This is a genomic window from Gilvibacter sp., from assembly GCF_013214815.1.
In the GTDB taxonomy this organism is placed as follows: Bacteria; Bacteroidota; Bacteroidia; order Flavobacteriales; family Flavobacteriaceae; genus Gilvibacter.
In genome coordinates, this window is the sequence record NZ_JABSPU010000003.1 from 1 (window position 1) to 57,671 (window position 57,671).

The following is a 57,671-nucleotide window of genomic DNA, read 5'->3' on the forward strand; positions in this document are numbered from 1 at the left end:
GGCGATCCAACCCTCACGGTAACCTATCACGAGACGGAAGCCAACGCAGAGAGCGGACTATTGCCATTGACAAGTCCGAACAACAACATTGTATTTGGAACACAAACCATCTATGCGCGAGTAGAAACGCCTCTAGTAGAGGACTGTTTTGTAGTCGTAGAACTCCAACTCATCGTATTAGACACGCCTCAGATTGTTGATCCAGAACCACTTTTAGCCTGTGACGACAATGACGACGGCATTGTGGTATTTGATTTGACGGTGAAAGATCCGGAGATTTTGGATGGCTTGGATCCTGCGGATTACACGGTAGAGTATTATGAGGATGCGGCCTTCACTTCACTGATCGCTCCGGCTACGGCCTATACGAACTTGACCAACCCACAGACGGTCTTTGTTTTGGTGACGGATAACACCAATATGTGCAGCTCTACCACCACTTTAGAGCTGATAGTAAACTTCCCACCGCGGGTATTCCCACCGACTCCTTTGGAGCTGTGTGATGTGAACAATCCGGGCGACGAGGTTGAGGAGTTTGATTTGGAGCTGGCCACGGCAGAGATCACGGGAGGAGACACTTCTTTGATTGTGACCTACCACGAGACTGCTGCTGATGCCGATGCGGGAGACAACCCACTGACGAGTCCCTACACCAACACGAGCAACCCACAGACGATCTTTGTACGGGTAGAAGACCCGGACACGGGCTGTTTTGTAAGTGATGTGGTGACCTTAGACTTACGAGTAAACCCACAACCGAGTCCCACACCAGATCCCACACCGATTGAGATCTGTGATGCGGACAACGACGGTTTTGTAGACAGTTTTATACTGACCGATAGAGACATTGAGATCATCAACGGGGAGCCTGATGTTGTGGTGAGCTACCACGAGACCTTGGCAGATGCCGAGGCCGATCTGTTCCCACTAGTATCCCCTTATGCGAACATTGTGGCCTACAGCCAGATTGTCTACGCCAGAGTAGAGAACACCCTAACGGGCTGCTTTGCCATTGTAGAGTTGGAGCTTATCGTACTGAACTCTCCAGAGCTTCCCTTAGAGATTGAAGACTTTGTGATCTGTGACGATGACGACGACGGCATCGCAGTGTTTGATCTAACGACGAAGGATCCAGAGATCTACGGCACACAGGACCCAGCGACGCTGGATCTGAGCTACCACTTGAGCGAGGCAGACGCCTTGGCAGGAGTGATGCCTATAGTAACGCCAACGGCCTTTGTGAACACGACCAACCCACAGACGATCTGGGTACGCCTGTTTGATCCACTAACGGGCTGCGCGAGTGTGGGCAGCTTTGAGCTGATTGTAAGTTTACCACCAGTGATTGCCGCACCGGGCGATCTGGATGCCTTGGAGCGTTGTGATGACGAGACAGCAGATGGTTTTGCAAGCTTTGATCTGACTCAGGCAGAGGACGACATTACCCTAGGAGCGCCAGGCTTATTGGTACAGTACTATACCACAGAGACAGACGCACAAAACGATACGGATGCGATAGACCCAGCGACGGACTACACCAACACGGTGAACCCACAGACGATCTGGGTACGAGTGACGGACGGCGACACGGGCTGTGTGTCGTTTACGACCTTAACGATAAGAGTATTGCCTAACCCATCTCCGAACACGAACCCCGATCCGATCGAGGTGTGTGACGAAGTTACGGTAGGTGATGGGATAGAGGTGATTGATCTGACCCAAAGAGAGGCAGAGATCATCGGCGGAGAACCCGGAGTATCGGCCAGTTATTATGAGACTGAGGCTGATGCACAGACGGGCGACCCACTACTGGCCATCCCAGACCCAACGGCCTACAGCAATACCGAGACGCCACAGATCATCTGGGTACGCATTACCAACGACACCACAGGCTGCTTCACATTAGTAGAGCTACCGATCATTGTCCACCCACTACCAGAGACGCCAGAGGTGAGTGATTACATCATCTGTGAGCTGGCTACCGATGGAGTGGCGACCTTTGATCTGAACACCAAGATCCCAGAGATCTTAGGCGGACAAGATCCAACGGACCTAGTGATCACCTTCCACGAGGTGGAGGCCGACGCTGATGCGGGCATCAATGCGATTGCCACACCCGAGGCCTTTGTGAATGTGAGTAACCCACAGACGATCTATGTACGCATTACCAATACGGTGACGGGCTGTTACTCGGCCACGCAGAGTTTTAACATCGAGGTTAGAGAAGGCGCCACGGCCACCGCACCAGCAGCGGTGTACCGCATTTGTGATAATATAGGCGATGGCACGGACGGTATTGGGGAGTTCACCCTCTCTACACAAGATGCAGAGATACTAAACGGACAGGATCCGGTGATCTATGTAGTGAGCTACCACGAAAACGAGGTGGATGCCACCACGGGAGACAACGCACTACCGGACAGCTATATCAATACGAGCAACCCACAAGTGATCTGGGCACGGGTGACCAATACGGACACGGACTGCTTTGCTATCACTACGGTGACCTTGGAGGTATCACCACTGCCGGTGATCACCTTGGAGGACAGCTACAGACTGTGTGTGGATGAGTTTGGTAATCCGATCCAGAACGAATCGGGTGAGTCTTCACCACCGGTGATCAACACGGGTCTAAGTGATCTGGACTACACTTTTGAGTGGTTCTTAAACGGCAATCCATTGCCAGAGACCACGGCGAGCATCGTAGCCAGAGCGGGCGGCACCTATACGGTGATCGCTACGGAGACCACCAGCGGACTGGGCTGTAGTGCGGAGGCCTCGACCACGGTGACGGTATCTTCACCACCGACGAGCTTCAGTGCCGAGGTGATCAGCAACGCCTTTGCAGAGGATCATCAGATCCAGGCGGAGGCCACAGGGTTGGGAGTATACTTCTTCCAATTGGATGACGGACCGCTTCAGGAGAGTGGACTGTTCACCAATGTGACTCCGGGAGATCACATTGTGACCATCGTGGATCAGAACGGCTGTGGAAGCGTGAGTATACCGGTAGGAGTGATTGACTATCCGCTGTTCTTCACGCCGAACCAAGACGGCTTCCACGACACTTGGAACATCATAGGAATCGCCAGTAACCCTACGGCAAAAATTTATATATTTGACAGATTTGGAAAGTTACTCAAGCAGCTGAGTCCACTAGGTCCAGGATGGGACGGAACCTACAACGGCAACCCAATGCCGTCAAGTGATTACTGGTTCCAAGTGATCTATGACGAAGACGAAATTGAAAAAGAATTTAGAGGACACTTTACCTTAAAAAGATAATTGCATGAACTTGAAGAAATTATCCCCGATTATTGCCCTACTTGTATGCGGTATAATGAATGCACAGGAGGGAATACCTGTGTACTCGGATTACCTTTCAGATAATCTATATCTACTCCATCCATCTATGGCTGGGGCTGCAAACAGTAACCAGATCAGGCTATCGGCTAGACAGCAATGGTTTGATCAAAATGATGCGCCGAACTTACAAACTTTGGCCTTTAATGCTAGACTTGGGGATCAGTCGGGAATTGGAGCAATCTTATTCAATGACCAAAACGGTTTCCACTCACAGACTGGAGGATACCTGACTTATGCGCACCACATAATGTTTTCAAGATCTCCTGTAGATCTTAATCAATTATCATTTGGTTTGAGTGCTGGTTTGGTACAATCTTCCTTGGATGAGACCAATTTTGACTTGAATGACTTTGACCCGGTAATTGCTGGGATTATTCAAAGTACGTCTTACTTTAACGTAGACGTTGGAGCGTCTTATAACTTCTTGGATTTTTCTGCACACTTTACGGTAAAGAACCTGATATTCAGAAATAGAGGTTTGTTCTCCGAAGAGTTTGAATCAGCAAATCAAAGACGTTACTTGCTTTCTGCTGCATACACCTTTTCAACGCGTTACAGCGGATGGACCTTTGAGCCGTCCACTTTGTTTCAACTTACGGAGCGTACCGGAGAGAAGTTCATTGACTTAAACTTCAAAGCCTACAAGGAACTTGACTTTGGTACTGTTTGGGGTGCCTTGTCTTACCGCAGAAGTTTTGACGGAGCGGAGTTCTTAGATGGAGTGAATATTGGTGATCAGAAGTTGCAGTTGGTTACTCCTATTGTTGGGGTGAACTACGGGCAGTGGATGTTCGCTTACACCTACTCTTACCAAATTGGAACGGTCCGATTCGATACCGGTGGATTCCACCAGATCACCTTAGGTTTTGACTTTGGAAAACGCAGAGAGGAATACGATTGTAATTGTCCTGCGATTAACTAATAAAGAAGCCCCGATGATTCGGGGCTTTTTCTTTTTCTAGCTTGTTGTAACTAGCGTTCCCAAGTGTAATTTTTCTTTTCTGCCTGCTTTTTAATGGCTTCCAGCATAGCGTTACCTAGGCCGTTAGTGCCTTCTTCTTTTTGCTTCTCTGCAATGAATAAGCGGCGTTTTTCATTGAGCTTTTGAATCTCCTTTTGAATCTCAGCTCTGACCGCTGCCTGCTCAGCAACATAAGCTTTAATCTCTTCTGGAGTTTTTCCTTTCAGCTCTTCAGGGAGGTATTCTTCCTCTAATTCTTCCAATTCGAAATCCTCATCAGCTTCAATGGCATCAACAAGATCCCAAGAAGTATTCTTATACATTCCACTTCCCTTACTTACTGTTCTGCTCACTGCATTAGCTTTTCCGTAAGATTCTGCATTGCTGTCTTGAACGGCTTGTTGTTCAGCCTTAGCATATCCAATGGCGCCATAACGCACATAGGTATTGTTGAGTTTAAGATTCAGTTGTAAGATCACATCGTCATAAGGCGATGCAATATGCACGGTACGCTGATTGTGGTCAATGGCCATATAATCTCCGTAAGTCAAATCCGCTCCATCCTTCCACTTCGTGTGAACTCCTTGATTGAAGTCTCCGCAGAAAATAGTATTAACGACCACTCCTTTTTCCTTAGCGTCTTGAGCGGCGTCAACATAGTTTACAGTTCCTTGAGTAAAGGGTTCGTTTCCGGCAATGAATACCATTTTAAGATCGTCTCCATCTTTACCCCAATTCAATTGGTTTAAGGAGGTCTGAACCACTTGTCCGCAGTACTCACTACCTCCATTAGTACTTAAAGAAAAAAGCTCTTTAGATACTTCATCCAAGTCATTGGTAAAGTTGAGCACCTGTCTGATATGTCCTTCCTGACTCGGCAACCCATCATTGCCATATTCATAAAGAGCAATTTGCAAGTTGGGTTGTACTGATTTACAACGCGCATAAGAAAGTTCATTTACGATCTCCCAAAGTTGAGCCTTGGCCTGATCAATAAGACCGTCCATGGAATTACTGGTGTCTAATAAAAGGGCTACTTTAATAAAGTGCTTATTGGGATTGTTGGTTGTAGGTGCATTGGTAGCGATGGTCAGATCCTTCTCATTATCGCTTACTTCACCTTTGCAAGAGGGCAGTAATGTCATGCCCAGAATACAGCTTGCTATCAAAATTCGTTTCATGTCGATATTTTTTATTTTACTGAGGTAAAACTAGCGGGACAGGTCTGAAAGAAAAAGTCAGAATGAGGCAACGATGCTAGTCGTTTAGGGAACTTCACTCTGGTTTTAGGCAAGTGGTCAATTTTGGCCCAATATTAGCATTTATGGTCACTGAGCGGTTTTCTTTACTGCTTAAAAAAGCCTAAGTTTACATCACTATGCAAGCTCGATACACATATCTATTGCTTATACTACTTCTGTTTGGATTCGTTCCGATGAGCCTAGCTCAGGTCGATGCCAATAGTGATGGTCGAACGCGCCTGCAACCTCGTGAGAGTTTTACGCTTAAAGGGAGCATTTTTGACGATGAGCTTTTGGAACCGATCAGTAATGCCAACATCGAAATATCAGGGGGCGCTTACACTACAACAGATGCCGCAGGAGACTTTAGTATTCGCGCGCGCATTGGGGATCAACTCATCGTGACCAGTGATGCTTTTGAGACGGTTTATTATGAAATTCAGGACGATCAATCGGTTCGGATTTTGGTCAAAAAAGCACCAGGCACAGAAAATGATGAACTAAGTCAGAAGAAGTTATCTTCTAGAAAGCAGCAGTACACCAATGTGTTTCCTAAGTATATTGATTCTGCCAAGAGTTATCTAAAGCAGGATGCGAAAAAGAGTATTGAGTATGTGACACAAGCTTTGGAATCTACTCGCGATCAGCGCCCAACTCCGGCACAAAATGGAATTGCCTTTGAGACCTTGGGGGACATCAACGACTATTGGTTGCAACACGATCTGGCGGTGGAGAACTACAAAAGCAGTCTGCGCAGTCTTCCTAAAACAGAAGTAGAAATAAAGCTGGCGCGCACCTATCGCAACAACAAGAATCATCAAGAGAGCCTACAGGCCTATCAGCAGCTCTTGGAAAAGGATCTGACCAACTATCAAACTGTAGAGGTCTATGAAGGGCTGGGCGATACCTATATCGCCATTGGAGACTTAGAAAATGCAGTAGACAATTACCAACGCGGTCTTCAAGTAGCCAAAGATCATTTGATCACTCCAAAGATTACCAATCTTAATTCAAAAATTGGAGAGGCATACGCCGCAGCGGGTTCGCCAGCAATTGCCAATGATTATTTTGAAAGCTCTTTGGAATTAGCGGCAGATGAAAGCGAGGTTCGCTCCGTAAAAGAGCAAACTAAGGTGGCCGACTTTTACAATGCCAACCGTGACTTTGACAAAGAGATCAAGCTGCGTACGGAGACGCTCAATATGTTGGACTCTATTGACCTTTCTACCATTACGGCAGCGGATGATGTGGTAGAAGACTTGACTCCACAACGTCAGAATTACAAAATTGCCAACGCTTTAGTCGCTCAAGACAATTACCAAGCGGCCATTCCTTACTTAGAGAAAAGTATTGCCCAGGCGGACGCGAGTGGTGATCTCGTGGTCCAAAAAGACGCGACCAGAAAACTATCAGAGGTATTCCGAGATCTGGGCATGGCAGAGAAGTCCGCCAGCAGTTATGAGAATTATGTTGCCGTGGTGGATGAACTCTATCGCAGAAAGGAGCAGGAGCTGTCTCAAGCAGCGCGTTTCAGTCGTGATATTGCCTTAAAGCAAAACCGCATTACCAGTTTGGAAAATGAGCGACAACTCAATGAGTCGCGCTATAAATTGGCTTTTGAGAATCAAGAACTCATCGAAAAGAACAACAAAGTTCAAAAATGGATCATTGCCTCACTTGTAGCCTTGGCTGTCTTGCTTTTAGCGATGGCTTATTTCTTAAACAAAGGCATTCGTCAGCAGAAATACGCCAACAACCTTTTGGCGTTAAAATCGTTGCGCACTCAGATGAATCCGCATTTTATTTTCAATGCCTTGAATTCTGTAAACAGTTTTATAGCCAGTAGTGACGAGCGCACTGCCAATAAATATCTATCTGATTTTTCCAGGCTGATGCGTTCCGTACTGGAAAACAGCGAGGAGGATTTTATTCCGTTATCTAAAGAGATCGACCTGTTGAGTATTTACACCAAATTGGAGCACTTCCGTTTTAAGGATAAGTTTGATTATGAGATCATCTTAGATGAAAAACTTCATGTAGACGATTTTGTGATCCCGCCTATGCTGCTGCAGCCCTATATTGAGAATGCGGTATGGCACGGACTGCGCTATAAAGAGACCAAAGGCAAATTGGAAGTGCGTTTTGATCAAACTGATTCAGAGACCATCACCATTACCATCACCGATGATGGAATAGGACGTAAAAAGTCTAAGGAGCTCAAAACGGCCAATCAGAAAAAGCAGCAATCTAAAGGAATGGGTAATATCAAAAAACGTATCCAGATCCTGAATCAAATGTATAAAGACAAGGTAGACGTCACTGTGAGTGATCTGCAAACAGATGGTAGCGGTACACGTGTAAGCCTTATTGTAAAGAAAGACCAATGATCTTAAAAGCCATCATCGTAGAAGACGAAGAAACCAGCCGGGAAATTCTAAGAAACTACCTCAAAAAATACTGTCCTAGTGTGGAACTGGTAGGGGAGGCAGCTGGAATTGAAGAAGGCCTGACCTTGATTCGCAATAATAGTCTGGAGCTGGTATTCTTGGATGTGGAAATGCCTTATGGTAACGCTTTTGATCTTTTGGACAAGGTAGGCGATAGAACCTTTGAGACTGTATTTGTGACGGCCTATGATCACTACGCCATCGATGCTCTTAATGCACACGCTTCTTACTATTTGCTTAAGCCGATCTCAATTGATGAGCTCATCAAGGCTGTGGACTATGTTACAGAGATCAAACAGCAAGAAGAGCGTTTGCAAGATCAGGTTTTGGTGCCCTCATCAAAACAAGTTCAAGGGAAGATCACTATTCCGCTTCAATCGGGTTTTGAGGTTTTGGCGGTAGATGATATTCTCTATTGCCAGGCCGATGATAATTATACACAGATCTATTTAGAGAAGGGCAAGAAGCTGGTCAGTAAAACCCTAAAATACTTTGAAGATATCCTAGCCGATCAAGGCTTTGCCAGAATTCACAAATCCTATTTGGTGAATGTCAATGCCGTAGTAGCTTACAACAAAGGCAAGGGTGGGAGTGTGGTTTTGAGCAATGGAAAAGAACTCTTGGTCTCAGCCGCGAAGAAATCCGCCTTACTCTCTTACTTTAAATAACAAAGCATGCATATTTTACCCGTTCGCGGTATTCATCCGCAGATCCCCGAAGACTGTTTTATAGCACCCAATGCAACCATAGTTGGAGAAGTTACTATGGGCCCGCGCTGCAGTGTATGGTTTAACGCGGTACTTAGAGGTGATGTGCATTATATTAAAATTGGCGAGCAAGTGAATATCCAAGACGGAGCAGTAATCCATGCAACCTACAAAAAGTCTCCGACTACCATTGGCAATAATGTTTCCATTGGTCACAATGCGATTGTTCATGGCTGTACCATTCACGATAATGTCTTGGTTGGTATGGGCAGTATAATTATGGATGATTGTGTGGTGGAGTCGGGTAGTATCATTGCTGCCGGAGCTGTTCTAACCAAAAACACCCACGTTCCCGCTGGTAGTATTTTTGCAGGTATGCCTGCCAAGAAGATCAAATCGGTGAGTCCAGAGCTTTCTTCTGGTGAGATCGATCGGATTGCAAATAATTATGTGAAGTACGCTTCTTGGTTTACAGATCCGGATCAGAAATCTTTATAGCTGATGCTTTTTGGCGCGGGATGATCTTCCAAAATCTTTGAGATCACCTTTGGGTCCCCATTGGTGTAAAACTGATGGGATGGCTTTTTATACGCATAACTCAGGGAGTGTTCTTCTAGAATTCTTTGGGTTTGACGCGCAACGGCTTCCCCGCTATCAATGATCTTTACCTCTTCATTTAACAAGGTTTTGATCTTGGGAATCAAATACGGGTAGTGACTGCAACCTAAAACCAAATGATCAATATTTGCCGCTTTCATAGGAGTTAGGTATTTCATTAACAGCGATTCCATCTCTGGACTGTCTATTTGATCGCTTTCAATAAGCTCAACCAGGCCTGTACCTATGACCTCAATAACTTCAACGTCTTTGGCAAAGGTCTCTGAGGTCTTTGCAAACAGCGCGCTACTCAAGGTGCCTTGCGTGGCAAGGATACCCACGCTCTTGGTTCGCGTTTGGAGTGCAGCGGGTTTTATGGCGGGTTCTATGCCAATAAATGGAAGCTCGTAATTCTTGCGGAGATAATCAATAGCGTTGGTAGTGGCGGTATTACAGGCCACCACAATAATCTTTGCACCTGCCGCAATAAGAAACTCGGTGTTCTTTATACAAAGGCCTAAAATCGCTTCTTTGGACTTTTTGCCATAAGGTGCGTTCCTGCTATCGGCTAAATACAACGTATGCTCTAAGGGCATTTGTGCTTCAATAGCACGCCAGATAGAAGTGCCGCCAACGCCAGAATCAAATATGCCAATAGGTCCTTTGAGCTTCATACGCTAAAAATAAAAAACTGCCTCCGGGATTCCGAAGGCAGTTTTGAAAAGTTTTGAGAAAGTATGGATTAGATTCCCATCTCTTTCTTTACAGCATCCAATAGGTCTGGACCATCACAAAGGATAACTCCGTTTCCTACTGCACAATCCAATACGTATTGGTAACCTTGTGCACGAGCCACTTTTTGGATGGCTGCACGCGCTTTTTCCAATAGTGGAGTCATAAGGTCAACTTCTTTTTGTTGAAGGTCCTTAAGTGCGTTTTGCTGATACTCTTGAATTTTCTTCTGCATGTCCTGAACCTCTTTAGAGCGACGGATATTCTCATCATCAGTCTTGCTCTCAGCTTCAGCATTGTATTGCTTCATTTTAGCTTCCCACTCCTGAGCCATAGTTTTGATCTCAGCATCGTAAGTGGCTTGCAACTTCTTTAATTGGTTTTGTGCGTCAACCATGCTCGGCATAGCTTCTACCAACTTTTGGGTGTCAATATGGGCAGTCTTAGCCACATCTTGCGCCTGCACAAATCCGGTAGCTCCAACAAACAACACCAACGCTACGCATAAAGATTTCAAATGTTTCATTGTAATTGTATTAATGTTTATAAGTATTATAGATTATCAATTTTGTTTGAGTTATAGGCCTCCGCCATCATCATCGTCACCGTTATTATTTCGGCGGGCAGCACGTGCTGCATCGATGGAATCTTTTCTAGCTTGGCGCTCCGCTAGCAAACGTGCGCGCTTTGCATCAAATTCTGCTTTCTTAGCGGCGCGAACTGAATCACGAACTCGTTTGCGCTCTGCTAAAAGTGTTTCTCTTTCTGTCTTCTGAGCGGCAGCAGCTGCGGCTCGTTCAGCGTTCTTGGCTTCGATCTCTTGCTCTTTAGCAGTCACTACTGCATCTTCTTCTGCAGAAAGTGACTCACGAGCTTCAATCTCTTCTTTGTCCTTTTTAGACGTCGCTTGAGTACGTTTTGCCGCTCTGTTGATGGCCCGTACCACTTGATCACTAATATCGTTGCGCTCCGCAGCGAATAGCATCACAATGTCTGCAGACTTGTCAAAGATGAAATCGTATTTCTTAGCCTGTGCGATCTCCTGAACAATGTTGAAGACCTGATCTTGCACGGGCTGTACCAATTGTCTGCGTTGGATGGCCAAATCGCCATTAGGTCCAAATCGCTTTTGTTGGTAATCCAATACTTCATCTTGCTTGAGTTGAATCTCTTCTTCGCGTTCTTCAATGAGTTCCTTAGTAAGCAAAACACGTTCGTTACTAAGGTCCACCTTCATTTGATCCACCTCTGCCAATCTTTTTTCAATATCCTTTTTCCACTGTTGAACTTTGTTGTCCAATTGCAGGGAAGCCTCTTGGTATTCTGGAACGTTTTCCAGAATGTATTCCATATCGATATAACCGATGCGCGCTCCGCGTTGCGCATAGCTCAAGCTGCCGATCATTAGGGCAGATACCAAGAGAATTAATTTTAATCGCATAGTCTTAGTCAGTTGAGTAATAGAAAATATCGTGCCAAAGCGTTTAAAAGCGTTGACCAATTATAAAATGCGTTTCCCATCCATTAGGCTCGATTCCACCAGGAATAGGGTCGAAACCGTATCCGAAATCGATTCCCAAAAGTCCAAACGCAGGCATAAATATACGGATTCCTGCGCCAGCAGAACGATTAATAACGAAGGGATTATAATCTCTAAAACTATCCCAAGCCGCTCCTCCTTCTATAAACGTCAGCGCGTATATTGTTGCCAGTTGTTTCAAACTGATAGGGTAACGCAATTCTAACGTAAATTTGTTGAAAATCGTATTTCCATCAATGGTGGATAAAGATTGGTTTGGATATCCACGCAGCTGAACCACTTCTCGTCCGTCCAAACTGAAAGCTCCTAGTCCGTCACCACCGACAAAGAAACGCTCAAAAGGAGGGATTCCACGGTCGTTGTTATAGGCTCCTAAGAAACCGAACTCCGCATGCGTTCTCAGTACAAGTTTGTCAACTACCCGCGTATACCAAGTCGCGTTGAATTTGATCTTATAGAATTCCAACCACTTGAATCGCTCTTGGTCAATTTTCGCTTGATCCGGATTTCCGTTAGCGTCTTGGAATTCTGGATCGTTCTGCAAGTTTCCAAAGTCTGTGCTGCTAAAGAGTGACCAAGGCGGCGTCAATTTAGCCGTAAGGGCAAATTGAGAACCTCCCAAAGGATAGATCGGGTTTACCGTAGTATTATCACGACTCACTCCAATGGTATAGGCCAAGTTGTTTGAGAATCCGTCACCAAAAGTAAAGAGGTTGGTGATGTAGTTCTTCAAGTCAAAGTGCTGGAAACTTACCGCGTGTGAGATCTGGAAGAAGTCATCCGGCCATTTCAAGCGCTTGGCAATACCTAGTGATCCACCTGTGATCAAGAATTTTCTAGATCGGTCTGCGTCTCTACTTCTAAAGTCGAAGAAGAACTGCACCGTGTGTGAGAACGAGGCTGAGAATTGGATCGGCTTACGTCCGCCTAACCAAGGCTCAATGAATGATAAGCTATAGGTTTGGAAGAACGTACTGGCCTGTGCACGTAAGGAAAGCGTTTGTCCGTCTCCCATAGGAAGCGGTTTATACGCTTTTCCGTTAAAGATGTTTCTGATCGAGAAGTTGTTGAACGACAGTCCAACGGTTCCTACGAATCCACCTCCACCGTAACCACCTTGAAGTTCGATCTGGCTAGAACCTTTCTCAACTACGGAGTATTCCATGTCTAAGGTTCCTGAGTTTGGATCAACGTTCTTGAAGTTTGGCGCGATCTGCTCCGGATCAAAATATCCTACTTGCCCTAATTCACGAACGGTACGTACCACATTGGCCTTAGAGTAGATCTCTCCAGGACGGGTTCTGAGTTCGCGATACACTACGTGGTCGTTAGTACGGGTGTTACCCACAACAGTTACGTGATCAAAATATGCAGGTTTCCCTTCAATGATACGGATCTCGAAATCTATGGTGTCGTTTCTTACGTTTACCTCTACTGGGTTAATTCTAGAGAAGAGGTAACCGTTATTCTGATATTGGTTGGTGAGGTCTAAAGCCTCTGGATCTCCTACATCAGCAATGCGCTCTTCCAGCAACACCCCGTTGTAAGTGTCTCCTTTTTGGATTCCTAGAACACGGCTTAAAAGTTCGTCGCTAAATACACTGTTTCCAATGAAATCAATATCTCCAAAGTAGTATTGGTTTCCTTCTTCCACAGTAAGTTCCAGGGCAACAGTATTGTCATCTTTACGGATCAAGGTGTCGCTAACGATACGTGCGTCGCGATATCCGTTTTCCTTGTACTTGTCCAAAATAGATTCTTTGTCGGCCTTGTAATCGTCTTCGATATACTTAGAGCGTTTCCAAAAACGAAGCGGGAATCTCTTTTTGGTATTCTTCATGGCCTTTTGAAGTTTGGCATCCGTCAAAGCTTCGTTACCGTTAAAGGTGATCTCGTCTACCTTAACTCTTTCGCCTTTATCAATAGCAATGGCCAAGTCTTGTTTTGTTTCCAAACCAGTAATGGAATCCATTACATTGGTCGTACTCATAATTACCTGAGCATTCAAGAATCCTTGCTCACGGTATTTATTCAAGATGTAATTCTTGGTAGTGGTCAAGAGGTTTTGCGTAACCTTTTGCCCTTTTTTAAGTTCGTTGTCGTTAATGATGTCACGTGCCTTTCTATCGCGGATCCCCGAGATAGAAACATTGTTCAGCGTTGGCAGTTCTTGGATGTTGATCTCCAGGTCAACCACATCGCCTTCCATGCGGGTAACATAAATACTGATGTCTGAGAACAGGTTCTGATCCCAAAGGTTGGTAATGATATCGCTCAAACGTTGGCCAGGAACGTAAATGCGTTCTCCAGTTTTAAGGCCGGTAAAGGTAAGTACCGTTTGTGCGTTGTAACTTTTGAGTCCCGTGATCTCAATATTGCCGATCTCGTATTTGCGGTTTGCGTCAAGGTCACGTTTCTGACCGTAGCTCGAAAAGCTCAGCAAAAAGAATAAAAGGAGAAGGGGTAGTGTTCTTTTATAGGAATTCAAAAATATAGTGTTAGTTGAGTTGTTCACTGGTCTTTCCAAATCTGCGTTCTCTGTTTTGATAATTCAGGATAGCCTCGAGTAGATGTTCCTTTCTAAAATCGGGCCAAAGTACCTCTGTAAAATATAATTCCGCATAAGCGATCTGCCATAGTAAAAAGTTGCTTATACGCTGCTCTCCACTGGTGCGAATCAACAGATCCACGTCCGGTAAATTAAGCGTGTAAAGATGCTTATTTATAACGTCTTCATCAATCTCTTCAATCGAAATTATATTATTTTTAACTTTGGAACTTATTTCTTTAATAGTTTTTGTGATTTCCTCTCGGGAGCCATAACTCAAGGCCAAAGTCAAGGTCATTCGCTCGTTGTCCTTGGTCGCTTCAATCACTTCATTCAATTCCGTTCTGGCCTTGCTGGGCAAGTCATTCAGCGCTCCAATAGCACCTAAGCGAATGTTGTTTTTCTGGAGGGTTTCTACTTCCTTTTTCAAACTGGAGACCAAGAGTTTCATCAGGGTTTGAACCTCTAATTTGGGTCTATTCCAGTTTTCAGTGGAAAAGGCGTAAAGTGTTAAAAAAGGTATTCCTAATTCGGCTGCACATTCAACAATTTCTTTAACCGCTTTGGTACCACTTTCGTGACCCTTGGTTCTGAAAAGACCGTGCTTTTTTGCCCAGCGTCCGTTGCCGTCCATAATAACGGCCAGGTGCTTCGGAAGCTTTGCTTGGTCAATACGATCTAGTTTGCTCATCCTTAGAAATTACAATAACACGGTTGTCGACCAAAGGTAAAACTCAGGGTTAGCCCTGTAAATACATACCAATCGTCGCTGTTTAAATTGCCGAATTTTAAGCTTTGGTCTTCGGCAAGATCCTTTACAGGATTACTTCCGTCCAAGGCGTCTGTTAAGGTATATCTGGCCCCAATTTCCAATCCGAGAATCATTTTAGTTCCCAGTGTGGCTTTGTAACCCACTACCATTGGGATCGCGAAATCCCAGGCGCTGTCAAATTTACGAATCACATCGGTATTAGGGTCCCTAAAAAGGTTATTATATCGAAAATACGTCAAACCGGTGTATAAATACGGTGTACGCTGCGGTCTGCCGGAATACATGCTGAATTCCACGAAGTTAAATTCCAAACCGAGAGAAGCTTCTGTTATGGAATTCGTGAAAGTTAAACCGCGTTGGGCACGTCTGGTTTCGCTGGATTTGTTATCGTCTCCTTTGAGGTTGGATTGGATCAAAGTAAAGCGAAATGCGTGTCTTGGTCCGCGATTCCATTTTAAGATCCCACCAAAGTGCAGGGTGTTGGGCGAGATGTAATTGGTGCGTCCTACATCACCAATAAAATTGGTTCCACCTAGAACGGCTCCGATCTCGTAGGTTTGTCCGAAGCTCAAAAAGCTTCCTAATCCCATAAAAAACAGCAAAAATAAGGCCCTCATATCCCTGAAAAAACGTGCAAATATAACAATAAACTTGAGGTATCCACAGCCTTCGCTGTATCCTCCGAGAAGTAAAACAGTAAAACGCCTGTTTTATTGTTTGAAATTGCGCTTGTCTTCGCCCCAAAGTAGCTTCTGGCGAATGGTTTTGATAAAGCTGTCGTGATTGAGCTGAACCAATGAAATTGTAAAGGGTGCTCGGGTGATCTCAACCTCGGTATCATTGCTTAAAGTAACGATTCGAGAATCCAAGGAAAGCAAATAAGAATCTTCCCTGCCGTAGACTTGCAGTCCGATAGTAGTATCGTCAGGAATCACAAAAGGTCTTGCATTCAAATTGTGCGGTGCAATTGGAGTGATCACAAAGGAATTGGATTGCGGATCAATTACTGGTCCACCACAGCTCAAGGAATACCCGGTGGAGCCAGTAGGTGTAGCAACGATCAAACCGTCTGACCAATAACTGGTAAGGTACTCACCGTTTAGCTCTGTCGCAACACGGATCATGCTGGTGGTGTTCTTTCTATTTACCGCTACCTCGTTGAGCGCAAAGTTCAAAACGCCATCCATGGCATTGGCAGGAGTGGTCTTAACCTGTAAAAGGCTGCGTTCGGAAATGCTATATTGGCCGTCGAGTATTTGATCAATATGTTCTTTGAGGTCGTCTTTTTGGATGGTGGCTAAAAATCCGAGACGTCCTGTGTTGATTCCAACAATCGGGATGTTTAGATCTTTGACATATGTAATGGAACGTAAAATGGTTCCATCACCACCAATACTAAAGAACAGATCGTAAGAGTCGTCTAAGTGCGTGAAGGTTTCAAAGGCTTCGTAGTCTTTCTCAATGTTTTCATTAGCGCGGATGAGTTCCAAAAAGTTCGCTTCTATGAATACATCAGCTTGGGCTTTGTCAAGCGCATTGAGTACTGAAGCGATATAACCGCCTGAGTTCTTGTGATAAAACTGTCCGTAGATCGCGATCTTCATGCCTGAGGCCTAATTACATATTGAGGTATTTGTCCAAATACTTGGAACGCGCTTTTAGGCTGTCCAGATAGGTGTCCTCCGCATGTTGAGATACAATATTGTAGCCGTAACGTCTAAAGGTCTGTACAATGGTATTGATGCCGGTAGGCGCAATCTTTACCGTAGCTTGGATCAAATCGTTCTCCATATGGGAAACAAAAACTCCCAATAATCGCGCATCGTTAGATTCCACAATTTGGCAGATCTCACTAAAGGAATAATCATTGACTCCCTTTTCAATAATGATGATCCCTCCAGCTTCATGTAAGAAGGGCGTTTCGCTAAAGAGGTTCATGATATCACCCAACTCAAAATAGCCGAGATACTCTTGTTCCTCATTAAGGACAGGCATGATGTTGCTGGAATGTTGCGCAAAAGCCTCTAATACATCCAACCAATTGGTATTCTCACGCACAAAGAATCCCTCCAAGGCATATTGCACCTCCAAGAGTGTCTTGTCGCTTTCAAAGCAATGCGCATCAGTCTCAGAAATACACCCTAAATAAGTGCCTTCATTATAAACCGGCAGATGGGAATAGGTGAGATTGTTGAAGGTATTTTGAACTTCACTCACCATAGTTTCCAAGTTGAAAGGTCTAACGTCGTTAATAATGTATTCCGCAGTATTCAATGCCAATAATTTTTATGCAAATTAATCAATTTTAAGGAGCATGAGCCTTTATCATCTTCGTATTTTTGTATTCAAATATTAAGCCATGACGCGATTAAGCGTAAATATTAACAAAATTGCCACCCTGCGTAATGCACGAGGGGGTAATGTGCCCAACTTGCTTCAAGTTGCTTCAGATATTCAAGATTTTGGAGCCCATGGGATTACCATTCACCCAAGACCCGATGAACGTCATATTCGTTATCAAGACGCACGTGACCTCAAAGCTTTCGTTCACACGGAATTCAATATTGAAGGGAATCCGGTAGGTAGCTTTGTGGATTTGGTCAATGAAGTGGTGCCTGAGCAAGTCACTTTGGTGCCTGACTCCGTGGACGTTTTAACCTCAAATGCAGGTTGGGATACGGTAAAGCACAAAGATTTTCTTACAGAGATCATTGCAGAATTCAAATACAAAGGCATGCGTACTTCCATTTTTGTGGATCCTGTTGCAGCCATGATTGAAGGAGCTGCCGAGGTTGGTACCGACAGAATTGAGTTGTATACAGAAGCTTTTGCCAGTGGTTACGGTGAGGGGAATAAGCAAGCCGTTAAACCCTATGCTGAATGCGCTCAGTTAGCGCACGAGCTTGGTTTGGGAATTAATGCAGGACACGATCTTTCCCTAGATAATGTTGCCTTCTTTGCGCAAGAGGTTCCACATTTGGCAGAAGTATCCATAGGTCACGCCTTGATCTCAGAATCCTTGTACTTAGGCTTAGAAAATGTGGTGAATATGTATATCCATAAATTACAATCATGAGTTTATTGCACTCTAGAATTGTCGGAGAGGGACAGCCTTTGATCATTCTTCACGGCTTTTTAGGCATGGGAGACAATTGGAAGACCTTGGCCAATAAATTTGCAGAAGCTGGATTTCAGGTGCATTTGGTGGATCAAAGAAACCACGGGCGCAGCTTTCACGATTCCGGATTTTCTTATGCTTTAATGGCTCAAGACCTGCTCGCATATTTGGACCATTATGGAATTGAATCGGCCAGTTTTATTGGGCACTCTATGGGCGGAAAAACGCTCATGGAATTCGCTACGCAAAATCCGCAGCGCGTGTCTAAAATGATCGATGCAGATATCGCTCCAAAAGCTTATCCACAGCACCATCAGGCTATATTAAACGGATTGACCGTTCTTTGGGAAGCCTCATTAACAGGGCGTTCTCAAGCGGATGAGCTGCTGAGTCAATACGTTGCTGAACCCGGTGTGAGACAGTTTTTATTGAAGAATCTCTACTGGGTTGATAAAGGTGTTTTGGGGCTTCGGATGAACCTTCCCGCTTTGAAGCAGCATATTGAAGAAGTGGGCAAACCTTTGGCAGTTGAGGCACGCTTTGATGGACCGAGTTTGTTTCTTAAAGGTGCAAAATCAGACTATATACTTCCTGTGGATGAAATCATGATTAAAAGACATTTTCCTGCGGCAATCATCGATGAGGTCTCCGCCGCTGGACATTGGCTACATGCCGAAAATCCTAGGGAATTTTACCAAAATGTTATAGATTTTTTATAACATTGCACAACATTTATTATGTATGCATAATAAATAGGTAGTGCTTAAAAAGAACTACCTTTGTAATTGAACTAATACTACAATCTAATTTTTTAATCCCTTTTTATGAAAAAATTACTCATTTTCGCTGTTTTTGCGTTGACTGCGGCGGTGACTTATGCAGGTGGATACCGTGTGAGTCTTCAGGGGCAGAAATCTCTGGCTATGGGACACACGGGTGTGGCAGTCGTAAACAGTGCCGAATTGGTGTTTTTTAACCCTGCCGGTATGGTCTACCTGGAAAACAAACTGAACATCTCTGCTGGTGTTTCTGGTGTTTTCGCTGATGTAAAATTTCAGAATGCAGAATTCGGATATTCCACAGAGACTGATAGCCCTGTTGGAACTCCATTTTATCTGTATGCTTCTTACAAAGCTAACGACTGGTTAGCCTTTGGTCTTGGTGTTTACACGCCTTATGGTAGTTCTGTTGAATATCCGAATGACTGGGAAGGATCTCACTTAGTGAACAACATTGAGTTGGCTGCGATCTTTGTACAACCAACGGTTTCTGTAAAGATCTTTGACGAGTTGAGTATCGGTGGTGGACCTATTTACGTGACTGGTTCTGTAAACTTCAACAGAAACTTGAACCGAACTTTATCTGACTTAGACGGCAACCGAACAAACGTTACTGTTGATGCTTCTGGTGTTAATGCTTGGGGTTATACTATTGGTGCGATGTTCAAACCAACTGATAAGATCAATATTGGATTCAATTACCGTTCAGAAATTATTCTAGACGCTGAAGGCGGAGAGGCTGACTTTGAGAATGTACCAAACTCACCTTTGACTCCTTTTGCGGATACTACTTTTGATGCGTCCTTGCCACTTCCGGCAGAATTGACCGTTGGTTTCTCTTACCAATTCCACAGCAAGTGGTTGTTTGCTTTTGACTTCAACCGTGCGTTCTGGGATGTGTACAATTCATTAGATATTGACTTTGCAGATCCTAACATTCCGGACTCATTCAACCGTAGAAACTATAAGAATGCTTCTATTTACCGTTTTGGTTTGCAGTATGAAGCTACTTCTAAGTTTACTTTACGTGCAGGTTACTACTTTGATGAGTCTCCGGTACAGGACGGATTCTTCGCTCCGGAAACTCCTCGTAACGATTCACAAGGGTACACTGCTGGTTTGACCTTCAACTTGAGTGATCGTTTCCAGATCGACGCTTCTTTCCTTTATTTGAGATTTAAAGAAGTTGATGCTTCTTACGATTTCTATTTTGAGGATGGTGTTGCCGTTCCATTTGGAGGGACTTACAAGTCGAGCTCTTTCATTCCAGGTCTTGGAATCTCTTATAGAATGTAATCACAACTTAATCTGATAAGCCATATGAAAACATATATTAAATATTTATTTGTCGCTTCTGCAGCTTTCCTAGCAAGTTGTGAAGTTGAATTTGAAGAACCGATCACTGACGAAGGCTTTTACACTACTGGTGAAGCCAATATGTCAAGTTTTGTGGCCGTGGGTAACTCCCTTACTGCTGGTTTTGCAGACGGTGCACTTTATATCACAGGACAAGAGAACTCTTATCCGAACATTCTAGCGAACCAATTTGCTTTAGCTGGAGGTGGAGATTTCACTCAGCCTTTGATGAACGATAATTTGGGTGGATTGCTTTTAAGCGGAAACCAGATTTCTCAAAACCGTTTTGTTTTAGCTGCGGATGCTGAAGGTAACTTAGGACCTGCTGTTCTAGGTGGTATGCCAACTACTGACGTTGCTAACGGATTAGCTAGCCCATTCAACAATATGGGTATTCCTGGTGCAAAGAGTTTCCACTTGGTGGCTCCTGGATACGGAGATGTAAACGGAGTTCTTACAGGAACTGCTAACCCTTACTATGCTCGTATCGCCACTAACGCTTCTGCAACTGTTGTTGGAGATGCAGCTTCTTTGAACCCTTCTTTCTTTAGCTTGTGGATCGGAAACAACGATATCTTGAGCTACGCGACTAGCGGTGGTTCTGGTGTAGATCAACTTGGAAACTTGGATCCAACAACTTATGGACCAAACGATATCACTGACCCTAATGTTTTTGCTTCTGTATTTAGCCAAGAAGTAGAGGCTTTGGCTGCTGGTGGATCTGGAGGAGTTGTGTTGAATATTCCTGATGTAACTTCTATTCCATTCTTTACTACAGTACCTGTAAACTCGGTTCCACTGGACGAGGCTACTGCTGCTGCATTGAATGCGAACTTTGCGCTTTACAATGACATCGTATTACCAACACTAGTTAGTTTTGGAATCATTAGTGCAGAAGAAGCTTCCTCACGTGTAGTTACTTTTGAAGCTGGATTGGGCAATGCGCCAATCATTGTGGATACAGACCTTACTGATGTTACTACGATCCTTCAAGGACCTCCTGCTAACTTGGATCCTGCCACTGCTGCATTGCTTGGGCAATTGCGTCAGGCAAATGAGAATGACTTGATCGTTCTTACTGCGGCTGGTGTTTTAGGAACTCAAGTTGGAGATGATCCTACAGCGATCAACGGGGTATCTGTACCTCTAGCAAACCAATTTGTATTGACTGCTACAGAGCAAGCACGTGTTGCTGCTGCTGGAGCTGCTTACAATGCCGCAATTGAAGGTATTGCTGCTGCTAATGACATTGCCCTTGTAGATGCTAGAAGTGCTTTGGCACAAGTGGCTAACGGAGGAGTGATGAGCAACGGAGTAATGTTGACCAATGAGTTTGTAACTGGAGGAGCGTTTTCTTTGGATGGGGTTCACCCAACACCACGAGGATATGCTTACACGGCAAACTTGATCATTGATGCGATCAACGCCAAATACGGAGCTACTATTCCAAAGGTAGATATCGGAACTTTCGGAACTATTACCTTGAGTAACGATTAAGACCATCTAAATATCACATGATAAAAAGCGTTATCTTCGGGTAACGCTTTTTTTTATGAAATGAGCACAAACAAATTTTCAAATTGATGAACACGCTGATTAAAATCGCATTAACCGCTGGGGCGGTTCTTATACTGGCTAATGTTTTGCCCGGAGTATCTGTTTCTGGCTATTGGGGAGCGATAATTGTTGCGGTCGTTCTAGCGATCCTACGCCTTTTTGTAAAACCTTTATTGATCTTGTTTACTTTGCCGCTGACGATACTTACCTTGGGCTTATTTCTCTTTGTGATCAACGCCATAATTGTTTTGCTGGCCAGTGAGATGCTCGATGGATTTAGGGTAGATGGATTCTGGTGGGCGGTACTGTTCAGTATCTTGCTTTCCTTCTTGCAAGCCTTTGTCAATTCCCTGGTCAAAGAAGAAAAACCAAAGGCCTGATAATCAAGTCTTGCTTCCCTTGCTGATGGCTTAAAAAAGTCGTAGTTTTGCACTCCGATTTTCAGAGAAAAATACATTATGAACATCAGCAGAACCGATATTGATGATTTGAACGCCGTAGTAACAGTGGCGATCGAGAAAAAGGACTACGCAGACAAGGTAGAAACCATTTTAAACAATTACAGAAAGAACGCTAACATTCCTGGCTTTAGAAAAGGACATGTGCCTATGGGCATGGTTAAGCGTCAGTATGGGAAGGCCGTTTTGGTCGATGAGGTAAACAAATTGCTTCAGGATTCCTTGCACAAATACCTTACTGAAGAGAAATTGGAGGTACTTGGAAACCCTCTTCCAAAAAATGAGACCGACATCAATTGGGACGGAGACGATTTCAACTTCGAATTTGAATTGGGTCTTGCTCCTAAGTTTGATGTAAATATGGCTCCAAAGAAAGCCGTTACTCAATACAAGATCGTTGCCGATGATGAAATGATCGACAACCAAGTAACAAGCATTCGCAAGCAGTACGGAAAATTGATCAGCCAAGCTGAGGTTGTTGCAGATGCAGAGATCACCGGTACGTTCAAAAATGAAGAAGCTGGAATCGACAATAAAACTACACTATCGCTAGATCGCGTTGACGGAAAACGTCAGCAAAAAGCATTATTAGGAGCAAAAGCAGGAGAGACTGTTACTCTTAAAACCAAGTCTATGTTCAAAGACGATTTCCAAAACCAACAAGTTTTTGGAGTGTCTTCTGACGATGCAAAAGGACTTGACGTTGAAGTGGAGTTCGCTATTGACGAGATCAACACCCGTGAGCTAGCTGAGATGAATCAGGAGCTGTTTGACAAACTCTTCGGAAAGGACGTAGTGAAGTCAGAAGAGGAACTTCGCGGAAAGATCAAAGAAGACGCAGAGCGTCAGTTTGCGCAACAAGCGGATCAAAAATTATTGAACGATGTGGTTGATTCATTGATCGACAACACCAAATTCGATCTGCCTGATGGATTCCTAAAACGTTGGTTGCGTGTTGCAGGAGAGCAAGAGCTTTCTGAGGACGAGGCCAATGCAGAATACGAGCGCACTGAAAAAGGTTTGCGTTACCAATTGATTGAAGGCAAACTGCGTGCAGAGCACAATTTGCAAGTGACTTTTGACGAGTTGAAAGACTACGCGCAAAACATGATTAAAGCGCAAATGGCTCAGTTTGGTCAAATGGATCCGTCTCAAGAAGAATTGGATGGCATCACGGCTCGTATCATGAGCAACCAAGAAGAAGTTCAGCGTTTGCAAGAGCAGCTAAACGGTCAGAAAATGCTTGATTTCTTTAAGGAAAATGCAAAATTAAAGACTAAGGAGGTAACCTACGACGCCTTCGTAAAAGAGGCCTACAGTTAAACCGGCTTATTTTAATTATCTTTAGGCGTCGAATCCGTGAGGATTCACGCCTTTTTTTGTCAATCAAAACTAAATTGTATAATTGATTTTCTCTTACACAGTTTAGTTTAAAAATCAAACCCATTTACATGGATTACGGAAAAGAATTTAAAAACTTTGCTATAAAGGATCAAGGGATCAGCTCTACTTATTACGATAAGATCGTGAGCAGCATGTATCCGGTTGGTCTAACTCCAAACATTATTGAAGAGCGTCAAATGAACATTGCGATCTTTGATGTATTCTCCAGGTTGATGATGGACCGCATCATCTTTTTGGGAACAGGCATCAACGATCAGGTGGCCAATATTATTCAAGCGCAATTGTTGTTCTTAGAAAGTACAGACAGCTCTAAAGACATTCAGATCTATATCAACTCTCCAGGAGGGAGTGTATACGCCGGATTGGGTATTTACGATACCATGCAGTTCATCAAGCCAGATGTGGCTACGATCTGTACCGGAATGGCTGCTTCTATGGGAGCCGTATTGCTTTGTGCCGGAGCTCAAGGCAAGCGCAGTGGATTGACCCACTCTCGTGTCATGATACACCAACCGCTAGGTGGTGCGCAAGGACAAGCTAGTGATATTGAGATCACTGCCCGTGAGATCTTGATCTTGAAAGAAGAATTGTATCAAATCATCGCCAAGCATTCTGGCCAGACTTATGAGAAGATCTACCAAGACTCTGACCGTGATTACTGGATGAAGGCAGACAAAGCCAAGGAATACGGAATGATTGATGAAATACTAACCCGCGGATAATTGCCGTTATACGCTTTACCTGAATACCTAGAAAGATGGCTAAAGAAGAATTAGAATGTTCGTTTTGTGGGCGTAAAAAGTCAGAGACCAACTTGCTTATTGCAGGGCTGGATGCGCACATTTGCGACCGCTGTATAGAACAGGCTCATGGAATTGTGGTAGAAGAAGCTACCCACAGCAGCAATGCTGAACTTTCCAAGGAGCTCATGCTGAAGAAACCCAAAGCCATCAAAGAATTTTTGGACGAATACATCATTGGGCAAGAACACACCAAAAAGGTGATGTCTGTGGCTGTGTATAATCACTACAAAAGATTGTTGCAACCACCAACGGATGATGATATCGAGATTCAGAAAAGTAACATTGTCATTGTTGGGCAAACCGGAACGGGAAAAACTTTAATGGCCAAAACAGTGGCACGTATGTTAAACGTGCCCTTGGCCATTGTAGATGCAACAGTGTTAACTGAGGCAGGATACGTTGGAGAAGACGTAGAAAGTATTTTGACGCGTTTGCTTCAAGCTGCAGATTACAATGTAGAGAAGGCGCAGAACGGAATCGTTTTTATTGATGAGATCGATAAGATTGCCCGTAAAAGCGATAACCCTTCCATAACCAGAGATGTTTCTGGAGAAGGAGTCCAGCAAGCCTTATTGAAGTTGCTAGAAGGAACTACCGTGAATGTACCGCCAAAAGGTGGGCGTAAGCACCCAGATCAGAAGTTCATTGAAGTCAATACGGAGAACATTCTATTTATTGCCGGTGGAGCTTTTGATGGCATTGAACGCGCCATAACCAAGCGTTTGAACATGCAAGCGGTTGGTTTTAGCGCTTCTAAGTCAGACGACGCCTTTGAGCGTGACAACTTGCTTAAATACATTATTCCTAAGGATCTTAAAGACTTCGGATTGATTCCAGAGATCATTGGACGTCTTCCTGTTCTGACGCATATGGATCCGTTAGACAAAGGAACCCTAAGAGCCATTCTTACCGAGCCAAAGAACGCGATTGTAAAGCAATACAAGAAACTCTTTGAGATGGATGAGATTGACTTTGTGATCACAGAAGAAGCCTTGGATTACGTGGTTGATAAGGCCATTGAATACAAGTTGGGAGCTCGTGGATTGCGTTCGCTTTGTGAAGCGGTATTGACAGACGCTATGTTTGAGATGCCGGGTACGGATGACCGTCAATTGCATGTGACTAAAGAGTATGCAGAGAAAAAGCTCAACAAGTCAACCATTAAAAAGCTCAAGGCCGTTTCTTAAGCATTCAGCTGAAGTAATTCCTCTAAATAATCGCGAGTATTGGCCAGGCGAGGCACCTTGTGTTGTCCGCCCAATTTGTCTTTGGCTTTCAACCAATCGTAGAAGACCTTTTCACGTCCAAAGTGAACCGTAGGTAGGTTTAACGTGGTATTGTTATAGCGTTTAGCCTCATAATCAGAATTTACTTCTTGTAGGTATTGATCGAGTAAATTGGTGAACTGCTTTTGATCAGTAGGTGGTTTTTTGAATTCGATGAGCCATTCGTGAGCGCCTTTTTCACGTCCCTCCATAAAAATAGGGGCCGCGGTATAATCTACAATTTCGCAATTGGTTTTGGCCGCCACTTTTTTGAGTGCACTTTCTGCGTTTTCAATGATCAATTCCTCTCCAAAGACATTGATGTGATGTTTGGTGCGTCCACTCACTCGAATACGATAGGGTCTTACGGAGGTGAATCTAACGGTATCTCCAATCTTGTAACGCCACAATCCGCCGTTGGTGGTGATTACAATAGCGTAGTTCTTTCCAACTTCTACTTGATCTAAAGGAATCACGCGCTGCTCGGGAGTACCGTAGCAGTCCATCGGAATGAATTCGTAAAAGATTCCGTAGTCCAACATGAGCAAAAGGTCTTTGCTGTCATTCTTGTCTTGAATGGCAAAGAATCCTTCAGAAGCATTGTAAATCTCGTAGTATTTAAAGTCATCTCTGGGTAGGATCTGTTTGTACTGATCCACATAGGGTTCAAAACTCACCCCGCCATGAAAATAGACTTCCAAATTCGGCCAAATATCAAAGAGGTTATTCTCTCCGGTAGAAGTCAGTACCTCATTGAGCAAAACTAACATCCAAGAAGGTACACCCGCTAAACTGGTCACATTTTCTTGTATGGTTTCATTGACAATGGCTTGCATTTTGGTCTCCCAATCGGCCATAAGCGACACCTCGCTGCTCGGCGTAGAACTGAATTCCGCCCAAAAAGGCATATTGTCTATCAAGATCGCGGATAAATCTCCAAAGGCAGTGCCGTTGCTTTTGTATAGTTCCTTGCTCCCGCCTAAGCGTAAACTCTTGCCCACAAATAGTTGTGAGTCGGGATTGTTATTCAAATACATACAGAGCAGATCCTTGCTGGCTGCATAATGACAATTCTCTAAGGACTCACCGCTTACCGGTATGAATTTGCTTTTGCTAGAAGTGGTTCCACTCGACTTTGCGAACCACTTGATAGGGCTGGGCCAAAAAATATTGGATTCTCCTTGTCGTGAACGTTCTATGAGGTCTTTATAATCTTCATAAGAGCTAATGGGTACACGAGCCGCAAAGGTTTCGTAATCCTTGATATCTTCAAAGCCATAGCGCTTGCCAAGCTCCGTATCCTTGGCCTTTACCAAGAGATTGCTCAGCAGTTCACGTTGCACTTCATCGGGGTATTTTAAAAAGAGTTCTATCTGATGGAACCGCTTTTTTAAAAACCAGGAGGCAATAGAATTTACAATCGGTATTGGCATTTATTTGCGCTATCTTTAGGCAATAAAAATAGGAATTTTAAGCATATGACCTATACAGGAGTACTCACAAAAATGAAGACGCAAAACGGCCAGCCCGTGCAGTATTTCTTGAACTTTGAGAATGATTTCATCAACGTTAATCAACTTTTGGGAAAGCGCATTAGTTTGCAGTTTCTCAAGTATGAGTGTTTGAGTTGTGGCAAAGACAAAAAAATCTTCAGACAAGGTTTCTGTTATGATTGTTTTAGCACCATTCCTCAAGCTGCGGATTGGATCATCAAACCCGAACTCAGCAAAGCCCATTTAGGTCAAGAAGACCGTGACTTAGAGTATGAAAAGAAAATGCAATTGCAGCCGCATATTGTATACTTGGCCAATTCCAGTTCCGTAAAGGTTGGGGTGACTCGTAAAAGTCAAGTGCCAACGCGTTGGATTGATCAAGGTGCGCATGAAGCCATTGCTATTGTGGAGGTTCCCAACAGATATTTGGCTGGGATCACCGAAGTTGCCTTAAAGGATCAGGTGAGTGATAAGACCAACTGGCGGGCCATGCTTAAAAATGATATTAAAGACGAGGATCTTGTCGATTGGCGTGATAAACTCTTGCCTTTAGTACCGGAGGAAGCCAAGGAGTATGTCTTGGAGCAGCAAACGGAAACGCATTTGGAGTTTCCTGTGCAGCAATATCCGGAGAAACCCAACAGCCTTAATTTAGTTAAAGATGGAGCCTATACAGGAACCCTAGTGGGTATCAAAGGGCAATACTTGATCTTTGAAGACCAAACGGTTTTCAATGTGCGCAGTAATGAAGGGCTTTATGTCGCCTTGGAGTTGGGGGTGACCGCCTAAAACTGTCTTTAACAGCTTTTTAATAAGTCCTTGCCAGAGATAGCGTTATTCTTTATAGGGCTATGAAATGAGCACGAACAAATTTAATTACTAGTATATCCGACGGAATAATAAAATTTTTTGTGCGAAAGCGAAGCGGTTGATCTATACAGATAATTTTTATTCGATTATCGGAGAAATAAAAATTTTTAAATAGATGAATAAACTAAAACTTTCCGCCATGTCTTTGGTGTGGATCACCACACTACTATTGGTAACCTTAACGATAATGGTTACAATGGATCTTCCTTTTAATTGGGTGTTTTATTTGAGTGTACTCGGACAGGTGTTTGTGGTATTGATGGTTTATCGCGTTTTGACTGATGACTACACCACGGATAAAACTTTTGACGATTTTTACGAGGATTACGATGCTGAGGCCAAACGCTTTAGATAACCCAAAGACGCAAGGCTTGCACCACGGCTATACCAATTAAGGCAATGCCGATCAGGGTATGCAAACAAACTTTACTGCGTTTTTTGGTCTCTTTCGAGGCTAAGCGTTTGCCCGTAGATCCGTAGATCATCAAGATTCCAACCTTGCCCAGAAAAACTCCGAAGAAAAAGAAAAGCAGAGAACTCAAATCAAGCATTGCAGACAGCTCCACATAATTGCTATTGACCAAAGCTACTGCTACTAACCAAAATAACAACACAGGTGGGTTGATAGCGGCCAAAAGGTAACCTTGAAGCAGTCTTGTACTCATACTTCCAGATTCATTGGACTTCTTTTTGCGTTTGGGAAGTTGTTGTTTAAATAAAAACAGGGTCCCAACAATCAAAAAAACACCAACAAATAAGACTTTGATCCAAGGATTCATCTTTAAGAAGTCAGCGACGAACATGCTATAACTCAAAGCAAGGAAAGCCAAAGAGATCTCGCCTAAACCAGCGCCATAGGCAATTTGCTGGCCTTGTCGTTGACGACCTTTGGCTGCTGCGCTGATCACAGCAATATTGGACGCTCCAGGAAAGGCGCCGCCTATTCCAGCCAATAAAACTCCGATGACGAGATATAGTATAAACATGCCCTTTTAGTGGTGCATGAAAACAAGACCTTACATCTAAAGATGAGTTTAACGCAATTCTTCGCTGCCTCTAAGGCCAAATAAATGTCTGAGATAATATACTCCAGCGTAGAGTAGTGGCGTGTCTAAAAGCGCTACTAAGATCTTAAAAAGGAAGCCGCTAATGAGTAAACTGGTAAAGATCTCCCAAGGCAGTTTGCCAAAACTACAGAGCAGTAGAAGCACCGTAAAGGTGTCTACAAACTGAGAAGTGAAGGTAGAGAAGTTGTTTCTCAGCCATAGGTGTTTGCCTTTGGTAATTCGCTTCCACCAGTGAAAGATCTGAATGTCTATATATTGTGCAAGTAGATATGCCATCATGGAAGCAAAAACAGCAACTGCAGTGGCTCCAAAGACTAATGTGAAGATCTCATTGTCTAATGGACTTGTTGGGATGGCATTAAAATGATCGGCAGTCCAGACAATTGCTAAGGAGAAAAAAGAAGCAAAGATTCCAGTGGTTACCATTTGATTCGCCTTCTTCTTCCCATAGACCTCGCTTACAATATCTGTGATCAAAAATGTAATGGGGTAGGGCAAAATACCCACGGAGATCTCAAAGGTGTAAATCCCCAAAAAATCAATCGATACAAATTTTTGAAAGATCAGGTTAGAAACCACCAAAGAGGTGATGAACAAGGCGGCGAGAATCAGATAGATACGATCGGCCAAGGGGCCGTTTTTTGGTATGGAATCACTCACTTAGCTAAGTTACGATTTTAATAAACACTGTTATTATCTTTTGCGGACTTTGCTTATTTTCGTTCTTACCTAATCACTGACCCTCATCAAAGATAAACGCACCATATACCTCGCGCTCGGGAGCAATCAAGGCAACCGATTTGAACAACTGCAAGCGGCGGTGAATGCCCTTTTTGAGACTCTTGGTGATGTTAGAAAGATCTCTGCCGTATACAGCAGTCCAGCTATGGGCTTTGAAGGTCCTGAGTTTTTAAATTGTATTGTGAAAATGGAGTCTGATCTGTCTAACTCCAAACTCATCAAAGAGGTGCTGCGTATCGAAAAACACCTGGGGAGGATTCGTGGCGAGTCTGCGGGCTACAGTTCACGAACCATAGACATAGATGTCATTGCTATTGATGATGCAGAGGTAGATTCTAAGAGCCTAACGGTGCCGCATCCAGCTATGCAAGACCGACTTTTTGTTTTGCAGCCCATGCACGATTTGGCTCCCGATTGGAAACATCCTAAACTGAGAAAAACCGTTACAGAATTGTTGGAGGCATGCAGTGATGAATCCAGTCTGGCTAAACAGTCCAAATGGCTCCGGAATCCAAAGAAAAACCTCCAATTGGATCAGTTTAAATACTTGGCCATTGAAGGGAATATCGGCGCTGGAAAAACCAGTCTGGCCACTTTGATCTCGCACGACTTTAATGCCAAGTTGGTCTTGGAACGATTTAAGGACAATCCTTTTTTGCCCAAGTTTTACAAGGATCAAACGCGCTATGCCTTTCCGTTGGAAATGTCCTTTTTGGCAGATCGGTATCAGCAGTTGTTGGATGATATTTCCCAATACGACCTCTTCAAGGAGTTCATTGTAGCGGATTACGATCTGTACAAATCACTCATCTTTGCCAAGGTTACCTTGCAGGACGAGGAATACGCCTTGTACAAAAAGCTCTTCCATTTGATGTATAAGGAGATTGCGCGTCCGGATTTATACATCTATCTCTATCAAACTACGGAAAGCCTTTTGGCTAACATCAAAAAGCGCGGCCGTTCTTACGAGTCTGACATTCAACCGGAATATTTGGAACAGCTCAATCAGGGGTATCAAGAGTACATAAAATCCTTCCCAGAAGGAGGAGTAAAGGTCATTGATGTCTCTGGATTGGATTTTGTGGCTAACAGAGCAGACTATTTAAAAGTGCTGCGAGCCATTGTTTCTTAAACCTTTAGCAATAATTTCTGAAACAGATCCCAAAGAACCACTCCGGTACTCACAGAAATATTTAGCGAGTGTTTGGTGCCGATCTGCGGAATTTCTATCACGCCTGCACAGCGGTCAATAACTTTTTGCTGAACGCCTTTTACTTCATTGCCAAAAACAATTGCCATGGGAGTTTTTTCTGGAGCAAAGTCGTTGAGCATCGTAGCATTTTCTGTTTGCTCTATGGCGTAACTGTTAATGTCCTCTTGACTCAATTGCTCAATGAGCTCTGCGCAGTTTTCGCGGTATTCCCAGTCTACGCTGTCTGTGGCTCCTAAGGCTGTTTTTTGAATGTCTTTATGCGGAGGTGTCGCAGTGATCCCGCAGAGGTAGATCTTTTCAATCCTAAAGGCGTCCGAAGTTCTAAAAACACTTCCCACATTATTCAAACTGCGGATGTCATCCAAAACTACAATTATTGGAGTTTTGTTTGCCGCTTTGAAGTCTGCTACGTTCAATCGGTCCAGTTGGCTATTGCGCAATTTTCTAAAGTCGCTCATGTGCTTGCAAAGGTAGGAGATTGTTAATAAAAGGGAATAACTCTAGAGGGTTGATCTTCTCTAAAAATTCGAGTTTTTCTACTTTAGCTTTTCAACCCTGTTTATGGCCACAAAAGTCACTCCTTTAATGAAGCAATACAATGCCATCAAGGCCAAACACCCTGATGCGCTTTTGCTTTTTCGTGTGGGCGATTTTTATGAAACCTTTGGAGAAGACGCCGTGCGTGCAGCCAAGATTTTGAACATCACCTTAACGGCCAGAAATAATGGGGGAGACAAAACAGAATTGGCCGGGTTTCCGCATCACGCTTTAAATACCTATTTACCAAAATTGGTGACAGCAGGATGCCGCGTGGCGATCTGTGATCAGCTTGAGGACCCAAAGCAGACCAAGACCATTGTCAAACGCGGAGTGACCGAATTAGTAACTCCCGGAGTTGCCATAAATGACGATATTCTTCAGGCCAAAAAGAACAACTTTTTGGCAGCGATCTATCCTTCAAAAAAGGAATTGGGTGTTGCCTTTCTGGACATCTCCACAGGCGAATTCTTAGTGGCTGAGGGCAGTTTGATCTACATTCAAAAACTACTGCAAAATTTCAGCCCGGCTGAGGTACTTTTCTCCAAGCAAAAGCGAACTTGGTTTAAAGAGCATTTTTCTGCTGCCTTGAATGTTTTCTATTTAGAAGATTGGGTATTCCAGCCTGAATACGCCAAAGAGAAGCTAACTCAACATTTTGGGACGCTCAATTTAAAAGGATTTGGTGTGGAGCAGTTAACCCAGGCGCAGATTGCTGCTGGAGCCATTATGCACTATTTGCAAGAGACTCAGCATTCGCGTTTGGATCACATTACCAATATTGCTAGAATCGCTGCGGACAAATACCTGTGGATGGACCAATTCACCATTCGCAATTTAGAACTGTATCACCGTTCCAGTCCTGAGGCCGTGACCTTGTTGGATATTTTGGATCATACGCAATCACCCATGGGTGGGCGTTTGATGCAACGTTGGTTGGCCTTGCCTTTAAAAGATTTGGATGCGATCAACCGCAGGCATGATCAAGTGGCACACTGGGTGGCTAATCCAGAGGCCTTGGAACGTCTTAGGGGACAATTGGGATACATTCGTGATTTGGAGCGCTTAGCATCTAAAGTTGCCACAGGGAAAGTGAATCCACGCGAAGTGGTGCAGCTCAAGAATTCCTTGGAAGGATTGATTCCGCTCATCCAAGGCGTTGAAGCAGATTCAGGAACGATATTCAAGGACCTATTAGCCAAGTTAGATCCCTGTGATTCTCTCAGAGAACAGATCAAAGAAACCTTAGATGAAGAGGCGCCGATATTGTTGTCCAAAGGAAAGGTAATTGCTGCCGGATTCAATGCAGAACTGGATGAGCTCAGAGAGATCGCTGGAGGTGGAATTGCCTATTTGGATAAGATGGTTGAGCGTGAAGCCGAGCAAACCGGTATCACTTCCTTGAAGATCGCCTCTAACAATGTATTTGGATACTATATAGAAGTTAGAAACACGCATAAGGACAAGGTGCCGGAGCACTGGATCAGAAAGCAAACCTTAGTGAATTCTGAGCGCTATATTACTGAAGAACTCAAAGAATACGAGCAAAAGATCCAAGGTGCTGAGGCGCAGATAGCCGTGCTGGAATCGCAATTGTATCAGGAACTGTTGCAAGCCATTCTTCCTTTTATTGGAAAACTTCAGGCAAACGCGCAAGCGGTTGCGGCTGTTGATTGTTTGTGCAGTTTTGCGCACTTGGCCATCACTGCCAAATACAACCGCCCGCAAATGAACGATGGCTTTGAGATCAACATCAAAGACGGGCGCCATCCGGTCATTGAAAAACAATTGCCGCCAGATACTCCGTATGTGGCCAACGATGTCTTTTTGGATCGGGAGCAACAGCAACTCATCATGATTACTGGACCCAATATGAGTGGTAAGTCTGCTATTTTACGTCAGACTGCGCTTATCTCGCTATTGGCGCAAATGGGGAGTTTTGTTCCTGCAGCAAGCGCAGACCTCGGTGTAGTGGATAAGATCTTTACCCGGGTTGGGGCGAGCGATAATATTTCCATGGGGGAATCTACCTTTATGGTTGAAATGAACGAGACGGCGAGTATTTTGAATAATATCTCTGAGCGTTCCTTAGTGCTGTTGGATGAAATTGGTCGCGGTACCAGTACCTACGACGGAATCTCCATAGCTTGGGCCATTAGTGAGTATTTGCACGAGCATCCAGCGCGTCCTAAAACCTTGTTCGCCACTCATTATCATGAACTCAATGAAATGACCGAGCGCTTTGAGCGCATTAAGAACTACAATGTCTCGGTGAAGGAAACCTCAGACAATGTATTGTTCTTGCGCAAGTTGGTTCCCGGAGGTTCACACCACAGTTTTGGTATACATGTCGCTAAGATGGCGGGAATGCCAGATACGGTGATCCGCAGATCTAACAAAATTCTTAAGCGCTTGGAAAACTCGCATTCCTCTGAGCAGCTGAACGATAAGATGAGTCAAGTAGCAGAAGAGGAGCTGCAGCTCAGTTTTATTCGTTTGGACGATCCTTTGTTGGAGGAAATTCGCGATGAGATTTTAGAGTTGGATATAGATACATTGACTCCAGTAGAGGCATTGATGAAACTCAACGAGATCAAACGCCTATTGAGCCGCAACCGCGCAGAACGTCTCAAGAAATAGCTCGAATTTCTTTTAAAAAAATACTTTAGTATTCTCATAAAAGTTTTAAATTTGCCTCCGCTCTTACAACAAAGAGCACGTTCTTTAAACACGCGAAAATAGCTCAGTTGGTAGAGCGCCACCTTGCCAAGGTGGAGGTCGCGGGTTCGAATCCCGTTTTTCGCTCTAATGATATTATTGTCATTAAGTCCAAGTTGCAGAAGTGGTGGAATTGGTAGACACGTTGGACTTAAAATCCAATGGGCAGTAATGCCCGTGCGGGTTCAAGTCCCGCCTTCTGTACTAATAAGCGAAAACCCCGACTCGAATGAGTCGGGGTTTTTTGTTTTCAAAGCGCGTGAAGTTTACTTCTAAGCGCGAATGAAAAACAAAAAACCCCCTGTGCTTTTGCACAGGGGTTTCATTTACATCTCGACTGGGCGGGACTCACGCGAACAAGCCTCCTAAGCCGCAGGCTTTGGAGGCCGAAGAGTGAGCGTAAGTCCCTCTAGTTGGAAAATGGTCTTTAAACTGTCTACCCGCCAGCTGGCCCCTTCGCTAAAAGTGTCCACTGGACATTTTTTTAACGCTCGGTCCGGTTTTCATTTACATCTCGACTTGGCGGTACTCACGAGCGTCTCGACCTCCGAAGCTGAAGCGGAGGAGGTAGCGAGTAATTCCCGCTTCTGAAATCACGATGACCCCTCACCCCGCGCCAGCGATTATTCCTTCTTTAATATTTTAAGTATAGGTAGTCATGAATGCTTCGCATTTAAGCGCTTGTTTGAGCTCTTTGCGGAGCAAAAGCGAGTAGCGAAAGCGCGGTGCCGTCGGCAGGCGCCCAAATCGGCATCTCAACAAACGCCTACCCGACGTTCATTGCGAAGTTCCAATTTTCAATTTGTAGTTAATAAATCTCCATGTTGTTGGATGTGGTTCTACTGTAATAAGTTTTTAGGATCAGCATAAAAATGTAAGTGTTTAGCTCAAAGAATAGCAGTCTGAATTTGCTTATGTCTTATTGTAAATAGGACCAGAAGGTTGATTTAACTTTCAATATGTTAAAAAAATTAACATATATACAGTAAGAAAAGACCTATAGTGATAAAATTTGAAGATTTTGCGTTAAAAATCCACTAATACCCACTGAATAAGGTGTATAAATGTTAAAAAAATTACGGAAAACCCGTTTTTTAAAATTTGTTCGTCGAGAGTAAAATGTCATTCGTCGATACTTAATTACTGTTAATCAAAATTTTTGACCGTTCGACGAGTTGGATTTTAAGTTTGCTTCATCAAAACCCAAATACACTAAGAAATGAAAATAGCAATTGTAGGAAGTGGATACGTAGGACTAGTGACTGGAGCATGTTTTTCTGAGGTCGGAGCCGAGGTAGTTTGTATCGATGTAGACAAGCAGAAGATTGATAACCTCAAAAAAGGAATTATACCAATTTATGAACCGGGGCTAGATACACTCATTACCAGAAATTATGATAAAGGTCGCTTGGATTTTACTACGGATATCTCAAATGCAGTAAAAGAGGCGCAGATTATTTTTATTTCCGTTGGTACCCCGCCTGATGAAGACGGAAGTGCTGACTTAAAGCACGTGATTGCTGTGGCAAGAGATTGTGGTCGTCATATGGATGACTACAAACTGGTTGTTACGAAAAGTACTGTTCCTGTAGGAACTTCATTAAAGGTTAAAACAGCAATCAATGAAGAGCTTGCCAAGCGCAATGCAGAGATTCCATTTGACGTTGCTTCAAATCCAGAGTTCTTAAAAGAGGGAGCAGCGATAAACGACTTTTTAAAGCCTGATCGTATTGTTCTTGGAACGGAGTCTGAAAGAGCTGAAAAACTTTTAGCCAAACTTTATAAGCCATTCACCCTCAACGGACATCCAGTTTTATTTATGGACATCGTTTCTGCGGAGATGACAAAATATGCTGCCAATTCAATGTTGGCAACCAAGATTAGTTTTATGAATGACATCGCGAATCTATGTGAAATAGTTGGAGCCGATGTAAATAAAGTGAGACGCGGTATTGGATCGGACGGACGTATCGGGAATAAGTTTATCTATCCTGGTATCGGATACGGAGGATCCTGTTTCCCTAAAGATGTCAAAGCATTGATCAAAACCGGAAAACAGCACAAATACGATCTAAAAGTTCTTGAAGCTGTGGAGGAAGTCAACGAAGCGCAGAAATCCGTGCTTTTCAACAAGATCAGTAACTTCTTTAATCAAAAGCTGGTTGGGAAAACTATTGCTATCTGGGGGCTTTCATTCAAACCACAAACCGATGATATGCGTGAAGCTCCTTCTTTGGAGATCATCACTAAACTCTTGGAGGCGGGAGCTAAGGTTAAAGCCTATGACCCTGTAGCGAATGAAGAAGCTAAACATCATTTTGGTGACAGTATTGCTTACTACGACAATCAGTATGAAGCATTGAACGGAGCAGATTGTCTGGCAGTTTTAACAGAATGGTCTGAGTTCAGAATTCCTGATCATCAAGAGATTCAAACCCGCATTAATGCAAAAGTAGTTTTTGATGGACGTAATATTTATGACATCAATGACATGCACGATCGCGGATATCACTATCAGTGTATTGGAGTGGATACGAGCAAGAATGCTCCAATTATTAAGTCAGAGCTGATTTCGGCTTAATCCAATTTTCAAAATACAATAGTATGAAAGCAAAGAGAATTTTAGTCACGGGAGGTGCAGGATTCGTAGGTTCCCACCTTTGTGAGCGCTTGCTCGCCGATGGACATGAAGTTTACTGTTTAGATAATTATTTTACAGGTAGAAAGGACAATGTGATGCACCTGTTAGGCAATCCTAGATTTGAGTTGATTCGCCACGATGTGACCACACCTTTCTTCATTGAAGCCGATGAGATCTACAATTTGGCTTGTCCGGCTTCTCCTGTTCACTATCAATACAATCCGATCAAAACCCTAAAGACTTCTGTCATGGGAGCTATGAATATGCTGGGGTTAGCTAAACGTCTAAACGCCAAGATTCTTCAAGCCTCAACAAGTGAGGTCTATGGAGATCCAGAGGTACACCCTCAAGCAGAAGGTTATTGGGGGCATGTTAACCCAATCGGAGAGCGTTCCTGTTATGATGTGGGTAAACGCGCTGCAGAAACCCTATTTAAAGATTATCACGTTCAAAACAATGTGAGAATTAAAATTGTGAGAATCTTTAATACTTACGGCCCTAAAATGAACCCAGAGGATGGGCGTGTGGTGTCTAATTTTATTGTCCAAGCACTGCGTGGTGATGACATCACAGTTTTTGGAAAAGGAGACCAGACCAGAAGCTTTCAATTCGTTGACGACTTGGTAGAAGGTATGGTGAAAATGATGGATTCCGGGGAAGATTTTACAGGTCCCGTGAATATTGGAAACCCGCATGAATTCACAATCCTGCAATTGGCACAACGCATTGTCGAGCTTACGGGTTCTGATTCTAAAATAATCTTTAGAGCGCTTCCGTCTGATGATCCAATGCGCAGAAAGCCAGATATTTCTCTGGCAAAGCAGAAGCTAGACTGGACTCCACATGTGGCCCTAGATGATGGATTGCGCAAAACGATCGCCTATTTCAAAACTGTTCTTGAAGAGGAGCAGCCTGAATTATTCACCTTGGTAAAAGCATAATTATGAAAAAGCAAATACTTGTAGTTGACGATGAACAAACCCTGTGTTTACTGCTTCAGAATTTTTTGCAAAAGGAGTATGAAGTGATCAGTAAGAACTCGGGAAAAGAAGCTCTTGAATGGTTGAAATCCAATTTGCCAGATCTAATAATTTCTGATATCCAAATGGAAGATATGAGCGGATTTGATCTATTGGAAGAAGTTCGTTTGACGGGCTTTACTAAGCACACTCCTATCATCATGCTTTCTGGAAAAACCGAGAGTAATGAACGCATTAAATGCTATAAAATGGGAGCTCAAGATTATTTGACCAAACCATTTAATCCAGAGGAGTTGAAAGAGGTGGTGAAAAAGAACCTCTTCCCAATTCACTACGCAGCCTCTTGGTAGGCACTAAAAACCTTACACAAATCATAATTCAGCCCCGAAGATGAGAATTCTGTTTGTAGGTACTTATGAGAGATACCTAAATTTTTTCGACAATACTGAAGCAGTTCAAATAACTGCCGTTAGAAACGGATATGAAGCTATCAAATACTTAGATAGTAACGCAGGATTGACAGACATTTTGATCTCTGAATACCAATTGCCAGGAAACGATGGCTTGTACTTGTATGAGAAGATCAAATCAACTCTGAAATCTCAAGAGATTCCGTTTGTAATCTTACAGCAAGAGTTCAATGGTGGAGTATATAAAAAGGCCTTTGATCTTGGAATAGCAGATTATTTTGTGTGTAATTCAACCACGCCAGAATCTGTTTTTAAACGTGCTGTGAAATTGGTAGAATCGAAAGATCCAATCATAAAAAAGCAAGCAGTGATGCCTGCGATGAAGCCCGTAAAATTACCTTGGTCTAAGCGTTTATTTGATATTGTTTTTGCTTCTACGGCCTTATTGTTGGCTTCACCGTTTTTAGCCTTAATTGCCTTGGCTATTCGTTTGGAGTCCAAAGGGAAAGTATATTATATCGCTAAACGCGTAGGTAGAAAGACCTTTGACTTCTACAAATTCAGATCTATGCGAACGGGCTCAGATAAGCTGATTAAGCAGTTGGCTAAAGACAATAATCAATACAGCGCTGTACAGGAAGAAGAGCCGGTTCAACAAGAGCCGCAAAACTGCCCTAAATGTGCAGCATTGCCGGAAGGCGAAACCTGTTCACCGATCATATATGTGGACAATGGTTCTCTCTGCGAGAGCTGGCATCATCATCAATTAAAACTCAAGAAAGAATCGGAATCTACTTTCATAAAAATATCAAACGATCCTCGTATCACCCGAGTTGGTAAGTTCATTAGGAATACCAGTATAGATGAGCTCCCTCAGCTGATCAATGTACTCAAAGGTGATATGTCCATAGTCGGAAATCGTCCCTTACCAGTATATGAGGCAGAAATGCTTACAGAAGACATGATGTCTAAACGCTTTCTGGCGCCGGCGGGAATTACCGGTCTTTGGCAAGTAGAATTAAGAGGACAAGGTGGTGTAATGTCTGAAGAAGACCGTATGGCTTTAGACAATAGTTATGCCGATAAATTTATAGATAACAGCTACTCTTTCTGGTACGATATCAAACTAATCCTGCGTACCATTCCAGCATTGCTGCAGAAAGACACTGTTTAACATCAATTCTTACAACCGCATGAAATTGTAAAATCTAAGGTAAACAACCATTCGTCTACGCTTATCTTCGGTCAATCGAAAATTAACCCCCTCAGAACGAGACTAATGTATGTTTGTGGTGATACATAATCAAAGATTAAACCATGAAAATCAAAATAACACAAGTGTTGACTGTCAGTCTTATCTGTGGGGTATTCCTACAAGCTTTTGGGCAGGTAGAAAACACCACCGCTCCAAGTTCTGAGTTTGATTTTATACTGCCTAAGGTTGAATTGTTTATCGAGGCTGCACATGCTAGAAGCGGCATGCTTAACTACCAAAAACTCGATATTGAAGTCTTAGAGACCGATGTTAAAACTCAAAGTCGTATTTGGTCCCAAAATATGGGGGTAAGAGGCGACCTTCGCTACGGAACATTCAACAACTTTATCTCCAGTACCACAGGAGCTGAAAACACAAACATTGCCACGCTGAGTCAGCAGCTCAATTACGGAATTGGCTTGTATTTGCAGCTACCCATATTTGATGTTTGGAACCGGAAGAATCAGGTGAAACGCGCAAAGTTGGAAGTAGAACAAGCATACAGTCTTGTCGAAGAGCAAAAACAAGTTATAGAACAAGAAGTAATTCGCATGTATGAGGCCGTTGTGCTTCGTTATGAGCTCCTCAAAGTACAATCTACCAACTACGGAAACTCCAGAGTAAATATGGAAATGGTGGAGAAGGAGTTCAGAAATGGAAACATTATTGCCTATGAATATGTGAGGCTCAATGATATTGCCGCTCGAATCCAATCAGATTACGAGACAGCCAAATCCAACTTTCTATTGGCTAAGAGATTATTAGAGAATTATACCGGACTAAAAATCGCGCAATGAGACTCATAGAATTTATACGATTATTGCTTAAGCATAAGTTTCTTCTAGGAGGCGTTCCGGTCTTGTTGGCGGCATTGGTATTCTTGCTGACCTCAAATCCCAAGTACGACTACTACTCAGAAACAATGATGTTTACGGGCCTTGCAACGGGATCCTCCATAGAGATGGATAAATCCTTCAACTATTTTGCCACAAACATCGCTTTTGACAACCTTATTAACATTGTCAATTCACGGGATACTCAAGAAGAAGTAGCTATTCGACTGTTAAGTCAGCATTTAATGCTAGACGGAGCTGATCCGAGATATATCTCAGAAGCCTCATATGAAGCTTTTATGGAAACTGTTCCAGAAGAGCTCTTTGATTTGGTGGTACAATCAGACGAAGTAGCTGACGCCACCACCGAGGTAGATAGTACGGTTGCTACGGAGCTTACAGCCCTATATCCGCGTACGATCAATCGACAGGCCTACGAGCAAACGGTAGCTAACCTAACAGCCTATATGATGGAGACCAATGACAATTTTGTCTATGAGCTGTTGAATTATGAAGACGATCATTATTCCATCAAGGCTATTTCTGAGATAAAGGCTGTGCGTATGTCCAATAGTGATTTGGTCAAGTTGAGCTATCAAGTCGATGACCCTGGGATATGTCAGCAGACCTTGGCGATTTTCTCGGAAGTCTGTCAAAGAAGATATAAAGGAGTTAAAGAAAATGGATCCGATGCCGTAGTTAAGTACTTCGAAGAGCAATTGCGTTTGGCTGAGCAGAAATTGAAGCAGGCGGAGAACACGCTGTTGCAGTTTAACAAGGATTACAATATCATCAACTACTACGAACAGAGTAAGGCGGTGGCTATTGTAAAGGAAGAGATGGAGGTAAATTACAATACCAAGAAGGCGGAGTTGGCAGGTGCAATTGCTTCTACGGAGGTCATTGAACAAAAACTGAAGATCCAAGAGCAGGTTCAAGCAAAGACTCAAGAGGTTTTGGATAAAAAGAAGCGCTTGGGTGAACTGAACTTTGAAGTCGCTATGTTGGAATCTGCAGATTCAGATGACGAAAATACTCAGCAGCGTATTAAAGCTTTAGAAGATGAGTCAAAGCAGTTGGACATTGATATTCGCGCTGGAATCAATGAACTGTATTCATTTCAGAATTCTGTAGAGGGAGTTCCCTTGGGAAAAACTTTACCAGATTGGATGGATAATGTAGTGAAGTCAGAAGACCTCAAGGCTAAGCTCGACGTGATGGAAGACAGAAACGAAGAGTTTAAGCAACAGTATTCCATTTATGCTCCAGCCGGGGCAAACTTAAAGAGAATTGAACGAGAAATTGCAGTTTCTGAGCAAGGATATCTCGAGATATTGCACGGTTTGAATTTAGCGAAGCTCAAGTCTCAAGACAATGAGTTGAGTTCGAACTTAAAAACGATGGATCCACCATATTATCCGTTGTCTCCAATTCCAACTAAACGCAAGTTGTTGGTTATAGCCTCACTTTTTATTGGCTTTATTCTGTTGCTGGCCTTGATTTTAGGAATGGAGTTCTTTGACAATACTCTTAAGAATTTAAAGCGATCCACCAAGATCATCCGTGTGCCAGCATTAGGTTTAGTTTCCAAGGTTCTTCACAATCCTGGAAAGGTGAATCAGGATGTAGTCTTGCAACGATTGATGCAGATTATTGTGCAAAATCTCAAACGTGCTTGCAGAACGGAAGCCAATACAGAATCTACCAAAACCGTCATGATGCTCAGCACTCAGGATAAGGAAGGCAAGACTGTGATTACGCAAAACACGGCTAAATTTCTGGCCGATCAAGGCAAGCGTGTTTTAGTATTAAATTATGAGGATGTCGCTTACCAAAGTGAGAGTAAACCAGGAAGGTATCCGATCCTGAATCGTATTCTTGGCTACTCAGATACACGCGTTGGAGTGAACAACGCCTTCTTAAAAACCACATTGACTTCAATCAACAATATTGATTGTATCACCTACAGCGATTCTGATGCGTTCAACGCGGTGGGAAGCTATCAAGAAATTTTAGAAAAAGCGGGCATTAGCTTAGAGTACACACCTGATTTTGTGTTCATAGAACTTAAAGGCTTGCTCAATAATAATTACCCAATGGACCTTGTGGCAAATGCTGATTTGTCAATTCTGGTTTGCCGCGCCAACCGTTTGTGGTCGGAGGCTGACAGTAATATGGTTGAGAACTTAAAGTTCCTTACCAAGAATAAGGTCCAGCATGTACTCAATGGAGTAGAATTGGAAGAAGTAGAACCGATTTTAGGAGAGTTTCCTAAGAACAGATCTGCATCGCGCAGAAGAATTAAAGACCTCTTGCGCTTACAGTTTCACGCCAGAGAGTCTATTTAGGTGGCGGCAATTTTAGCTGTTTTTGAATAAAAATGGCTTTTAGACTAATCTATGGATTTTTTCCATCGGTCTATACAAAATGGCTGTCAGTCGAAATATAATAAACGCAACACGGTACGCAAGTATGTTTGTTACCGTAAAGAGCTAAAACAATAATGAAATCGCTTGTAAACAAATTGATCCGAGAAGACAATTTCCTGTCCTTGACAGGTAATGTGGTGATCGCCATACTTGGGATTGGAGGGTTTGCGATTCTTGCCCGGACGCTGAGCAAAGAGCTCTTTGGGGAATGGGTGTTGTTTGTGGCTGCGGCCTCACTGTTGGAAATGTTTCGCTTTGGAATTACCAGTATCGGATTGATACGATTCCTATCCGGAGCCAATCAACAGGAGCGCAAGGCACTCATTGGTGCAAATCTGACCATAGGCATTGTATTTTCTGTGCTGATTGCCTTGATCGTTTTTGGAATTAATTGGTTTTTTAGCGACGCATTAGCGGACTCAGGATACGTTTTGTTTTTTAAATATTATCCAGCCTTGGTGTTGGTAAATCTCTTCTGGAACAATGCTATATGTATTCTACAGTCGGATCTTAGTTTTGGTAAAATATTGACCATTAAATCAATCAATAGTGGTCTGTTTTTCCTTTGCCTGCTGTTTCACGCATTTGTAACGGCCTTGACCTTAGATCAATTGGTGTATTGCCTAATCGCAGTGAACCTTGTGACATCGGTATTTACCTTTCTTAAAGGATGGGATGAATTGGCCGCGTTGGGTCAAACTACAAAATCTGCAATTAATACGCTATTGAACTTTGGAAAGTATACAACCATTACCCTTTTGGGAACAAATCTGCTGCGCAACGCAGACAGTTTTATAATCGGTTTAAGTCCATTAGGACCAGCAGCAGTTGCTTTGTACAGTATTCCGGTGAAACTAACGGAGCTTCAGCAAATTCCATTGAGAAGTTTTGCAGCAACCGCTTTCCCAAAGATGTCAAAAGCAAGTGGAGCTGGAGATCTTAAGAAATTAAAAGATTTATTCTATACCTATTCTGGAGCTTTGACCTTGCTTTTCGCCCTAGGTAGCTTGGTCACATTCTTATTCGCAGACTTATTGGTTCTGATCTTATCTGGAAACCAATACGCGGGAATCGACCCGATTACTGGATTTAATGCTGCAGATATTTTAAGAGTTTTTGCTTTGTATGGGCTGTTGCTGCCTATAGATCGCATGACTGGAATTGGATTGGACAGCATCAACAAACCCAAGATCAATGCACTCAAAGTATTGGTTATGTTGAGCTTTAATATTGTAGGGGACCTCATCGCCATTTTCATGTTTGAATCCTTGATGATGGTAGCTTGGGCTACAATTCTATTCACCTTCATTGGGATATGGCTTGGGTTTGTATTTATGGACCGCGCTGTCGATTTGTCTTTTAGACGAATTTTTACTGAAGGAATTAAGTTTTACGTTCAGGGTTGGGCTCAGTTAAAGACCCGACTTGGAAGTAAAAATGTTGGACCCGTAAATCGCGAATTGCCATGAACGAGCTGACCAACATAAATCCATTTAATAACGGGCGAGGAAATGGTTCAGCAGCTGTTTTGCGAACTCAAATACTTGTGTTGATAGCTGGAGTAATGGTGCTAGCGGCTGTATTATTGGCCAAACTTGAATTACTTGGTGGTGTTGCCTGTATTGGCCTTGTTGGCGTATTAGGATTCCTGTATCTGGTTTTTCAATATCCGCGTTTTGGGATTTTGGCCATACTGGTGATGGGATTCTTTGCCACTGGACTTTCAAGATATGTACCGCTGCCGTGGGGCTTGTCTGTAGATGGCATAATAATGCTGGTTTATCTCGCATTATTCTTTAAAGCATTCAAGACTAAAATTCAATGGCGAAAGGCAAAGTCAATGCTGACTTTAGTTACTAGTCTTTGGTTTATCTATGTTCTGGCACAACTAGGAAATCCAGAAGCCGTAAGTCTAGAAGCTTGGTTCTATGCGATGCGTGGACTTGGTATGTATCAGTGTTTGTTTATTCCTTTAGCCTTTGTGTTGTTTAGCAAACCGAGAGACCTCAAACTCTTCTTTATAATGTGGGGAGTATTGTCTGTTTTGGGGACACTGAAAGGAATCATGCAATTCAAGTTTGGTGTAGATCCTTTTGAACAGGCTTGGTTGGATGCCGGTGGTGCAGAAACACACGTCTTGTTTGGAAAACTCAGAATCTTCTCATTTTATTCTGATGCTGGACAATTTGGAGCTTCTCAAGCCCATGCTGGATTAGTCTTCGGAATTTTAACCCTCTTTTGTAAGCACAGTAAAAAGATGCGAATCTTCTTTGCTGGTGTTGCCTTGATGGGTCTTTTCGGTATGGTGATTTCAGGAACTCGAGGCGCTATTGCTGTACCGGCAATCGGTGGTATGATGTTTCTGATCGTTAGAAAAAACATAGCGATACTTGCCTTAGGCGCGCTTATGGGCATTGGAGTATATATCTTTTTTGCGCATACAAACATTGGTCAAAACAACGCAGAGATCAGACGGATGCGCACTGCCTTTGATCCTAATGAGGCTTCGCTTCAAGTGCGTCTTAACAATCAAAAGAAATTATCTGGCTATCTCGCCTCACGTCCGTTTGGTGGAGGTGTAGGAGCCACAGGCAACTGGGGGCAACGTTTTTCCCCACATACCTTTTTGGCCAATACTGCCACGGATAGTTGGTATGTAATGATCTGGGCCGATACCGGAGCCTTTGGTCTAACAATTTATTTGCTCATCATTTTTGGCATCCTGTTTCAGGGGGCGTATAACGTAATGAGTAAAATCAAAGACGATTGGCTTAAAGGGCAGATTACAGCTCTTGTAGCGGGTATGGCCGGAATAATGATGGCCTCTTATGGAAACGGTGTCTTTGGCCAGTTTCCAACAGGAATTTTAATGTACCTGGGCATGGTTTTCATGTTCGTGGCTCCTCAATGGGAGACTAAATATAAGAATACACTAAAGCAGCAGCTTTACTAAAAACCCAAATCTATGAACTACCGATCTATTAAAGACTTAAACGAAATCATACTCAAGAGATTGAGTATCATTCCAAGAGATATTGACCTCATAGTGGGTGTTCCAAGAAGTGGAATGCTTCCAGCAAACCTGTTGGCACTTTATCTGAATCGTCCATACACTGATATTGACTCCTTTTTAAAAGGACATGTCTATAAAGCCGGTGCACGCGGACAATTCATTAATATAGATGCTATTAAAAAAGTGCTCGTGGTTGATGACAGTATTGCCTCGGGTGGTGCTTTGCGTGAAGTTAAAGAGCGTTTGAAGGACCAAGCAGAGAAATTCAAAATTGAATACGCAGCAATTTATGTTGCGGCTGGAAAAGAACGCGATGCCGATTATTACTTTGAAACGGTTCCTACGCCGCGTTATTTTCAATGGAATATCTTCAATCATACCTCACTAAGCAAAGCTTGCTTCGATATAGATGGTGTGCTTTGTGTGGATCCTACTCCAGATCAGAATGACGATGGTGAAAAGTATCGCAGTTTTATTTTGAATGCAGCACCCTTGTATCTGCCAGGCAGTAAAATAGGTACGCTAGTAACCTCTCGTTTGGAAAAGTACAGAGAAGAAACCGAAGTGTGGTTGGAAAAGCATGGGGTTCAATATGATAAATTGGTGATGCTAGATCTTCCTGATGCAAAGGCGCGTCAAAGATTGAACAATCATGGACAGCATAAGGCCAATGAGTTTTCAGAAAGTCAATACTCATTGTTCGTTGAAAGCGAACTGCCTCAGGCTTTAGAAATCAACAGAATTACCAAGAAGCCTGTATTCTGCACAGAAACATTCTCTATGGTTTATGATTCACAGTCCCTCTTATACAACATCAAGAGTGGAAGACATCTACCTATTCTGAGAAAAGTAGCCCTCAAGCTTCGTGATATTATCAAAGGGAAAAAATCGACCTCATTGGTTCCGAGTAGTAAATCCTTTTCAGCCAAGCAATTTTAATCTAAGGGTATGAGTGTGTTAACTATTCTTTGGAACATTGTAGAAAGTGCTGCTTTACTGTACTTAGGAATCGCGAGTGTGTACATCTTTGTATTTGCTTTTGCCGGTCTGTTCAGACGTTCTCGAGTACAAAGTGCAGCAAAGAAAAACACTTTTGCAGTAATGATTCCTGGTTATAAGGAAGACGAGGTGATCGTTGAGGTGGCTAGAAAGGCACTAGAACAAGACTACCCCGCAGACCACTACCGTGTTTTTGTAATTGCTGATTCGTTTCAACAAGATACTTTGAAACAACTCAATAGCTTACCCATATCGGTTATTGAGGTTTCTTTTGATAAGAGCACTAAAGCCAAGGCGCTCAATAAAGCTTTGGAACAGATTGATACTGACTTTGATGCTGCTCTGATCTTAGATGCGGACAATATCATGGAGGCCAAATTTCTGGAGAAGATCAACGCTGCCTTCAATCAAGGAAACAAGGTGGTTCAAGGTCGTCGAGTAGCCAAGAACAGCAACACTTCCTTTGCCATATTGGACGGTATTAGTGAGTCGATCAACAATCACATTTTTAGGCAAGGCCACCGTGCATTGGGACTCTCCTCCGGAATCATTGGTTCTGGGATGGCTTTTGACTTTAGTTTATTCAAGGAGCTTATGCATGAGATCAAAGCTGTTGGAGGCTTTGATAAAGAATTGGAGTTTCGCTTGTTTGAACGCGGGCTGTTTGTAGAATATATCAAGGAAGCCGTTGTCTATGACGAAAAGATTCAGCAGTTGGGTGATTTTAAAAATCAGCGCCGCAGATGGCTTTCTACTAAATCAGTCTACTTCAGCAAGTTTTTAGGATCTGCACTACGTCAGTTTTTCCTAAAAGGAAATCTCAATATGGCAGATAAGCTATATCAAATGATCATGCCTCCACGCGTACTTCTTTTAGGTGGGGTTCTTGCCATGGCAGCATTAAAATTAGTGCTCGATCTCGCGCAATGGAATACCGCCGTTTGGTTCTCTGCTGAGCTTTGGTACGGGATAGCAGGCTTGGTTGTGATCACCTTTATCATATCAACGCCTAAAAGCTACTACACCAAGCAAACTTTTAAGGCGGCACTTTCTGTACCGAAAGCTTTTGTTGTAATGTTTGGGCTCTTGTTCAAGTTGAAAGGAGCGAATAAGACTTTTATTCATACCAAACACAATTCAATTAATAATTCTTAAACCACGAATCATGAGAATTGGAATTGAAGCACAAAGACTATTTAGACCAGAAAAACACGGGATGGACCGTGCAGTCTTGGAGTTGATCAAGAACCTACAGGTCTTAGATCATGAAAACGAGTATTTCATTTTTGTTCAGCCTGATGAAGACTCGGCAGTGATCCAAGAAACAGCCAATTTTAATATTGTTGAAGTTGATGCAGGATCCTACCCAGTTTGGGAACAAATCAAACTTCCTAAGGTCGCTAAAAAGCTCAACTGTGACATTTTGCATTGTACCAGTAATACAGCGCCATTGTTCACGGCTACTCCGTTAATGACTACCATCCATGATGTGATCTATATGGAAGGAAGTGTCAAAGCACTTTTAAAGAGTAAGGCCTCTGCGTATCAGAAATTTGGAAACCTTTACCGAAGGTTGATTTTTTCTAAAGTTGCCAAGAACAGCAAGCAGATTCTAACTGTATCAGAATTTGAAAAAGAAAATATTACGGCCCACTTAAGCAAAACCGAGGCCGAAAAACTCACGGCCATTCACAATGGCGTGAGTGGTCATTTCCACAACGAGCGCAATGAACAAAGACTGCAAGAAGTACGTGAAAAGTATGGCTTGCCTCAAAATTATATGCTGCACTTGGGAAGTAAAGATCCAAGAAAGAACACCAAGCGCGTATTACAAGCTTTTGGGGATTACCTCAAAGCAAGTGGTGAAACGCATAAGCTTGTGTTGATGGGGTATAACAAAACCACCTTGCAAGCGGATTTGGCAGAACTCCAGCTCCATGAGGTAGAACAACATATCATTTTACCAGGATATGTGGCGGATCAAGATTTGCCACAAGTGTTTCAAATGGCAGAACTGTTTTTGTTCCCGTCCCTGAGAGAAGGTTTTGGAATACCTGTAATTGAGGCAATGGCCTGCGGAATTCCAGTGATCACTTCCAATACCTCGTCTATGCCAGAGGTAGCTGGCGATGCCGCTCACTTAGTAGATCCTTATAGCACGGAACAAATTGTTTCGGCTATAGCCTCTATTCGAGATTCTAAGGTATACTATCAGTCTTTGGTTGCCAAAGGATTGAATCGTGCCAAAGAATTCTCGTGGGAAGCCATGGCGCAAAAAGTATTGGAAAAATATAAGGTCATGTTTAATCAAACTCAAAATCTACAATCATGATTAAAGGAAGAGATATCGTAGTACTCAGTATTCAACCTTGGGACATCAAGATTGGAAGCAATTGTAAAAACATTGCGACCGAATTCTCAAAGCACAACCGGGTCTTGTATGTAAATCCACCCTTGGATCGAATTACGCGCTACAAGGACAAGAATTCAGAGCAAGTTCAGAAACGCCTGCGAGTGATCAAAGGAAAAGAAAACGGCTTGTTAGAACTTCAAGACAATTTGTGGAATTTATATCCAAAGCATTTGTCAGAATCCATCAATTGGCTCAGTCCAGGAATGTTGTTTGATAAACTCAACAGAAGAAATTGTAGGCTTCTTGCTCGTGACATTCGTGAAGCCATTGATGCCTTAGGTTTTAAGGATTTTATCTTGTTCAATGACAGCTCCATGTTTCTTGGGCAATATTTAGAGTCTGATCTGAAACCAGTGCAGTACACCTATTACATGCGTGATTTTTTAATCAAAGAGCCTTATTGGGGCAGGCATGGCGCAAAGGCAGAACCTCAACTGATGCGCGCTGTAGATCTAATTTTGAACAATTCAGAATACTACACAGAGTACAGTGCTCAATTCAACCCAAACAGTATTATGGTGGGGCAAGGATGTGACCTGGAAGCTTTTGATGACACCAATGATCAATTGGAGATTCCGAGTGATCTTGCAGCCATTGATGGGACCATTATAGGCTATGTAGGATCCTTAACAACATTGCGTTTGGATTTGGAACTCTTAGAATTCATTGCAAGACAACGCCCCGATTGGCAACTTGTTCTGGTAGGGCCAGAGGATGAAAACTTTAAAAATTCAGTTTTGCATGAACTCAGCAATGTCCAATTTCTCGGTAACAAAAAGCCAGAACAATTAGCCTCCTATATAAAAGGATTTGATGTAACCATCAATCCGCAAGTAGTCAATGATATCACGGTGGGTAATTACCCCAGAAAAATTGACGAATACCTCGCACTAGGTAAACCCGTAGTAGCCACATACACTAAGGCTATGGAGATGTTTAATGAACACGTTTATCTAGGTCATAACAAAGAAGATTATATCGTCCTCATTGAGCGTGCCTTACAAGAGCACAATCAAGATAGAGCAATGCTTCGTGCTGGTTTTGCAAAAGGCCATACTTGGCAAAATAACGTCGCTGAAATATATCAAGCGATCAACCAATCCCTTAAATCAAAGAACTATGCAACTAGCCCATCGAATTAAATCAAATGACAGACTCAAGCGTCTTGTTCATTGGATGATCGTTATCCCTGGACAAGCCAGACCCAGACTTTGGATTAAATGGTTTGTGAATCCATTCATTCACAAACGAGGCAATCAATCTTGTATCCGCAGAAGAACGCGACTTGATGTTGTGCCTTGGAACAAATTTGAGTTGGGGAGCCAATCGACAATTGAAGACTTTACGGCCATAAACAATGGTGTAGGTGATGTTATTATTGGATCAAGAACTCGAATCGGACTGAGCAATACGGTGATCGGTCCGGCTAAGATCGGAAACGATGTTAGGCTTGCACAAAATGTAGTCCTTTCCGGGTTGAACCACAATTATCAGGGGATCGATATTCCGATTCACGAACAAGGAGTAACTACGCAGCCCATTGTGGTTGAAGATGAATCTTGGATTGGAGCCAATGCAGTCATCGTTCCTGGGGTTACCATAGGAAAACACTGTATTGTAGCTGCCGGAAGCGTGGTCACTAAAAGTGTACCTGCTTATTCTGTAGTTGCCGGAAACCCCGCCAGAGTGATTAAAAAATATGATCCCAGTATTGATCAATGGATTAAAGCTAACTAATAACCCCATGGAAACACTTAAACTTACTTTTTGGATTCTTTTGGCCGTAGTATTCTATACTTATGTAGGCTATGGAATTGTACTCTACCTAATGGTGGTCATTAAAAGACGATTCTCTAAACCAGTGCCTGAATTACAAGATTCAGAATATGAGCCAGAAGTCACCCTTTTGATCCCGGCCTATAATGAAAGCGACTATGTCGCACAGAAAATGAAGAATAGTTTTGAGTTGGACTACCCCAAAGACAAACTCAAAATATGCTGGGTTACTGACGGTTCTAATGACGATACGCCAGATCGCGTTCGTGAATATGAGGGCGTAGGGGTATTCCATAGAGATGAGCGTTTAGGCAAGATCAACGCCATGAATCGTGTAATGCCGATGGTGGATACTCCGATAGTGGTGTTTAGTGATGCCAATACCATGTTAGGGAAAGAATCCATCCGACGTATTGTTCGAAAGTTTCAGAACCCACAAGTGGGTTGTGTCTCTGGAGAAAAGAGAATATTTGACAAATCAAAGGATGATGCAGCTGGTGCAGGTGAGGGCTTATACTGGAAATACGAGTCTACATTAAAAAAGTTGGATGCAGAACTTTATTCTGTAGTTGGAGCAGCTGGAGAGCTTTTCGCTATTCGAACGGCACTCTATAATATTGTGGAGCCCGATACCATCCTGGACGATTTTATTATTTCTCTGCGAGTAGCCAAACAAGGATATACCATTCAGTATGACCCAGAGGCCTATGCGATTGAATCGGCGTCGGCAAATGTGAAAGAAGAGCTCAAGCGCAAGATCAGAATATCAGCCGGAGGAATTCAATCCGTTGTTCGTTTGAGAGCGCTCTTGAATATTTTTAAATACAAGACCTTGTCCTTCCAGTATATTTCCCATCGGGTATTGCGATGGACAATTACCCCACTATGTCTTATTGCCATGATCCCAATTTTAACGGTCATTGCGCAAAATGCTGGACTTTGGGAGCCTAACCTCTGGTCATTCTTATTCTGGTCTCAAGCATTCTTTTATGTGGCAGCCATTGTGGGTTATGTTCAGGAAAACAAACAGTTAAGAATAAAACTGTTGTTTGTGCCTTATTATTTTATGATGATGAATTATTCTGTGATCATGGGATTATTCAGATACTTGAAAAAAGAACAGTCAGTGAATTGGGAAAGAGCCCAACGCGCTGCTTAAGAATACAAATGTAGAAGAAGATGATGAAAATAGGAGTAATAATAAACTATTACGATACCCTCGAACCTATTGACCGAGAGGTGTTTTATAAGAAATGCCAAGTTCCAGATAACATGGAGATCTGTGTTGTCAACAACAATAGCGATAACCTTACCGCGCAGGTATTGCAAGATATTGGGATTGACGTGCCTCGAATTAACGTGATCAATCTCAATCAACGTAAATCGGACCATGCCATGATAAAGGCAGCAACCCGGTTTATGACAAGTAATTTCAATTTATCCGTACTCGGGATTATTACCAACACAGAAGGTATTTCTTTGGTAAAAATCTTGGAAGCCATAGCTGAGAAGGGCCACATGCTTTTTAATCATGTCGATAATGCATTCGGCACCTCGCAGATCAAGGCTTCAAGAAGTAATGAGTACGTATCTATAAAAATGTCGGAGTTGTTTTCAAAACCGAGCAATTTTGAAGTTTAGACTGGATTTACACTAGGCTAAAAAAACGACTTATCGACACTTTTTTGCAATTGAACGTTGCAATGTGAAACCCTATAGAATTGCCGTAAATAAGGGCCTAGCAACCTTTATTTTTATGGCAAAACGTACTAACCAACCTCACATCAAAACTACCTTATTATGATTATTGATATGAAAGCAATGCGGATTTTGACTGTCTTAACGATTTTGTGCTGTACGTTCTCTTGTTCTACACCAGAAATTGAGCAAATTCCTGATGAAGAAGGGACAACAGAAACAGGTAATGGTAATACCAATACCGATGACAATTTTTCAATCAATATTCCAGAAGGATTTGATTACAGTACACACCGAGAGGTTAAATTGGTGATTACAGATGCTGCCTATGCGCGCTATGATGTGTTTGCCTATGTAGATGAACCCTACCTTGTAGGTGTTGAAGAGTATGAGGATCAAACTGGAGAACCCGCCTCTGAGGTAGTTTACAGAAATGATGTGATCAACAAACAGATTCTTACTGCAGTGGTTCAAGGTGGGCAAATTGAACAAACCATCACTATTCCCAAGTTTTGTTCAAACCTTTACATCAGAAGAAATGAAAACTTAAATTTTTCTGCTGAGATCGTTCCCATTGTAGACGGAGAAGTAAATTATTTTTACGTGCCCTCTGGCGTTGCAAAGACTGGAGAAACAACTACAGTAGTTGAAGAATATTTGTTTTGCGTGAACGGTTCTGGAGAACACTTCCAAGTGGATCGTGATACTGGTGAGATGACGTATCTATCAGACATGCCAATGGGTAGTTGGACGGCGGCAGTAGATCAAGACAATGGATATATGTATTCCATTGGACGTAGCAATCCGCATCCTCTAATGAGATATTCTATTGCTACAGGAAATTGGGACATTGTTGGGGATCTTGGAATGGGTGGACCTCGTTTAGCTTATAATTCCGACGACAACCTATTGTATTTTTCAGACAATCAGGGAAGACTATTTACCATTGATCCCTATACTGCAACAGTTGTTGATCAGTGGCAAATAAATGGTCTACATAACAGTACTGGCGGAGATTTAGATTTTGCGGCAGACGGTACCATTTACCTGTGCACATTCTCAGGCCTTTATAGAATAGAATACAACGATGCTGATGATGACTACGACAGTTATAGAATCAGTGCAGACAACTTACCTTTCCAACCAACTTCAATGACCATTGATTTCAATGGTGAACTTTGGTTGGCCGATAATGGCAGCAATTCCGATCTGATTATTATGGATACCACTACTGGCGGATGGGAAGTGCGTTATGGTGCAAGTGCAGGAAATGACACTAATTTTGGCCGCACAATCAATGATCTAACCACTTTTAAAGTGTTTAGTGATGTCGTTGACGAAACGGACACTGATGGAGATGGCGTAATTGATATTTTTGACACTTTTCCGGATGATGCGGACAAGGCTTATGAAATTTTTACCCCGAGTAAATACGGTACAGGAACCTTTGCTTTTGAGGATCTATGGCCTTCACGCGGAGATTATGATTTCAATGACATGGCCTACAGTTACCGAGCGATTGTAATTTTGAATGCAGAAAACAAAGCGGTGCAATTAGATCTCATTGGGTATGTAAAATCCAATGGAGCTGGCTTCAATAATGGTGTAGGTATTGAAATTGAAGGAATTTCTCCAGACATGGTTGAGAGTGTATCAGGTACGGTCATGACCAAAGATTATATCACCTTGAACCCCAACGGCACAGAAGCTAATCAGGATAATGCGGTGATCATTTTGACCGATGACGCAGATTATTTCACCTCTGAGACAACAATAACCATACGATTCACTAGCCCAATAGCAACAACTGTTTTGGGTAGCGCGCCTTTTAATCCATTCATCATAGTCAACGGTGAACGTGAACGCGAAGTTCATTTACCCTATAGGCATAAAACGAATTTAGCACAAGAGACCTTTGAAGTCTCTGGTGTGAACGCAGATCCAGATGGAGACTATATTTCTGACACAGGTTTGCCTTGGGCGATAAGTATTATTCATGACTTTAAAGTTCCTAAAGAGTCTGTGTCTATAGATCGTGCATACAATCATTTTGTGAATTGGGCGTCTTCTGGCGGAAACAATTATACAGATTGGTATAAAGACAATCCAGGCTATAGAAATACAAGTCTGTTAGACAATTAAAAGTACTCGTTGTAGTACTTAGGTTTGGTTGAACGATAAAACTCCTTCGTTTCAGATTTCATGATTGGCTGAACGGATTAGAAATTGGATTTTTACTTCCTAGGGGCCTAGTCTTGTGACCACAAGACTAAGTTCTTAAGGATGAGCAAAAAGGAATCAATTTTACTTCGCTAAATCAATGACAAATTGGTTAAATAATGTAGAAGGCCTGAAGCACTATGCGGACTTAAGTGCGCGTAAAGTGCTGAGTATGAAAAGCAACAATATTTGGATGCTTGCCTTTGCACTAGTCATTTTTTGTTACTTCTTTATTATAAAATGGCATAACCCAAGTCTGATTGAGCCTATAAATGGTCAATTGGTATTTACCAGCTTGTTTTTAATTACGGGTGTTCTTCCACTGTATATTGAATCCTCCAGAAAGCACTACGACAACATCCTTTTTGGAACCGCCCTATTGTTCCAGATGTATTTGTTGTATGTGGGAATGCTCAATGATTTTTCTATGGACATGGTTCTGTCCACCCTAACATTTTTTGTTGGTGCTGCCTATACTTTGATTCAAGGTATATGGAGAAGATTGATCTATGCAATCATAACTTCCATCCTTGTCTGTATCAGTGTTTTTGTAGTAGAGGTGGAGCCAACGGTTCGCTATGCAATTTTAATGGCTTACGGTGTGAATTCAAGCATGTTGGCTTTGTCCAGTTCTATTTGGTTTAATTACAAGCGATTGGCTCGACACTTACAAAAGAAACTCAGAAAGGAGATTAATAATCAATTCATAGAAATAGAGAAGCAAAATAAGCTATTGACTGCCAATAATAAACAATTGGAAACCTTTGCTTATGTAGTCTCTCACGATCTAAAAAGTCCCTTGCGAAATATGCATTCTCTGGTGGAATGGATGGATGAAGATGATATTCACTTAAGTGAATCTAGTAGAGAACATCTGGCATTATTGAAAGAACAAGTCACTCAAATGGACTTAATTGTTGAAGGGGTTTTAGATTATTCTTTACTGACTGTGAACGATGAAAATCAGGTCGACTCTATATGTTTTTCCGAATTTTTGGAAAAAATCGCAGCGGTGAATAGAAGCCTTAACTGTAAAATAAGTATTCGGGGAGAATTCGGGCAAATCCTATATCCACGGTCGGAACTACTTCAGATCTTTCAGAATTTAATCAGTAATGCAATCAAGTACAACGATAAAGCATGCATAGAAATCGTTATTGGCGCGGAAAAATATGAAGGCGGTTACAAATGCTATGTTTCAGATAACGGTCCAGGGATAGCTGCCTGTTATCATGAGAAGATCTTTGAGCTCTTTCAGACCCTTGATTTGAAAGAGGGTGTAGACTCCGTAGGGATTGGACTTTCTGTGGTAAAGAAGATTGTTGAAAGCCACGGAGGTAGAATATTTGTCGAGTCAGAGCCCGCTCACGGAGCTACTTTTTATTTCACGATCCCACAGCAATTTCAAATGCTTGGAGATGAGCATTATACCTTATCGCATTCTGAATCTGCCTGATTCTATAAAATCTTCTCCATAAGGCCGATTAAATCTTGAACCATGCGTTCTTCAATGTCTTTCTTCTAAAAATTCATAGACTCCTTGCATTTCTTAAATAATGCTATGAAATGATAAGACGGAAGCAATTATAATTTAACATAATGCGATACCAATGATTTGTTAATCTTTCCCTTGTCATTGTGCTCTGGCACAACATTTGGAGCTTGCTTTGGCATATTAACTAAAATCATTGATTATGAAAAAAACTACACTGCTACTGGCCTTTGTGCTGGCCACAACTGCTTATGCTCAAAATCAGGACGATCGTTTTACTATTAGCCAAGGACTTGGGAACTAGGAGGAAATTTGGGTCTTTTCTGGAATGCTGCGGATGTCACCGAGGCCGATAGTGACCAACGGGATCTTGACAGTTTCTTTCTATTTGTCAGCCCTAATATTGGCTATGCCTTTGACGATAATTGGGTCGCGGGTTTAGGGTTGGACTACCAATACCGTAAAGACAAGTCGATACTCAATACAGAAAGTGGGAACCAAACTATTACCAATGGCTACGGATTTTCGGCCTTTGTAAAAAGGTATATGGCTTAAGGTCAAAAGTTTGCTTTTAGCCTTACCGGTAGTTTGAATTATCAGATCTCCGATATAGAGTTTAGATCTGCAAACCCAGAAATAATCACTAGCGAACAGGATAGCTCAATTTACGGGCTTGGACTCACTCCAGGCTTTGTCTACAGCCTGTCTCCAAAATTTCTGATCCAAGCCAACTTAGGAGCCCTTGCCTATTCTCGTAGAAAGACTACAGAATCTGGCGGGAGGGAATATGTTTCCAATAGTTTGACGTTCCGAATAAATCCAGAGAATATCAACTTTGGAGTTACTCACCTTTGGAATTGATCAATTTGAGATAAGTAAGGCAGCCTTCGGGCTGCTTTTTTATTGCACCCGCCAAGGCGGATTCTTTCTGTTTTCACCACCCCAGAATAAAATTACCTTATTTCCTGCAGGGTCTTGTAAGCGAGCTTCTCTCCATCCCCAACTCTGGTCTGTAGGCAAGAGGTCAAAACTAAGTCCGGAGTCTTGCAAGCGCTTAACTTCTATATCCAGTGTTGCAGTTTCAAAATAGATCACTGGAGCTTCCCCAACTCCCAATTCATCAATTTCATGTATGGAAAAGGTGCTGTCACCATCTGGGCATTCAAAACGCACATAACGCGGTGCGGCATCAACGATCAGTTTTAATCCAAGCAGCTCGTAA

The 57,671-nt window shown here is 42.8% G+C and carries 50 protein-coding genes and 2 tRNA genes (1 of these 52 running past the window's edge); 38 read left to right on the forward strand and 14 right to left on the reverse strand.

Annotated elements, in window-relative coordinates:
* On the forward strand, positions 1–3,285 hold a 3,285-nt coding region (locus tag HRT75_RS00990), incomplete at its 5' end, for a T9SS type B sorting domain-containing protein (RefSeq protein WP_291182106.1).
* 4 nt (positions 3,286–3,289) lie between these two features.
* Entirely contained in the window at positions 3,290–4,288 is a 999-nt protein-coding gene (locus HRT75_RS00995; RefSeq protein ID WP_272832975.1) for a type IX secretion system membrane protein PorP/SprF, read from the forward strand.
* Between the two features lie 50 nt (positions 4,289–4,338).
* Here HRT75_RS00995 and HRT75_RS01000 read toward each other — a convergent pair whose 3' ends face one another.
* Positions 4,339–5,508 carry a vWA domain-containing protein gene (locus HRT75_RS01000; RefSeq protein ID WP_291182107.1) on the reverse strand — a complete coding sequence of 390 codons (1,170 nt, stop codon included), beginning with the start codon at positions 5,506–5,508 and terminating at the stop codon, positions 4,339–4,341.
* Between the two features lie 197 nt (positions 5,509–5,705).
* Between HRT75_RS01000 and HRT75_RS01005 the strand changes: the two genes are divergently transcribed.
* Genes HRT75_RS01005 through HRT75_RS01015 form a run of 3 tightly spaced genes read left to right on the forward strand, consistent with a single transcriptional unit; the run spans position 5,706 to position 9,220 of the window.
* Positions 5,706–7,955 (forward strand): histidine kinase, encoded by a 2,250-nt coding sequence (locus HRT75_RS01005; RefSeq protein ID WP_291182109.1) that lies wholly within the window; start codon positions 5,706–5,708, stop codon positions 7,953–7,955.
* Positions 7,952–8,683, forward strand: coding sequence for a LytTR family DNA-binding domain-containing protein (locus HRT75_RS01010; protein WP_291182111.1), 732 nt, complete (start codon positions 7,952–7,954; stop codon positions 8,681–8,683). Before HRT75_RS01005 ends, HRT75_RS01010 begins: the two co-directional genes overlap by 4 nt.
* 6 nt (positions 8,684–8,689) lie before the next feature.
* Positions 8,690–9,220 (forward strand): gamma carbonic anhydrase family protein, encoded by a 531-nt coding sequence (locus tag HRT75_RS01015; protein WP_291182113.1) that lies wholly within the window; start codon positions 8,690–8,692, stop codon positions 9,218–9,220.
* Here HRT75_RS01015 and murI read toward each other — a convergent pair.
* From murI to HRT75_RS01055, 8 genes are all read right to left on the reverse strand, one after another.
* Entirely contained in the window at positions 9,205–9,993 is a 789-nt protein-coding gene (gene murI, locus HRT75_RS01020) for a glutamate racemase (protein WP_291182115.1), read from the reverse strand. The two genes, HRT75_RS01015 and murI, sit on opposite strands and share 16 nt — an antisense overlap.
* A gap of 68 nt (positions 9,994–10,061) precedes the next feature.
* Positions 10,062–10,577, reverse strand: a complete 516-nt coding sequence (locus HRT75_RS01025) for an OmpH family outer membrane protein (protein WP_272832969.1) — start codon at positions 10,575–10,577, stop codon at positions 10,062–10,064.
* Positions 10,578–10,628: 51 nt separating this feature from the next.
* The gene (locus HRT75_RS01030; RefSeq protein ID WP_291182117.1) at positions 10,629–11,492 is read right to left on the reverse strand and encodes an OmpH family outer membrane protein; all 864 of its coding nucleotides are present in this window, start codon (positions 11,490–11,492) and stop codon (positions 10,629–10,631) included.
* A gap of 43 nt (positions 11,493–11,535) precedes the next feature.
* A complete protein-coding gene (gene bamA / locus HRT75_RS01035) occupies positions 11,536–14,085 on the reverse strand; it encodes an outer membrane protein assembly factor BamA (protein ID WP_291182233.1) in 2,550 nt (849 codons plus the stop codon).
* 4 nt (positions 14,086–14,089) lie between these two features.
* On the reverse strand, positions 14,090–14,830 hold the full coding sequence (locus HRT75_RS01040) for an isoprenyl transferase (protein ID WP_291182119.1): 741 nt from the start codon (positions 14,828–14,830) through the stop codon (positions 14,090–14,092).
* A 2-nt stretch (positions 14,831–14,832) separates the two neighbouring features.
* Positions 14,833–15,528, reverse strand: coding sequence for a DUF6089 family protein (locus tag HRT75_RS01045; protein WP_291182121.1), 696 nt, complete (start codon positions 15,526–15,528; stop codon positions 14,833–14,835).
* Positions 15,529–15,621: 93 nt separating this feature from the next.
* Positions 15,622–16,515, reverse strand: a complete 894-nt coding sequence (locus tag HRT75_RS01050; RefSeq protein ID WP_291182123.1) for an NAD kinase — start codon at positions 16,513–16,515, stop codon at positions 15,622–15,624.
* Between the two features lie 13 nt (positions 16,516–16,528).
* Entirely contained in the window at positions 16,529–17,185 is a 657-nt protein-coding gene (locus HRT75_RS01055; RefSeq protein WP_291182234.1) for a CBS domain-containing protein, read from the reverse strand.
* A gap of 85 nt (positions 17,186–17,270) precedes the next feature.
* Between HRT75_RS01055 and HRT75_RS01060 the strand changes: the two genes are divergently transcribed.
* From HRT75_RS01060 to clpX, 8 genes are all read left to right on the forward strand, one after another.
* Positions 17,271–17,987 carry a pyridoxine 5'-phosphate synthase gene (locus HRT75_RS01060; RefSeq protein WP_291182125.1) on the forward strand — a complete coding sequence of 239 codons (717 nt, stop codon included), beginning with the start codon at positions 17,271–17,273 and terminating at the stop codon, positions 17,985–17,987.
* Positions 17,984–18,748, forward strand: coding sequence for an alpha/beta fold hydrolase (locus HRT75_RS01065; RefSeq protein ID WP_291182127.1), 765 nt, complete (start codon positions 17,984–17,986; stop codon positions 18,746–18,748). The genes HRT75_RS01060 and HRT75_RS01065 overlap by 4 nt, the downstream gene beginning before the upstream one ends.
* A gap of 105 nt (positions 18,749–18,853) precedes the next feature.
* On the forward strand, positions 18,854–20,104 hold the full coding sequence (locus HRT75_RS01070; protein ID WP_291182129.1) for an outer membrane protein transport protein: 1,251 nt from the start codon (positions 18,854–18,856) through the stop codon (positions 20,102–20,104).
* A 24-nt stretch (positions 20,105–20,128) separates the two neighbouring features.
* A complete protein-coding gene (locus tag HRT75_RS01075) occupies positions 20,129–21,661 on the forward strand; it encodes a G-D-S-L family lipolytic protein (protein WP_291182131.1) in 1,533 nt (510 codons plus the stop codon).
* An 86-nt stretch (positions 21,662–21,747) separates the two neighbouring features.
* Complete coding sequence (locus HRT75_RS01080) at positions 21,748–22,101, forward strand: phage holin family protein (protein WP_291182133.1); 354 nt, start codon at positions 21,748–21,750, stop codon at positions 22,099–22,101.
* A 78-nt stretch (positions 22,102–22,179) separates the two neighbouring features.
* Entirely contained in the window at positions 22,180–23,502 is a 1,323-nt protein-coding gene (gene tig / locus HRT75_RS01085; RefSeq protein WP_291182135.1) for a trigger factor, read from the forward strand.
* A gap of 128 nt (positions 23,503–23,630) precedes the next feature.
* Positions 23,631–24,305, forward strand: coding sequence for an ATP-dependent Clp endopeptidase proteolytic subunit ClpP (gene clpP, locus HRT75_RS01090; RefSeq protein ID WP_272832955.1), 675 nt, complete (start codon positions 23,631–23,633; stop codon positions 24,303–24,305).
* A 35-nt stretch (positions 24,306–24,340) separates the two neighbouring features.
* Positions 24,341–25,573 carry an ATP-dependent Clp protease ATP-binding subunit ClpX gene (gene clpX / locus HRT75_RS01095; protein ID WP_291182138.1) on the forward strand — a complete coding sequence of 411 codons (1,233 nt, stop codon included), beginning with the start codon at positions 24,341–24,343 and terminating at the stop codon, positions 25,571–25,573.
* Here clpX and HRT75_RS01100 read toward each other — a convergent pair.
* Positions 25,570–27,084 (reverse strand): GH3 auxin-responsive promoter family protein, encoded by a 1,515-nt coding sequence (locus tag HRT75_RS01100; RefSeq protein ID WP_291182140.1) that lies wholly within the window; start codon positions 27,082–27,084, stop codon positions 25,570–25,572. The genes clpX and HRT75_RS01100 overlap by 4 nt on opposite strands.
* Positions 27,085–27,129: 45 nt before the next feature.
* Between HRT75_RS01100 and HRT75_RS01105 the strand changes: the two genes are divergently transcribed.
* Together HRT75_RS01105 and HRT75_RS01110 are read left to right on the forward strand one after the other, a co-directional pair.
* Complete coding sequence (locus HRT75_RS01105) at positions 27,130–27,933, forward strand: DUF2797 domain-containing protein (RefSeq protein ID WP_291182142.1); 804 nt, start codon at positions 27,130–27,132, stop codon at positions 27,931–27,933.
* Positions 27,934–28,129: 196 nt separating this feature from the next.
* The gene (locus HRT75_RS01110) at positions 28,130–28,369 is read left to right on the forward strand and encodes a hypothetical protein (RefSeq protein ID WP_291182144.1); all 240 of its coding nucleotides are present in this window, start codon (positions 28,130–28,132) and stop codon (positions 28,367–28,369) included.
* Here the strand turns inward: HRT75_RS01110 and HRT75_RS01115 are convergent.
* Complete coding sequence (locus HRT75_RS01115) at positions 28,362–29,000, reverse strand: LysE family transporter (protein WP_291182146.1); 639 nt, start codon at positions 28,998–29,000, stop codon at positions 28,362–28,364. The two genes, HRT75_RS01110 and HRT75_RS01115, sit on opposite strands and share 8 nt — an antisense overlap.
* 48 nt (positions 29,001–29,048) lie before the next feature.
* Entirely contained in the window at positions 29,049–29,741 is a 693-nt protein-coding gene (locus HRT75_RS01120; RefSeq protein WP_291182148.1) for a queuosine precursor transporter, read from the reverse strand.
* Between the two features lie 103 nt (positions 29,742–29,844).
* On the opposite strand from HRT75_RS01120, the gene folK reads away from it, so the two are divergent.
* On the forward strand, positions 29,845–30,954 hold the full coding sequence (gene folK / locus HRT75_RS01125; RefSeq protein ID WP_366665004.1) for a 2-amino-4-hydroxy-6-hydroxymethyldihydropteridine diphosphokinase: 1,110 nt from the start codon (positions 29,845–29,847) through the stop codon (positions 30,952–30,954).
* Here the strand turns inward: folK and HRT75_RS01130 are convergent.
* A complete protein-coding gene (locus tag HRT75_RS01130) occupies positions 30,951–31,493 on the reverse strand; it encodes an RNA methyltransferase (RefSeq protein ID WP_291182149.1) in 543 nt (180 codons plus the stop codon). The genes folK and HRT75_RS01130 overlap by 4 nt on opposite strands.
* A gap of 103 nt (positions 31,494–31,596) precedes the next feature.
* On the opposite strand from HRT75_RS01130, the gene mutS reads away from it, so the two are divergent.
* From mutS to HRT75_RS01240, 22 genes are all read left to right on the forward strand, one after another.
* Positions 31,597–34,212 (forward strand): DNA mismatch repair protein MutS, encoded by a 2,616-nt coding sequence (gene mutS / locus HRT75_RS01135; RefSeq protein ID WP_291182150.1) that lies wholly within the window; start codon positions 31,597–31,599, stop codon positions 34,210–34,212.
* A 92-nt stretch (positions 34,213–34,304) separates the two neighbouring features.
* A tRNA-Gly gene (locus HRT75_RS01140) sits at positions 34,305–34,377 on the forward strand.
* A gap of 31 nt (positions 34,378–34,408) precedes the next feature.
* Positions 34,409–34,494: transfer RNA gene (locus tag HRT75_RS01145), tRNA-Leu, on the forward strand.
* A gap of 1,015 nt (positions 34,495–35,509) precedes the next feature.
* Complete coding sequence (locus tag HRT75_RS01150; protein ID WP_291182152.1) at positions 35,510–36,871, forward strand: UDP-glucose/GDP-mannose dehydrogenase family protein; 1,362 nt, start codon at positions 35,510–35,512, stop codon at positions 36,869–36,871.
* A 23-nt stretch (positions 36,872–36,894) separates the two neighbouring features.
* Positions 36,895–37,872, forward strand: coding sequence for a UDP-glucuronic acid decarboxylase family protein (locus HRT75_RS01155; protein WP_291182154.1), 978 nt, complete (start codon positions 36,895–36,897; stop codon positions 37,870–37,872).
* A 2-nt stretch (positions 37,873–37,874) separates the two neighbouring features.
* The gene (locus tag HRT75_RS01160; protein WP_291182155.1) at positions 37,875–38,261 is read left to right on the forward strand and encodes a response regulator; all 387 of its coding nucleotides are present in this window, start codon (positions 37,875–37,877) and stop codon (positions 38,259–38,261) included.
* Positions 38,262–38,301: 40 nt separating this feature from the next.
* On the forward strand, positions 38,302–39,495 hold the full coding sequence (locus HRT75_RS01165; RefSeq protein ID WP_291182157.1) for a sugar transferase: 1,194 nt from the start codon (positions 38,302–38,304) through the stop codon (positions 39,493–39,495).
* A gap of 143 nt (positions 39,496–39,638) precedes the next feature.
* Positions 39,639–40,373, forward strand: coding sequence for a TolC family protein (locus HRT75_RS01170; protein ID WP_291182159.1), 735 nt, complete (start codon positions 39,639–39,641; stop codon positions 40,371–40,373).
* Positions 40,370–42,757, forward strand: coding sequence for a hypothetical protein (locus HRT75_RS01175; protein ID WP_291182161.1), 2,388 nt, complete (start codon positions 40,370–40,372; stop codon positions 42,755–42,757). The genes HRT75_RS01170 and HRT75_RS01175 overlap by 4 nt, the downstream gene beginning before the upstream one ends.
* A 155-nt stretch (positions 42,758–42,912) precedes the next feature.
* A complete protein-coding gene (locus tag HRT75_RS01180) occupies positions 42,913–44,307 on the forward strand; it encodes an oligosaccharide flippase family protein (protein WP_291182163.1) in 1,395 nt (464 codons plus the stop codon).
* Positions 44,304–45,791, forward strand: a complete 1,488-nt coding sequence (locus HRT75_RS01185) for an O-antigen ligase family protein (RefSeq protein WP_291182165.1) — start codon at positions 44,304–44,306, stop codon at positions 45,789–45,791. Before HRT75_RS01180 ends, HRT75_RS01185 begins: the two co-directional genes overlap by 4 nt.
* A 12-nt stretch (positions 45,792–45,803) precedes the next feature.
* Positions 45,804–46,790: a phosphoribosyltransferase family protein gene (locus HRT75_RS01190; protein ID WP_291182167.1), complete on the forward strand. Its 987-nt coding sequence runs from the start codon at positions 45,804–45,806 to the stop codon at positions 46,788–46,790.
* Positions 46,791–46,799: 9 nt separating this feature from the next.
* Positions 46,800–48,005: a glycosyltransferase family 2 protein gene (locus tag HRT75_RS01195; RefSeq protein WP_291182169.1), complete on the forward strand. Its 1,206-nt coding sequence runs from the start codon at positions 46,800–46,802 to the stop codon at positions 48,003–48,005.
* A gap of 10 nt (positions 48,006–48,015) precedes the next feature.
* A complete protein-coding gene (locus tag HRT75_RS01200) occupies positions 48,016–49,182 on the forward strand; it encodes a glycosyltransferase family 1 protein (protein ID WP_291182171.1) in 1,167 nt (388 codons plus the stop codon).
* Positions 49,179–50,405 (forward strand): glycosyltransferase, encoded by a 1,227-nt coding sequence (locus tag HRT75_RS01205; RefSeq protein WP_291182173.1) that lies wholly within the window; start codon positions 49,179–49,181, stop codon positions 50,403–50,405. The genes HRT75_RS01200 and HRT75_RS01205 overlap by 4 nt, the downstream gene beginning before the upstream one ends.
* Positions 50,383–51,000, forward strand: a complete 618-nt coding sequence (locus HRT75_RS01210; RefSeq protein WP_291182175.1) for an acyltransferase — start codon at positions 50,383–50,385, stop codon at positions 50,998–51,000. Before HRT75_RS01205 ends, HRT75_RS01210 begins: the two co-directional genes overlap by 23 nt.
* Positions 51,001–51,007: 7 nt before the next feature.
* Positions 51,008–52,198: a glycosyltransferase family 2 protein gene (locus HRT75_RS01215; RefSeq protein WP_291182177.1), complete on the forward strand. Its 1,191-nt coding sequence runs from the start codon at positions 51,008–51,010 to the stop codon at positions 52,196–52,198.
* Between the two features lie 20 nt (positions 52,199–52,218).
* On the forward strand, positions 52,219–52,680 hold the full coding sequence (locus HRT75_RS01220; protein ID WP_291182179.1) for a hypothetical protein: 462 nt from the start codon (positions 52,219–52,221) through the stop codon (positions 52,678–52,680).
* 159 nt (positions 52,681–52,839) lie between these two features.
* Positions 52,840–54,879 carry an LruC domain-containing protein gene (locus HRT75_RS01225; protein ID WP_291182181.1) on the forward strand — a complete coding sequence of 680 codons (2,040 nt, stop codon included), beginning with the start codon at positions 52,840–52,842 and terminating at the stop codon, positions 54,877–54,879.
* Between the two features lie 178 nt (positions 54,880–55,057).
* Positions 55,058–56,413, forward strand: coding sequence for an ATP-binding protein (locus HRT75_RS01230; protein WP_291182183.1), 1,356 nt, complete (start codon positions 55,058–55,060; stop codon positions 56,411–56,413).
* Positions 56,414–56,761: 348 nt separating this feature from the next.
* Positions 56,762–57,004: a hypothetical protein gene (locus HRT75_RS01235; RefSeq protein ID WP_291182185.1), complete on the forward strand. Its 243-nt coding sequence runs from the start codon at positions 56,762–56,764 to the stop codon at positions 57,002–57,004.
* Between the two features lie 33 nt (positions 57,005–57,037).
* The gene (locus tag HRT75_RS01240; protein ID WP_291182187.1) at positions 57,038–57,310 is read left to right on the forward strand and encodes a hypothetical protein; all 273 of its coding nucleotides are present in this window, start codon (positions 57,038–57,040) and stop codon (positions 57,308–57,310) included.
* A 39-nt stretch (positions 57,311–57,349) separates the two neighbouring features.
* On the opposite strand, the gene HRT75_RS01245 is transcribed toward HRT75_RS01240, so the two are convergent.
* A protein-coding gene (locus HRT75_RS01245; protein ID WP_291182188.1) for a VOC family protein crosses the window boundary here: on the reverse strand, positions 57,350–57,671 show its 3' portion. Its footprint extends 56 nt past the window's final position; 322 of the gene's 378 nt are visible here — the last part of the coding sequence; its start codon lies off the right edge, out of view; its stop codon occupies positions 57,350–57,352.

What these genes read in the sequence shown, in the direction of transcription:
- HRT75_RS00995 (WP_272832975.1), top strand. Translation starts at nt 3,290, where the DNA reads ATGAACTTGAAGAAATTATCCCCGATTATTGCCCTACTTGTATGCGGT.
- HRT75_RS01000 (WP_291182107.1), bottom strand. Translation starts at nt 5,508, where the DNA reads ATGAAACGAATTTTGATAGCAAGCTGTATTCTGGGCATGACATTACTG.
- HRT75_RS01005 (WP_291182109.1), top strand. Translation starts at nt 5,706, where the DNA reads ATGCAAGCTCGATACACATATCTATTGCTTATACTACTTCTGTTTGGA.
- HRT75_RS01010 (WP_291182111.1), top strand. Translation starts at nt 7,952, where the DNA reads ATGATCTTAAAAGCCATCATCGTAGAAGACGAAGAAACCAGCCGGGAA.
- HRT75_RS01015 (WP_291182113.1), top strand. Translation starts at nt 8,690, where the DNA reads ATGCATATTTTACCCGTTCGCGGTATTCATCCGCAGATCCCCGAAGAC.
- murI (WP_291182115.1), bottom strand. Translation starts at nt 9,993, where the DNA reads ATGAAGCTCAAAGGACCTATTGGCATATTTGATTCTGGCGTTGGCGGC.
- HRT75_RS01025 (WP_272832969.1), bottom strand. Translation starts at nt 10,577, where the DNA reads ATGAAACATTTGAAATCTTTATGCGTAGCGTTGGTGTTGTTTGTTGGA.
- HRT75_RS01030 (WP_291182117.1), bottom strand. Translation starts at nt 11,492, where the DNA reads ATGCGATTAAAATTAATTCTCTTGGTATCTGCCCTAATGATCGGCAGC.
- HRT75_RS01040 (WP_291182119.1), bottom strand. Translation starts at nt 14,830, where the DNA reads ATGAGCAAACTAGATCGTATTGACCAAGCAAAGCTTCCGAAGCACCTG.
- HRT75_RS01045 (WP_291182121.1), bottom strand. Translation starts at nt 15,528, where the DNA reads ATGAGGGCCTTATTTTTGCTGTTTTTTATGGGATTAGGAAGCTTTTTG.
- HRT75_RS01050 (WP_291182123.1), bottom strand. Translation starts at nt 16,515, where the DNA reads ATGAAGATCGCGATCTACGGACAGTTTTATCACAAGAACTCAGGCGGT.
- HRT75_RS01060 (WP_291182125.1), top strand. Translation starts at nt 17,271, where the DNA reads ATGACGCGATTAAGCGTAAATATTAACAAAATTGCCACCCTGCGTAAT.
- HRT75_RS01065 (WP_291182127.1), top strand. Translation starts at nt 17,984, where the DNA reads ATGAGTTTATTGCACTCTAGAATTGTCGGAGAGGGACAGCCTTTGATC.
- HRT75_RS01070 (WP_291182129.1), top strand. Translation starts at nt 18,854, where the DNA reads ATGAAAAAATTACTCATTTTCGCTGTTTTTGCGTTGACTGCGGCGGTG.
- HRT75_RS01075 (WP_291182131.1), top strand. Translation starts at nt 20,129, where the DNA reads ATGAAAACATATATTAAATATTTATTTGTCGCTTCTGCAGCTTTCCTA.
- HRT75_RS01080 (WP_291182133.1), top strand. Translation starts at nt 21,748, where the DNA reads ATGAACACGCTGATTAAAATCGCATTAACCGCTGGGGCGGTTCTTATA.
- tig (WP_291182135.1), top strand. Translation starts at nt 22,180, where the DNA reads ATGAACATCAGCAGAACCGATATTGATGATTTGAACGCCGTAGTAACA.
- clpP (WP_272832955.1), top strand. Translation starts at nt 23,631, where the DNA reads ATGGATTACGGAAAAGAATTTAAAAACTTTGCTATAAAGGATCAAGGG.
- clpX (WP_291182138.1), top strand. Translation starts at nt 24,341, where the DNA reads ATGGCTAAAGAAGAATTAGAATGTTCGTTTTGTGGGCGTAAAAAGTCA.
- HRT75_RS01100 (WP_291182140.1), bottom strand. Translation starts at nt 27,084, where the DNA reads ATGCCAATACCGATTGTAAATTCTATTGCCTCCTGGTTTTTAAAAAAG.
- HRT75_RS01105 (WP_291182142.1), top strand. Translation starts at nt 27,130, where the DNA reads ATGACCTATACAGGAGTACTCACAAAAATGAAGACGCAAAACGGCCAG.
- HRT75_RS01110 (WP_291182144.1), top strand. Translation starts at nt 28,130, where the DNA reads ATGAATAAACTAAAACTTTCCGCCATGTCTTTGGTGTGGATCACCACA.
- HRT75_RS01115 (WP_291182146.1), bottom strand. Translation starts at nt 29,000, where the DNA reads ATGTTTATACTATATCTCGTCATCGGAGTTTTATTGGCTGGAATAGGC.
- HRT75_RS01130 (WP_291182149.1), bottom strand. Translation starts at nt 31,493, where the DNA reads ATGAGCGACTTTAGAAAATTGCGCAATAGCCAACTGGACCGATTGAAC.
- mutS (WP_291182150.1), top strand. Translation starts at nt 31,597, where the DNA reads ATGGCCACAAAAGTCACTCCTTTAATGAAGCAATACAATGCCATCAAG.
- HRT75_RS01150 (WP_291182152.1), top strand. Translation starts at nt 35,510, where the DNA reads ATGAAAATAGCAATTGTAGGAAGTGGATACGTAGGACTAGTGACTGGA.
- HRT75_RS01155 (WP_291182154.1), top strand. Translation starts at nt 36,895, where the DNA reads ATGAAAGCAAAGAGAATTTTAGTCACGGGAGGTGCAGGATTCGTAGGT.
- HRT75_RS01160 (WP_291182155.1), top strand. Translation starts at nt 37,875, where the DNA reads ATGAAAAAGCAAATACTTGTAGTTGACGATGAACAAACCCTGTGTTTA.
- HRT75_RS01165 (WP_291182157.1), top strand. Translation starts at nt 38,302, where the DNA reads ATGAGAATTCTGTTTGTAGGTACTTATGAGAGATACCTAAATTTTTTC.
- HRT75_RS01170 (WP_291182159.1), top strand. Translation starts at nt 39,639, where the DNA reads ATGAAAATCAAAATAACACAAGTGTTGACTGTCAGTCTTATCTGTGGG.
- HRT75_RS01175 (WP_291182161.1), top strand. Translation starts at nt 40,370, where the DNA reads ATGAGACTCATAGAATTTATACGATTATTGCTTAAGCATAAGTTTCTT.
- HRT75_RS01180 (WP_291182163.1), top strand. Translation starts at nt 42,913, where the DNA reads ATGAAATCGCTTGTAAACAAATTGATCCGAGAAGACAATTTCCTGTCC.
- HRT75_RS01185 (WP_291182165.1), top strand. Translation starts at nt 44,304, where the DNA reads ATGAACGAGCTGACCAACATAAATCCATTTAATAACGGGCGAGGAAAT.
- HRT75_RS01190 (WP_291182167.1), top strand. Translation starts at nt 45,804, where the DNA reads ATGAACTACCGATCTATTAAAGACTTAAACGAAATCATACTCAAGAGA.
- HRT75_RS01195 (WP_291182169.1), top strand. Translation starts at nt 46,800, where the DNA reads ATGAGTGTGTTAACTATTCTTTGGAACATTGTAGAAAGTGCTGCTTTA.
- HRT75_RS01200 (WP_291182171.1), top strand. Translation starts at nt 48,016, where the DNA reads ATGAGAATTGGAATTGAAGCACAAAGACTATTTAGACCAGAAAAACAC.
- HRT75_RS01205 (WP_291182173.1), top strand. Translation starts at nt 49,179, where the DNA reads ATGATTAAAGGAAGAGATATCGTAGTACTCAGTATTCAACCTTGGGAC.
- HRT75_RS01210 (WP_291182175.1), top strand. Translation starts at nt 50,383, where the DNA reads ATGCAACTAGCCCATCGAATTAAATCAAATGACAGACTCAAGCGTCTT.
- HRT75_RS01215 (WP_291182177.1), top strand. Translation starts at nt 51,008, where the DNA reads ATGGAAACACTTAAACTTACTTTTTGGATTCTTTTGGCCGTAGTATTC.
- HRT75_RS01220 (WP_291182179.1), top strand. Translation starts at nt 52,219, where the DNA reads ATGATGAAAATAGGAGTAATAATAAACTATTACGATACCCTCGAACCT.
- HRT75_RS01225 (WP_291182181.1), top strand. Translation starts at nt 52,840, where the DNA reads ATGATTATTGATATGAAAGCAATGCGGATTTTGACTGTCTTAACGATT.
- HRT75_RS01230 (WP_291182183.1), top strand. Translation starts at nt 55,058, where the DNA reads ATGACAAATTGGTTAAATAATGTAGAAGGCCTGAAGCACTATGCGGAC.